Here is a 57671-nt window from a genome sequence, read left to right on the forward strand (position 1 = left end):
CTACGGTTGCCTCCGGCAGGGGCGCCACGGTGGGTGCGTCCGTCGGGTTCACGCCTACGGTTGCTTCGGGCAGGGGTGCCACGGTGGGCGCGTCGGTCGGGTTAACGCCTACGGTTGCCTCCGGCAGGGGCGCCACGGTGGGTGCGTCCGTCGGGTTCACGCCGATGGTTGCCTCCGGTAGCGGTGCCACGGTGGGTGCGTCCGTCGGGTTCACGCCGATGGTTGCCTCGGGCAGGGGTGCCACGGTGGGTGCATCGGTCGGGTTAACGCCCACGGTTGCCTCGGGCAGAGGAGCCACCGTCGGGGCATAAGTCGGAACCGCAGACACCACGGGCTCCTGCGCGAAAAGCTCAAGAGGCTTCTGAGCATCAAACGAACCGTACTCGGCACCCTCAACGCCAGCCGCCATGGTGCCCGCAATGTACTTGTGGGAGGTATTCAGCGTCGCCGCAACATCCGCCGGAACCTTCACCTCCGTCTCAAAGACACCGTTGTGAATCTGCGAAGCAGGTACGGTCACCTCAGCCACGAAGCGCATACCCTGCTGGGGAAAACGGCCGGGAACCCACACGTTCGTATCAGACACCACCACGCGCACACCGTGCGGGGTCGCCTCACCCGTGTAGCCGGCACCGCGCACCTTCAACACGGTCTCACCCTTGGTGTTCAGACGCGGGGAATCCACGTGCAGAACCGGTGCGGCGCTATCCTTCACAACGTCCATGCGCAGAACCTGACCGCCACCGTAACCATCAACGATGATATTAGCGACGAAGCTGTAGTTCTTCGCCGGGTCAATCAGGCTACCGGGAACGTAATGGGTCGCAGTCGCCGTGCCGTCCTTGAACGGGCCGTCAACGCGCACCGTCTGAATCGGGTTCAGAAACGGGAAACCCCTATGGTTTGCCTCATGCAAAGCCGGGGCGAAAGCGGTAGTTTTCGCGGGCAGTTTCGATGCCTTGAACGTAATCTTGTTCAGACGCAGGGCGGTCTTCAGCTCACGGGTGTTGGTCTCAACCTTGTAGTTGTAGACCGTAATAACCGGCGGGTTATCCGGATTCGGGGTATTTGCTGCCGCAACAGAAGGCAGAGCGCCCAGGCTCAAGGAGGCGGCAAGAAGAACAGAAGCGCCGGCGCTACCGTAGCGGCGGGCAGGAGAAGAGTTAGCCATCACGAAGTTCCTTCTACATGAGTGATTGAGCGATTCGCACTCTTCCTGTATCACGCCAAGTCGAGTGCGTATACGGTACCGCGACATCGCGGTTACTTACACCGTAACACGCACCTAAACGCATGAACCGGACATAAGATAACTCGCCGAAATATTACGTAAAACCACTACCCGCAGGGCGCACAATAGGGCGGATGAATAAGACAAACACGCACAGCGCCGGGCAGAAGACAGGGAAATGCTAGGGTAGAAAGATGCCCACACAGAAGAACCCGCAGAACCGAGTAGAAGCAGCCCACACTGCCCAGCCCATTGCTGAACACAGCGCCATCGATAGCGCCCACCGCGTCGTCAACGTGTGCGCCGTGGCAATCCGCAACCGGGACGGGCTCGTACTCACCGTGCGCAAACAGGGTAGCGACGGGTTCATGATGCCCGGCGGCAAACCCGAACCGGGGGAGACCCCGCTGCAGACTGCCTGCCGCGAAGTGAGCGAAGAAATCGGGCTCACCCCCGACCCCGACCGGATGCGCCACCTCGGACTCCTCGAAGCCGCCGCGCTGAACGAGGCAGGCTTTACGGTACGCGCCGAAACCTTCGAATACGCCCCCACCGACGAGCAGCACGAGCTATTGGCTTCTTTGGTGCCGCAGGCAGAAATCGCTGAGCTACGCTGGGTCAACCCCTCCATGAGCAGCCCCTCCGATAGCGCCGCGCAGGCACCTCTCAATACCGAGCAGATCTTCCCGCTGCTGGCACGCACCCCGCTACCCTAACCACCGCGCCCATGCCCCCCTGAACTGGCGGGCGGCACACATGAGGTACACAGGTGCATCCGGTACCCTCAACACAGCAACATCTATCGCGGGTAGAACGCATAGAGGCGCTCCACCCCGGAACCCCCCCATACACCCCAAGGAGAACCATGAAGAAGACTGACTACAACCTCGCCGTCTACTGCGGTGCACGCTCCGGCAACGACCCGCTCTTCACCACCCGCGCCCAGGAGCTCGGAACCCTCTGCGCCCAGAACAATATTGGCGTGGTCTACGGTGGCGGCCGCACCGGCCTCATGGGCACCGTCGCGGGCGCAACCCTGGACGCCGGCGGCGTGGTCTACGGCGTGGTCACCCACAAGCTGGTCGGCCTGGAGGGCGTGTACCCCGGCCAGACCACCCTCGACATTGTGGACACCATGCACCAGCGCAAAATCGCCATGATTGAGAAGGCTGACGCGTTCGTCGCCATGCCCGGCGGCCCCGGCACCCTCGAAGAGTTCTTTGAAGTCTTCAGCTGGCAGTTCCTCGACATTCACTCCAAGCCGGTTGCCCTGCTGAACGTCAACGGCTACTGGGACAAGCTCATCGACGCGATGCACTACATGGCGTCCACCGGCCTGCTGAACGAGCGCTACCTGGACGAGCTCATCATTGCCACCACCCCCGAGGAGCTTCTGGAGGCGCTCGCCAAGGACCTGGAACGCCGCGCCGCAGTAAAGAACGCTGCTGAATAAACCACCGCAGAAAACGAGATCGACTATGTCAACCACACCCAACCAGGCACGCACCCTGCTGCTGACCTTCTTCGGCCCGTTCCCCGGTGTGCCCGTGAACCCCACCGTGGCGCTCGCCGAGGGTGCTCAGCGTCTGCTGAGCCAGATGCGCCCGGACCTGAACGTCATCACCCGCGAACTGCCCGTCAGCTATGACGGCTCCAGCACCGCCCTGCGTGCCGCCCTGCAGGAGGTGCAGCCCGATGCGCTCATCAGCCTGGGCGTGGCGGTTGGCCGCGACGTGGTGAGCCTGGAGCAGGTTGCTATCAATCTGGACTCTGCTGGTATTGAAGATAACGACGGCGACCAGCGCTGCGATGAGCCGATTGCTCCGGGTGGTCAGGAAGCGTACTTCTCCTCCCTGCCGGTGCGCGCCAGCTTTGAGCGTCTGCGTGCGGCGGGGGAGCCGGTCGAGATTTCGTACACCGCCGGAACCTACGTGTGCAACCACGTGTTCTACGAGGGGCAGCGCATCAGCCGTGAGCTGGGGCTGAGCATCCCCGCAGGGTTCGTGCATGTGCCCGCAACCCGTGCTGACGGTGACGAGGCGACCGAGGGTGTGGAGCTGACCGCTCACCGCGATGCCGGTGGCGTGGTTCGTGACGAGCAGGGCATCCCGCAGCTGCCCGAGTCCACCGTGGTGCGCATTATCGCCGAGATTGCCTCGGACACCCTGCCCGCCGTGGACTAGCAGCACGGGGTCAGCCAGAACCCATATAACTAGAACCCATATAGCAAAACCGCCGGATAGCCTCCCGAACTGGGAGCCTATCCGGCGGTTTGTGCATACTACACCCGAAAGCTATAAAACTCTCGGGTGTAGGTCTGAGCTACTACTTGGTGCGGTTCTTCAGGTAGTAGTCAATCAGCGAAGCGGTCGAAGAATCCTGACGAGCCAGAACCTCGCGGTCACCCTCAATAGCGGGAACCAGATCCAGGGCCAGCTTCTTACCGAGCTCAACACCCCACTGGTCGAAGGAGTCAATGCCCCAGACGACACCCTGAACGAAGGTGATGTGCTCGTACAGGGCAATCAGGGAGCCCAGAACGCGCGGGGTCAGGCGCGGCGCCATGATGGAGGTGGAGGGGCGGTTACCGCTGAAGATACGTGCGTTGACCACGTGCTCTGCGGTGCCCTCTGCGCGAACCTCTTCCTCGGTCTTGCCGAAGGCGAGAGCCTGAGACTGTGCGAAGAAGTTAGCCAGGAACAGCTCGTGAACGTCCTGCTCGCCGTCCTTGGTCGGGTGGACCGGGTTAGCGAATGCCAGGAAGTCCGCGGGGATCAGGCGGGTGCCCTGGTGGATCAGCTGGTAGAAAGCGTGCTGGCCGTTGGTGCCGGGCTCGCCCCAGAAGACTTCACCGGTTGCGTAGTTGACGAAGGAGCCGTCTGCGCGAACGGACTTGCCGTTGGACTCCATGGTCAGCTGCTGCAGGTATGCGGGGAAGCGGTGCAGGTACTGGTCGTAGGGCAGAACCGCGTGGGTCTCAGCACCCAGGAAGTTCACGTTCCAGATGTTCAGCAGACCCATCAGAACGGGCACGTTCTGCGCCAGGGGAGCGGTGCGGAAGTGCTCATCCATTGCGTGGAAGCCGGCGAGGAATTCAGCGAAAACCTTCGGACCGAAAACAATAGCCAGGGAGGTGCCGATCGCGGAGTCTACGGAGTAGCGGCCGCCAACCCAGTCCCAGAAGCCGAAAGCGTTCTCGGGGTCAATGCCGAATGCTGCAACCTTGTCGAGTGCGGTGGAGACAGCCACGAAGTGCTTAGCCACAGCCTCGGATGCTTCCTTGCCCTCCAGCGCGCCTGCCTCACGCAGGGAGGAGAGCAGCCACTCGCGTGCCACGCGTGCGTTGGTCAGGGTCTCCAGGGTGCCGAAGGTCTTGGATGCGACGATGAACAGGGTGGTCTCGGGGTTCAGGTCGGAGACCTTCTCAGCCACGTCGGTCGGGTCAATGTTGGAGATGAAGCGGGCGGTGATGCCTGCATCGGCGTAAGGCTTGAGAGCCTCGTACACCATGACCGGGCCCAGGTCGGAGCCACCGATACCGATGTTCACGACGGTCTCGATGCGCTTGCCGGTGATACCGATCCACTCGCCGCTGCGCACGCGCTCAGCGAATGCGTAAATCTTCTTCAGAACGGCGTGAACGTCTGCGTCTACGTCCTGGCCGTCAACGGTCAGCGCGGGGGTGTAACCCTCGGGGCGGCGCAGTGCGGTGTGCAGCACGGCGCGGTCCTCTGTGACGTTAATGTGCTCACCGGAGAACATAGCCTCGCGAGCCTGCTCCAGCTTGACCTCTTCAGCGAGCTTGAGCAGCAGCTCAACGGTCTCGGAGGTAATCAGGTTCTTGGAGAGGTCGACGTGCAGTTCGTCGGCGGTGAAGCTGAGCTTCTGCGCGCGTTCCGGGTCAGCAGCAAACCACTCGCGCAGGTTCGGAGTGAGGGACTTGTGATGAGCGGACAGAGCAGACCACGCGGATGTGGTCGTGGGGTCAATAGAAGTAGTCATGGTTCCATTCTCTTATTTTCGGGTGCCTCTGTCATCTCTTTCGGGGGTGATATGGAACGATACGGCGAAAAAATCGAAACCTGGCACTGCTGTGCGCAGCGCAGAATCGGGGCGGGTAAATCGAAGAAAACGAAGAGGGTAACGTGCCTTGTCGGGCGTGCATCCCTCGAGAGAGTGAATGAATCGCACAGGGAATAGGATAAATCCCGCAAACCTTGAAGTTCAGCTTTAAAAAACGTTAGACTAGTCGGAATACTGTCTGGAGTGCAGAAACACCTCGAGGACTGCCACCTCACCCCGCGCCCAGACATCCCTATGAGATTCTTCCGCCCGGTACGACCTTTGGGGCTGGAGACTCATACCAATCTCTCAAGCACACAACACTCAGGACAACTAAACATGGCTTTTAACCTCTTCCAGGGGATTCGTGTGCCTAAAAACAATACGAATCCTCCCTACGAGTCTTTCCTGGAAACCCGCGGCTTCCGCCCCGAAATCCAGGGTCTACGCGCATTCGCTGTGCTGCTCGTCGTGATCTACCACGTGTGGGTGGGCAAGGTCTCCGGCGGTGTGGACGTCTTCCTGTTCATCTCCGCTTTCCTGCTCTCGCTCTCCTTCATGCGGAAGATCAATGAGGGTAAGCCCCTCAAACTCCTGAACTACTGGACGCACGTGTTCACCCGTCTGCTGCCCGCAGCGTCGGTCGTGATTCTGCTGACCCTCGCCGGAAGCTTCCTGGTACTCTCACCGACCGTCTGGAGCGCACGTGCCGTGGACGCGCAGGCATCCCTGTTCTACTGGCAGAATTGGAACCTGGCGAACAACGCGGTGAACTACTTTGCCTCCGACACCGGCGGCAAGACGCCCTTCCTGCACTTCTGGTCCCTGTCGATTCAGGGTCAGATTTTCCTGCTGTGGCCGGTGCTCTTCGCAATCACCGCTCTGCTGGTGAAGAAGGCTCGTATCAAGCCGGTACCCGCCGCCGTGCTGGTCTTCGGCCTGGTCTTCTGCGCATCCTTCGCGTTCTCCGTGTGGGAGACCAAGAACTTCGCCGCCTACGCCTACTTCGATACCCGCACCCGCCTCTGGGAGTTCGCGGTCGGTACCCTGCTCGCCATCATGACCCTCAAGTGGAAGCCCGCACACGTGGGCACCCGCGTGGTCATGGGCTGGATTGGTACCATCGGTCTGATTACCTGCGGCGCCGTGCTGCCTGTTGAGAAGGCGTTCCCCGGCTTCCTCGCCCTGTGGCCGATTCTCTCCGGTGCACTGGTCATTATTGCCGGCCGCACCGATCATAAGTTCGCGATTGACCGTCTGCTGACCTCCAAGCCGCTGCTGAACCTGGGCAATATTTCCTACGCCCTGTACCTGGTGCACTGGCCCATGCTTGTGCTCTACAGCGCCGCCGCGGGTAAGCCGCGCGTCTCCTTCCTCGAAGGCACCGTACTGATTGCCGCATCGATTGGCCTGGCGTGGGTTCTGAACCGCTTCGTGGAGAAGCCCCTGCGCTCGGCATTCGACAACTTCCTGCCGGCGCTCGCCTCCAAACTGAAGTTCAAGCGCCCGGTCACCTCCTACGCAGCGTGGGCTGGCAACATCGCATTCGTTGCGGCAATTCTTGCCCTGGTCGCACCGACAGTGCTCGGTACCCGCGCACTGGCTGAGCAGCGTGACGCACAGGTTATCAGCAACGCGATGAGCAGTATCCAGGACGATAAGGACACCTACCCCGGTGCCCGTGCACTCTCGCCCGATAAGGAGCTCGTTGAAGCTGACCCCATCCCGAAGAACGCTACTATTGCTAGTCTATTCGTCCCCTGGGATACCGGTTGTAAGGGTTCCCACGCTCTGCAGAAGACTGAGGCTCTGAAAGGTATTTCTAAGCAGGCGGGCGCTAACCAGCTCAACCTGCTGCTAACCGGTTGCCCGTATCCTTTCACCCAGCCTGAGAATACGGTGAATGGGTTCATGAAGCGTTGCATCCCGTTCACTGAGAACGCGACCGCTGAAATTCTGACGGCGAAGCCGACCACCGTGTTTATTATTTCGACCACCACCGCAACAACTGCTGAGGGCGAAACCGTAGACCCCGGTCTGGACGAGACCTTGCGCAAGCTTACTGACGCAGGTATTCAGGTCATTGGCATTCGCGATAACCCGCGTTTTGCCTCCGACATGTACATGTGCGCAATGAAGGCGAAGAACATCGATGACTGTGCAGAGCCCATCGAAGCAAAGTACGGTGAGGACCCTGCCGCCCCGATTTTCGCCAAGTACGCTGACCGCGGTGCCTACCAGATCGATCTGAAGGATGTGTATTGCCCCGACGGCAAGTGCTCGGTCCTGCAGGGCAACGTGTACATGTACGCCGACTCGAACCACCTGACGAATGTCTACGAGGCAACCCTGACCGATATTATCTACGAGCGTGCCCTTGCCGCTGGTTGGGACCCGAAGGGAACCACCGCAAAGTAACGCACCTGATAAGATTGTGAAGAGTGCAGTGCCCCCTTCCACCGTGTGTGGGAGGGGGCTTTGCTGTGCCCTGAGGTCTTTCTGGAACGTGGGTCGGGAAAGGAACGCTGGTCGGGAAGGAAACGCTGGTTTTTGCTTTTTGTCATGCGAACGTGAGCTACAGCCGCGCAACGAAGGAGCACGAGCGGAGTAGAGTAAAACCTATGACTTCTTCACCTGAACACGCACCCGCTGATGCTCACACGCCCACTGGCACTCGCGCGTTGCGCTACCTGCTCATCTCCCGCGCGGGGGAGACCCTCCTCAACGATGACGGAACCCTGCACTACCTGACCGGTCACGATGCTGCTGAGCCGCTGACCGAAGACGTGATCCTTGCACGCAGTGTCATCCGCCCCGCCGCTTACGGCGCTGACGCCCAGAAGAATAGTGGCGCGGAGGTGCACGTGCTCTACTGCGAGGATGAAACCCTCGCGCAGGTCGCCGTCAACCTGAACAACCCTCGGGTGCACGCCTCTGTCAGTGGCTTCCTCTACTACCCGGTCCACGAGGACCCGGAAGGCCGTGCCCACTATGCCACCGCCCTGGCGCGCCGCGACTACCTCATCGACATGCGCTACTCCGCCTACAGTGGCGAGGAGGCGCCCCTCGGCTCCAAGGGAATCCGCCGCACCGCCTCGGGCGAGCTGGTGTTCCCCCGCATTGAACCCGCCGTGATGGCGCTGGTGACCAGCCGCGATGGCGAGCGCGTGCTGCTCGCGAATAACCGCCAGTGGCACCCGAACCGCTTCGCCCTTATTGCTGGATTCGTTGACCCCGGCGAAAACCTCGAAGAGGCAATCGCCCGCGAAGTCTACGAAGAAACCGGCCTGCACACCCTCAGCACCGAGTACCGTATGAGTGATGTGTGGCCTTTCCCGCGCTCGCTCATGATTTGCTACCGGGCGCGCGTGGATGAGAACGAACCCATCATCCACCACGACGGTGAGATTCGCGCGGCGCGCTGGTTTACCGCCCCCGAACTGCGTGAGGCGATTGCTATCTCGGAGGAGCGCGGCAACAGCGCCGAGGACGACCCCGCCAAGCTGGAGCTGCCCGGCACGAATGCGGTCGCCCGCCGCATGATTGATGAGTGGCTCGCAGAAAAGCCCTAGTGATACACTGGTAGCTAAGCCCAACGGAGGGGGGTCCGTTTTGGCGTGCCCGGAAATGCTCTCATCGCAGAGCGGGTCCATCGGCAAACACTCAAACCGGCAAACACCCCCAGATACCTACCTGTAGGTACTGCCCTGCGACCCCCGCGCTGTCTAGCGCGCACCCGTTGGCAAGACTATCCCCTAGATTTAAGCGAGAAACTTAACGCATGTCTGAAAATACCGCTTCGCGCCCCGACCTTCGCAATGTGGCCATCGTGGCACACGTTGACCACGGCAAGACCACCATCGTCGACGCGATGCTGCAGCAGACCCACGCCTTCTCTGCCCACGCAGATGTTGAAGACCGAGTCATGGACTCCGGCGACCTCGAAAAGGAAAAGGGCATCACCATTCTGGCGAAGAACACCACCGTGTTCTACAACGGCCCTTCCGCCAACGGTGAGACCATCACCATTAACGTTATTGACACCCCCGGCCACGCCGACTTCGGTGGCGAGGTGGAGCGCGGCCTGTCCATGGTTGACGGCGTTGTGCTGCTCGTGGACGCATCCGAAGGCCCGCTACCCCAGACTCGCTTCGTGCTACGTAAGGCACTGGCTGCTAAGCTGCCCGTGATTCTCGTGGTGAACAAGGTTGACCGCCCCGACTCCCGTATCGACGAGGTTGTTGGCGAGTCCATGGACCTGCTGCTTGGCCTGGCATCCGATTTGGCGGAGGAAGTCCCCGACCTGGACCTGGACGCTGTGCTGAACGTTCCGGTGGTGTACGCATCCGGTAAGGCTGGCGCTGCATCCCTGAACCAGCCCGCAGACGGCCAGCTGCCCGACAACGGCGACCTTGAGCCGCTGTTCAAGACCATCATCGAGCACGTGCCCGCCCCCACCTACGATCCCAACGAGGTTCTGCAGGCACACGTGACCAACCTGGACTCCTCCCCGTTCCTGGGCCGTCTGGCACTGGTCCGTATCTTCAACGGCACCCTGAAGAAGGGCCAGACCGTTGCCTGGGCACGTCACGACGGTGAAATCAAGAACGTCCGCATCTCTGAGCTGCTGGCTACCAAGGCTCTCGAGCGTGTTCCCGCAGAGTCCGCTGGCCCCGGCGAAATCGTCGCAGTGGCAGGTATTGAGGACATCACCATTGGTGAAACCCTCACCGACGCGGAGAACCCCAAGCCCCTGCCGCTGATCAAGGTGGACGATCCCGCGATCTCCATGACCATCGGTATTAACACCTCCCCGCTGGCTGGCCGCGTCAAGGGCGCAAAGGTCACCGCACGTCAGGTGAAGGACCGCCTGGACCGCGAGCTCATCGGTAACGTGTCCATCAAGGTTCTGCCCACCCAGCGTCCGGACGCGTGGGAAGTTCAGGGCCGTGGCGAGCTCGCCCTGGCTATCCTCGTGGAGCAGATGCGCCGCGAAGGCTTCGAGCTGACCGTGGGCAAGCCCCAGGTGGTTACCAAGACCATCGACGGCAAGGTCTACGAGCCCATGGAGCACATGATTATTGACGTGCCCGAGGAGTACCTGGGCGCTGTCACCCAGCTGATGGCTGCACGTAAGGGCCGCATGGAGAACATGGCGAACCACGGTACCGGTTGGGTCCGTATGGAGTTCGCTGTTCCCGCACGTGGTCTGATTGGTTTCCGTACCCAGTTCCTGACTGAGACCCGCGGTGCCGGTATTTCTTCCTCCTACTCGATTGAGCACGAGCCCTGGGCTGGCGACATTGAGTACCGCACCAACGGTTCGCTGATTGCTGACCGTGCCGGCGTGGTGACCCCCTACGCGATGATTAACCTGCAGGAGCGCGGCACCTTCTTCGTGGAGCCCACCTCCGAGGTGTACGAGGGCATGATCGTTGGTATGAACTCCCGTGCAGACGACATGGAAGTTAACATCACCAAGGAAAAGAAGCTGACCAACATGCGTTCTTCGACCGCGGACAACTTCGAAAACCTGACCCCGCCGAAGAAGCTGACCCTGGAAGAGTGCCTCGAGTTCGCTCGCGAAGACGAGTGCGTTGAGGTTACCCCCGAGGCGATTCGTATCCGTAAGGTCATCCTGGATTCCAACGAGCGTGTCCGCGAGTTCCGCCGCCGCGCCCGTGCGAACGACTAATACGCGCGAACTAATAGCGCGTTAGCGACTAGCCTACTGTAGCGGGTGCTGTCGTTACGTAAGAGCCGCCGCTACCTTTCATATGGAAGGTGGCGGCGGTTCTGTTTATCCCTCCCGTTTTAATCCTCCCGAAGCGTTCGGGAAAACAAGTAGGTAGGGGAGGGGACGCGCTTCTGCGTGCTGGCTAAAACCGCCTCCGAAAAGCCCGAACGCTCCGCGCCGTGCGGGTGAGTGTGTAAGATAAAATAATGCGCCCGAGGCGGTGGCACCTACCCGCCACCCCGTACGGCGCTGTTGACTGTCCGAAAGCCCGACCCTGCGTATGAGAGGGAAAGCCTGTGTCTGATTCCGAGAACACTCAGCCTGATTCTGTGACCCCCAGCTACCCCACGCAGGGTGAGCGCATCGCCCCCGGCTCGCGCCGTGACCTGCTACCGAATAACTACGATGCGAAGAAGGCACGCATCCTGTTCGTGCATGCACACCCGGATGATGAAACCTCCTCGACCGGTGCGACCATGGCGTACTACGCGCAGAAGGGCGCGGAGGTGTACCTGCTGACTGCGACCCGCGGTGAGCTGGGTGAGGTCATCCCCGAGGAGCTGCATCACCTGGAGGTCGGTAAGCCCGGCTGCCGTGATAATGGTGAGGCGCTGGGCGAGTACCGCACCGGTGAGCTTGCTGGCGCTATCAAGGCGCTGGGCGTGAAGAAGCAGTTCTTCCTGGGCCAGGAGCCCGCCGTGGCTGAAGGCGCGCTGCCTCTGTACCGTGACTCCGGTATGGCGTGGGGTCCGGAGGGTAAGCCCGTCGCTAACCCGGTGGCGGCGGCTGATTCGTTGACCGCGCAGCCTCTGGAACCGCAGGCTCAGGCGCTGGTTGCCGCTATCCGCGCCCTCAATCCGGACGTTCTGGTCACCTACGATTCGGACGGCGGCTACGGCCACCCCGACCACGTGCGCGTGTACGAGATTGTGCACCGCGCCCTGCAGATTCTTGACGACGACGATGAGGACCGCCCGATTCTCACCTGGGGTATCGAGGGCGAGTTTGATACGGCTGATCAGCGCGTGCAGGCGGCTATCTACGGTGACGGAACCGCCAAGCGTAAGGCGATGGAGGCGCACCGCACCCAGATTACGGTGGTGGACGAGAAGACTTTCGAGTACTCGAACAAGGTGCCGCAGAAGATTTCTGCCGTGGAGACCTTCCGCGTGCTCGACGGCGACCCGACCGCGACCGTGCATCCGAAGCCGCAGGAGGCGGGTCTGGTGGCGGGCGTTCTGACCGGCTCGATTCTGGGTATTTTCGCCGGTATCGCCGGTTCAATTTACCACGCCTGGGTCGTGTATGCGGGGGATACCGCCCTGCCGCTGGGCTTGCTGGTGGCGTACCTGACGGTTTTCTTTACCGCCCTGTGGTGTGCCCTGTCGCTGCGTCGCGGCTATGCGGCGGCTGTTGTGGCTGTTGCGGTGTTCGTGACCGTGTACGTTCTGGCGTACGGTCGCCCCGATTCGCCGTTCGTGCTGGTGAACCCGAGCCACTCGGCGATTGGTTTCTACGGTGCCCTGTGGTGGTTTGGCGCCCCGGTGGCGGCGATGCTGGGCATGCTCGTGTACACTCGCGCTCGCGTGAAGGATGCGCAGTATTTCTCGCCGCGTGCGGCGCATCAGCGTGCGCGTGCTAAGAAGTAGCCTGAAGGTTATCGCTACGTCATAACGTGGGGGAGGGGCGTTCCGGTGTGCCGGGGCGCCCCTCCTTCTTTGGTAGCGGCTTCTTCTGCCTCGTTGTTTGGTCTGCGGGCGATGAGCTACGAATGCGGGCGTGAAAGCAGGAAAATAGAGAAGAAAATTTATGCGTTATTCGGTGAATTTCATGCGTGGGAAAAAGCGTGGACTTCATCAAAAAATTCATGTGACGAAGATTTCATTTTTGGCTTAATCTATTTTTGAAAGCCAGCCGACTAGTCGTAATGCAAATAAATACCAGGTCAGCCTAGCCTAAAAAATACCCCCACAAACCCAGTGACCCACTGTCTGATACACCACGAAAATACTGTTAAACAGTCAGCGCGCGATAGACTATACACAGACTTCCCCGCCGGGTACCAACCACTCGGCGGTTTACTCTGTAGATTTTGCCCTGCAGCAGACGACCCGCAGACCGGCGGGCACGGGGCGAACAGCTTCTAGAAAGGCACACCAATGACCTACGTAATCGCGCTTCCCTGCGTGGATGTCAAAGACCGCGCATGCGTTGAAGAATGCCCCGTCGACTGCATCTACGAAGGCGAACGCACCCTGTACATCCACCCCGATGAGTGCGTGGACTGCGGCGCCTGCGAGCCCGTCTGCCCCGTAGAAGCAATCTACTACGAAGACGACGTCCCCGAAGAGTGGACCGAATACGTCAGCGCCAACGCAGACTTCTTCGACGACCTGGGCTCCCCCGGCGGCGCAGCAAAGCTCGGTCCCACCGGCAAGGACGTGCCCTTCATCGCGGCGCTGCCCCCTCGTGGTGAGTAGTAGCCTGCGGCGAGTAGTAGCTACAACCGCATAGACTGACCGCACCCGCTAACGGGTGCCAAGAGCCTCCATCACAGCACCCGGTGCCCACGCACCGTCTAGGCGCTGGAATGGAGGCTCTTGCTGTAGGCACGCCAGCGCCCGGGCGCTAGACTAAAATGACGAAAACTATTCCCAAGCAACCAGGTGACACAATGACTTACGGCCTGAACCTGCCCGAATACCCCTGGGAGGCGCTCGCCCCCTACCGCGCAACCGCGGCCGCCCACCCGGACGGCCCGGTGGACCTGTCCATCGGCACCCCGGTTGACCCGACCCCGCAGAACATTCGCGAGGCGCTGGCGGCTGCCTCTGACGCTCCCGGCTACCCGACCACCCAGGGCACCCCCGCCCTGCGTGAGGCTATCGCCGAGTGGTTTGAGCGCCGACGCGGCGTGAAGGGCCTGAGCCCGGACGCGATCATGCCCACGGTTGGTTCGAAGGAACTCGTGGCGTGGCTGCCGTTCCTGCTGGGTCTGGGCCCGGGCGATGTGGTCGTGTACCCGCGCGTTGCGTACCCCACCTACGATATGGGTGCCCGCTTTGCCCGCGCCGAGTCTGTGCCCGCCGACAGCCTGGACGAGCTGGACGCTGACATCCGCAGCCGCGTGAAGCTGATTTGGGTGAACTCCCCGGCGAACCCGAACGGCACGGTCCGTACCGTGGAGCAGCTGCGTGAGATTGTGGCGCAGGCGCGTGAAATCGGTGCCGTGGTGGCATCTGACGAGTGCTACGCGGAGCTTGGTTGGGGTGCCTGGGATGAGGCGCGCGGCGGTCAGCCGGTGCCGTCCATCCTGGATCCTCGCGTGTGCGATGGTGACTTTACTGGCCTGTTTGCTGTGTACTCGCTGTCGAAGCAGTCGAACCTCGCCGGTTACCGTGCCGCGTTCATCGCCGGTGCTCCCGAAATCATGCCGAACCTGATTAATAGCCGCAAGCACGCCGGCATGATTGTGCCCGCCCCCGTGCAGGCTGCCATGATGGTGGCGCTGGCTGATGAGGCGCACGTGGAGGCTCAGAAGGACCTGTACCGTGCCCGCCGCGAGGTACTGGAGGAGGCGATTGCCGCCGCCGGTGGCCGCATCGAGAATTCTGAGGCTGGCCTGTACCTGTGGACCACTTTCGGCGAGTCCACCTGGGATTCGATTGGTCGCCTGGCGGAGCTGGGTATTATTGCTGGCCCCGGCGTGTTCTACGGCGAGGACGGCGAAGGCTACGTGCGTATCGCTCTGACCGCCTCGGATGAGGCGGTGGCGAAGGCTGCTGAGCGTCTGAAGGCTTCTGCATCTAAGTAACGTTGCCGCTAAGCAGTCCCGACAGGCATGTAGCCCCGATAGGCGTGTAGCTTCGGCAGCTAACTAGCCCGCACAGCAGAAAGCCCCCGCACCCTCCCGAAAGGGGAGTGCGGGGGCTTTGCCATATCCGCTGATTGTCGTTGGCTGAGGAGCCCGAACGAGAAGGGTTACTTGCGGCCTCCGGGCAGAACGAACATCTGAACGGTCGGCGGGTTCGGGTTGTCCAACTCGCCGGGAATCAGCTCGCGGGTCACCTTAGCGGAGGTACGCGATGCCAGGCGGTCGGTAATGCCGGTTGCCACAGCCGTCAGGATAAAGTTCACAATCACGAACAGCGCCGCCGCCAGAAGCAGGGTCTGCAGCACGTTACCGTCACCGGAACCGATACGGCGCGCCGAAGCGAGCAGCTCGGGGTAGGAGATGATGTAACCAAGGGCGGTGTCCTTCAGAATCACAACGAACTGGCTGAGCATCGAGGGCATCATGGCGGTGAACGCCTGCGGAATCAGAATCTGAATCAGAGTCTGGCTGGGGGTCAGACCGATTGCCAGACCCGCCTCACCCTGACCGCGCGGAAGCTGCTTCACACCCGAACGCAGCAGCTCAGCAATCACCGAGCCGTTGTACAGGGTCAGACCAATCACCACGGCGATGAAGGGTAGCTGAGCCGGCGGAAGGCCGCTGTACTTGCCCAAGAACAGCCAGAAGAAGATCATCATGATCAGCACCGGCACGGCGCGGAAGAACTCCACGACCACGGTACCAATCCAACGGAACACGCGGTACTGAGACAGTCGAGCAATACCGAAGAGCAGACCGAACGCAATGGAGGTGACCACCGAAATCGCTGCCGCCGACAGAGTCGAGGCGAGACCCGGCAAGTAGTAGGAAGTCCAGGCGCGGGCGGTGAACAGGTCGGTCCACTTTTCTGCCTCCAGCTGGCCCTTCTCACCCATCACGCTCAGCACGTACACCGCGAAAATCGCGAAGACGATGAGTGCCGCAATGTTGAAGATGCGGGTGCGGCGCTGAGCAATGGGGCCCGGCTCATCGAAAAGCACCGAAGAAGCGGCGCGGGTTTCATTACTGATAAAGGGGTTTTTCATCGCTTCACCGCCAGCTTACGAGAGGACCAGGTGGTCAGGACACCAATGGGAACAACAATAATCACGAAGCCCATTGCGAAGATCATGAAGATGGCAAGCACCATGTTCGCGTCGAACTCAATCATGGACTTCATCATGCCGGAAGCCTCAGCCACCGACGCCACAGAAGCCACGGTCGTGTTCTTTGCCAGAGCAATCAGGGTGTTACCGAGCGGGGTGATGGAACCGCGCAGAGCCTGCGGGAAAATCACCAAGCGGGCGGTGTCGAAGAAGCCCAGACCGATAGCGCGTGCCGCCTCAGCCTGTCCCTTCGGCACGGTGTTCACACCCGAACGAATCGCCTCGCAGATGAACGCCGCGTGGTAAATCGACAGCACAATCACCGCGTACACGAAGAAGTTCGTGTCAAAATCGTGCGAGAAGGAGAGCTGGAACTGAGTCCACACACCCAGAATCGCCAGGGTCATCAGAATGGTCAGCGGGGTGTTACGCACCAGGTGCACGTAGGCGGTACCCACCCATCGCAGGGACGGAACGGGGCTGATGCGCATGAGCGCCAGCACGGTACCGATGACGAAGGAGCCAATAGCCGCCCAGAAGGTCAGCTCAATATTGGTCATGAAGGCGCCGAGCACATCGTACTTTGCCAGGAGGGCGCCGAGTTGGTCAAAGAATGACATTCGTGAACCTCTCTAGAGACTAGGCGCAGGAAGCGCTCGGGGACGGCGGATTGGTCTCGGTGTTGTAGTGGTAGCCGGTACCTTCGGTGTACTTGGTGACCAGCTTCTCCCAGGTGCCGTCGGCGACCATCTCGTTGATCGCCTTGTTCACGGCTTCGCACTTGTCGGTGCCCTTGGGCAGGCCCACGCCGTAGCGTTCTGTGGTGAACGGGGCGCCAACCACCTTCAGCTTGCCCTTGTTCGCCTTGGTGGCTGCCAGACCGGCGAGGATGATGTCGTCGGTGGTGACGGCGTCAACCACGCCGCCGTTGAGGGCGACCACACAGTCGGAGTAGCTGTTCTGCTTGACCAGGTTCACGTTCTTGGCGAACTTGTCCTGCACCTTCTGGGCGCTGGTGGAGCCGGTGACGGAGCAGAGGTTCTTGCCGTTGAGGTCGTCGGGGCCGTGGATATCGGTGTTATCGGCACGCACGAGTAGGTCCTGACCTGCGGTGTAGTAGGGGCCGGCGAAGTCCACGGTCTTCTTACGGCTATCAGAGATGGAGTAGGTCGCAAAGATCATGTCCACTTGGCCGTTGTTGAGCATGTTCTCGCGGTTGGCGCTGGGGGATTCGACGAACTCGATCTGGTCTTCGGAGTAGCCGAGCTTACCTGCGACGTAGCGTGCTACGTCCACGTCGAAGCCGGTGTATGCGCTGCCGTCCTGGTAGCCGAGGCCGGGCTGATCGAACTTAATGCCGATGCGGATCTTGTGGTCGCTATTTGCGCTGGAGCATCCTGCGAGAGTACCGGTGAGGGCGAGGGATGCTGCCGCGGCGAGTGCCGCGAGCTTACGTGAATATTTTTTCATGACAATCCCTTGCTTAGTGGTCGATGATCTTGGATAGGAAGTCCTTGGCGCGCTCGCTCTTCGGGTTGGTGAAGAACTCGTCCGGGTGTGCCTCTTCGACGATCTCGCCGTCGGCAAGGAAGACGATGCGGTCTGCCGCCTTGCGGGCGAATCCCATCTCGTGGGTCACCACGATCATGGTCATGCCTTCCTTCGCGAGGGAGACCATGGTGTCGAGCACTTCGTTGACCATTTCGGGGTCGAGGGCGCTGGTGGGTTCGTCAAAGAGCATGACTTTGGGCTTCATAGCGAGGGCGCGGGCGATAGCGACGCGCTGCTGCTGACCACCGGAAAGCTGGGCGGGCATCTTGTTAGCCTGGGAATCCACACCAACCTTTGCGAGCAGCTGCATGGCTTCTGCTTCTGCCTCTGACTTGGAGATTTTGCGGATTCGGCGGGGGCCGAGGGTCACGTTGTCCAGGATGGTCTTGTGCGCGAAGAGGTTGTAGGACTGGAAAACCATGCCGACCTCTGCGCGGAGCTTGGCGAGGGCGCGGCCCTCCTTGGGCAGTTCCTGCCCGTCAATCTTGATGGAACCGCTGGAGATGGTTTCGAGGCGGTTGATGGTTCGGCAGAGGGTTGATTTGCCGGAACCGGAGGGGCCGAGAAGGATGATGACCTCGCCCTTGCCCACGGAAAGGTTGATGTTCTTCAGAACGTGATTAGTGCCGTAGTACTTGTTGACGTCGGTAATCTCTACGAGGTTTTTCTGTGCTGCGGGAGCTGCCTGTGCGGACATCACTAACCTTTCATGTGAGGTGTATCTATGATGCAGATTGCATAAATGCTGAGTTTTTAGCTTACGCCCGGCGTGTAACACGCGTGTAAATTATTCGTTTCCCCGTGTAAAAACTGTGAATTTTTAAGGGCTAATGCATAGTTATAGTATTTTTGACGTAAAAATATGGGTAAAAAACACCCCATCTCCACAAATAGCTCTGACTAGCAGAAACGTAGATTCCTGCGCATATGCCCCAGAGGGCTGTCCACCGCCTCCAGAGCGTAAATCACAAGCTGGCAAGAATTTCGAAAAAAGTGCAAAAAAGTGCCCGATAGGTGAGATAACACCTATCGGGCACTCTTCAACACCCCTCACAAGGGGCTAAAACAGCTTAGGCTTCGTAACCGTTGGGGTTGTTCTTCTGCCAGTTCCAGTGGTCGCGAACCATGGTCTTAATGTCGCGGCTAGCGCTCCAACCCAGATCCGCCAGAGCAGAGGAAGGATCAGCGTAAGAGACCGCAACGTCACCGGGGCGACGATCCACAATCTTGTACGGCAGCTCCTTACCGCACGCCTCCTCGAACGCGTGCAGAACCTGCAGAACCGAGTAGCCGTTACCGGTACCCAGGTTCCAGGTGTGCAGGCCGCCGTGCTCAGTAATGTAGTTCAGCGCCTTCAGGTGACCGTCAGCCAGGTCAACCACGTGGATGTAGTCGCGCACACCGGTACCGTCAACGGTCGGGTAGTCGTTACCGAAGACGTTCAGATGATCGCGGCGACCCACAGCAACCTGCGCGATGAAGGGCACCAGGTTGTTCGGGATACCCGCCGGGTCCTCACCGATACGGCCGGACTCGTGCGCACCAACGGGGTTGAAGTAACGCAGCAGAGCAATGTTCCACTTGGAGTCGGAAGCAGCCAGGTCAACCAGCATGTCCTCAATGTGCTCCTTGGTGCGGCCGTAGCAGGACTGCGCATCCATGTTCATCTTCTCGATCAGAGGCATGGACTCGGGCTCACCGTACACGGTAGCGGAGGAGGAGAACACGATGGAGTGGCAGTCAGCCTCATCCATTGCGTACAGCAGGTTCAGGGTGCCAGCCACGTTGGTCTGGTAGTACCACAGCGGCTTCTCTGCGGACTCGCCCACAGCCTTCAGGCCCGCAAAGTGAATCACAGCGTCGGGGCGAACCTGCTTGAAGAGAGCCTTCATACCTTCGAGGTCGAGCAGGTCAACCTTGTGGAACTCGGGGGCGCGGCCAGCGAGTTCAGCGACGCGCTTGAGGGACTCCTCGGAAGAGTTCGCGAGGTTATCCATGACGACGACGTCGTGGCCTGCCTTGAGCAGTTCAAGTACAGTGTGGGAGCCGATGTAGCCGGCGCCGCCGGTAACGAGTACCTTCATGATGTCCTTTCGGGCTTTATATATCCGGAAAAAGTGCTCCGGATGGGGGACAAAAGCTGTTGAGCTGTATCTAATGGTACAGCTGTGAATGGGGTGTAAGTACTGCGGGACACTGTGCGCTTGTGCACTCTGGTGTGAGCATGTGGGAGGCGTTATTGAGGTGTGTCGCCACTCGCCTTTGCCCAGCGCCTGAATCCGCGTATTAGCTGATTTCTGAGTCGACCTCTAATCCCACCAGAAATACCACTGGCGGCTCTGGTGAATAAACTCCGTCAGCTGCTCAAAATCCTCAAAAACCTGGAACGGAAGATCGGAACAGAATGCGAATTGCTCGACCGCCAGATTCTTCGCTTCGACCGGGTCGGTGACGGGGCGCTCCACCAGAAATTCCAGACAATCAGCATTGTCAAGAGCCGCCGGGATGGCACCGTACTTTTCACGCCAATAGTGGGTGAACGCCAGCTGCGTTTCAGCGTCCGGGCAGTCATTCCAGCCGCCGAAGGGCAGGTACGCGGGAATATCGGCAGGGTCATTGGTCGGAACCTGCAGCAGGAGCATCTCGCCTTGATTCTCCTCATCCGCAAGCTCGTAGCAGAGCAGAGCGGAAAGAGTCGGGGCGTCAGCTTCGGGCTCCTCATCGGGCAGAAAATCGGAGCTCATAAACTCGTCGACAAGCTCGTTGAGGTTGAAGTCGTCCGGGTCGTCCTCGCTAGTATCTTCGCCATCGTCGGCAACCCGGCGCAGCTGCTGGGCAATGGCGGTGCTACCGTACTCTTCGGCGGAGGCGCCACCACGGGCGGTACGGTAACGCTGCAGGACAGCACGAGTGTAGGCGCTCACCTGCTCGGGGGTTAGAGTCTCAACATCGTCAATGATGTCGTGCTCAAGGGATACCGCAATGACCATGCTTTCAAGCACCGTATCGTTCAGGTTCAGGAAGAAGGGGACGAACCCCTCCGCGCGCCCCAGCTTAGCCAGCTCATCGTAACGAGTCATGGCATCAGCGGCAGGAGCGCCCACCGCAATACGCTCGTGCGGGTAGGGGAAGAGGCGCGTAAAGTGCCGGTAGGTTTCGCTCATCGTCGACTCTGACTTAGGTGATTTGGGCATCTGAATTCCTCTCTGAACTGTACAAGTGGTCAGTCATGGCGGGTGCGCTGTACCCGGTACTACCAGCCTAGCGAAAGCCTGAGCATCCCGCCCTGAAAACGGTCATCGTAGCCGCCGCGGATTCGCGCCCAGCCTGTGAGAGCGACGAAGAGAGAACACAGGGGCACAGAAAAGGGGTCGGGATGCTTCACACATCCCGACCCCAAAAGATTGCAAAGACAACCAGCACTAGTGCACAGACTAGTTCAGGTGTAGTGCCTCGTTCAGCTCCACGGTGTTCTTCGCACGCGGCAGAACCTCAATCGCGCCGCTAATCGAATTGCGGCGGAACAGCAGATTCGACACGCCGGACAGCTCCGCAGCCTTCACCACGCGCGCCTCCTGACCGGGTAGCAGAACACTCACGCGCGAACCGGCGGTCACGTACAGGCCAGCCTCAACCACGCAGTCATCACCCAGAGCAATACCGATACCGGACTCCGCACCCAGCAGAGAACGCTCACCAATGGACACGCGCTGAGTGCCGCCACCGGAGAGGGTACCCATCGTGGAGGCGCCGCCACCCACATCCGAGCCGTCGCCCACCACAACGCCCTGAGAAATACGGCCCTCAACCATGGAGGTGCCCAGGGTACCGGCGTTGAAGTTCACGAAGCCTTCGTGCATCACGGTCGTGCCGGACGCCAGGTGCGCACCCAGGCGTAGACGGTCACCGTCGCCAATGCGCACGCCGGCGGGAACCACGTAATCCACCAGGCGCGGGAACTTATCAATGTGGCTCACGCTCAGGTGGCCCAGCTTGCGCAGACCAATCGCCAGCTTCTGGAACTCGGCGGCAAGCACCGGGCCGTGGTTAGTCCACGCAACATTCGCCAGGGTGCCGAACAGGCCGTCCAGGTTCAGCTCGTTGGGGCGAACCAGAGTGTGGGAGAGCAGGTGCAGACGCAGGTACGCGTCGACTGCGTCTTCGGGTGCCTCATCCAGGTTGATGGATGCAGTACGCACCTCGGTACGGGCGTTACGCGCCGGATGCTCAACGGCCAGTTCCTCCAACTCGTCCGCGATGGACAGGTCGGGGGTCTGGGTGAGGGAGGGGGCGGGGAACCAGGCATCCAGGACGGTGCCGGCGTGCTCGCCAGAGATAACAACATTGACCAGTGCGACGCCGGAGGCGTAACGGGGAGTGTTTTCAGACATGCCTCCCATTATAGTTTTGGGGCTTGGCACACATTCAAGACCGTCTCATATGCTCGATATGGGAGTTATGGGCGCAGGTGTGTGTACCGGGGAACCTGTAAGGTGGAAGGATGAGCGTTTCCCCGAATATTTCTGAGCGTCACCCTGTACCGCAACCGCCCCTGAACCTGGACGTGTCCATGCCCGAGCTGACGCGTGCCCTGCTGGATTACGAGTCGGTTTCTGGTAATGAACGAACGATTGCCGATGCCGTGCACACGGCGCTGTCGTTCTGCCCGCACCTGCACCTGACCCGTGACGGGGACGCCATTATTGCCCGCACCGAGTTCCCGCCGCTACCCGGCGCTGAGGGGGAACGCACCCGCATTATTCTTGCCGGTCACCTGGACACCGTGCCCCTGCCCACCGTCGAGGGCTCGCTGGGCACCGTGCCGTCCACGGTACGTGAAGAGGACGGCCACAGCGTGCTCTACGGCCGCGGCGCCACCGACATGAAGGGCGGCGTGGCGGTCCAGCTGAAGCTCGCCGCCGAACTGACCGCGCAGGACACCGACTACAACCTAACCTACATCTTCTACGACAACGAAGAGGTCGCCAGCGAACTCTCCGGCCTGGCGCGTCTAATTCGTAACCACGGTGAGCTCATCACCGACGCAGACTTCGGTGTGCTACTTGAACCGACCAACGGCACCATTGAGGGCGGCTGCAACGGCACCATGCGTTTCTTCGTGCGCACCCGCGGCCTTGCCGCCCACTCGGGCCGGGCCTGGCGCGGCGAGAACGCAATTCACGCACTGGCACCGGCGTTGGCGGCGCTCGCCTCCTACGAGCCGAAGACCATCTCTGTGGAGGGCCTGGACTATCGTGAGGGTCTGAATGCGGTGCAGATTTCGGGTGGTGTTGCCGGTAACGTGATTCCTGATGCGGCGGCAATGCACGTGAACTACCGTTTTGCCCCTGATAAGACCCTGGATGAGGCGGTCGCCCACGTGCGTGAGGTCTTCGCCGGCTACGAGCTAGATTTTGTGGATCTTTCCCCGGCGGCACGCCCCGGACTGGACACCCCGCTGGCGGCTTCCCTAATTGAGGCGGTGGGGCAGGAGCCTCAGCCGAAGTACGGTTGGACGGACGTGGCGCGCCTGAGCGAGATCGGTATTCCCGCGGTGAACTTCGGCCCCGGTGACGCTCTGCTGGCTCACACCGATAACGAGCACGTGAGCTTTAGCCAGCTGACCCGCTGCCACGCCGATTTGCGTGCCTGGCTGCTCAGCGACCGCGACGAGGACTAGCCGCGGCGCTAACTCTGTTGGTGCTGATTCTGCCGGTGCTGGCGCTACTATTTGAATTTAGGTGACCGTCAGGGGTTGACGGTCCTGCATGATATGAGATTGACATGAACTTTCTTCTGATTCTGCTTGCCCTGCTGATTTCGGGCATTGCGGTGCTCTCCGTTGTGGCACTCTCCGGTGAGCGTGCCGTGCCCGGTGCCGCGTTCTTCAGCGGTGTGGGCCGTGATGGTCTGGGCACCTTTGACCGTGTGGAGGATTTCGGATTTATCGCTCCTCTTGTCGGTGCACCCGAAGATAACAAGGCACTCGAGAACGCACCCGCCGCGGAGGCTGCCGCTTCGACCGCAGAATCCGCTGATGCTAGCGCGGTTGTCGCTGAGCCGGTGCGCCGCGGCGCGGTTCCACTGGCTGATGATGCGGAGAGCACCCTGAGCGCTCACGAGTTCGTGGAGAAGCGTAAGAGCCCGCAGGCTGAGGGTGCGTCTTCGGCGGCTGAGGGGAGCTAGCGCCGGTGAGTGTTTCGCCTGAACGTACTAACTCTTCCCCCGCGCAGGATGCTGCTACCCCCGCCTCCGACAAGGAGCAGAGTGAGTCTTTTGATGAGCTCCTGACCTGGGCGTACACCGCCGCCGGTGAGCGCCTGCACCGCGTGGGGGAGCGTCTGCGTGCCCTGCCCGCGTGGCTGTCGGTGCTGCTGATTTACGGTCTGTCCCGTGTGTGGGGTTTCATCGTTTTTGCCGTGGTCGGTCAGCAGCAGCTGCGTAGCCCCTGGGGCCAGCACCTGGACTATCTGTCGTTCATTAGCATCTGGGATGCCGGCTGGTATGAGCAGATTGCGGTACAGGGTTACCCGAGTGAGCTGCCGGTGAACGCGGCGGGTGTGGTGCAGCAGAATCAGTGGGCGTTTTACCCGATTTTTCCGCAGCTTTCCGGTGCTATTAGCCATGCGACGGGCATCGGGTACTACCCGGTGGCGGCGACGGTTGCTCTGCTTGCCGGTTTCGCGGCGGCGTGGGTGATTTACCTGCTGTTTGAGGCGTCGTTGAAGGCGACCGGTTTCAAGAGTGAGGAGTCGCCTTCTGCGCTGTCCATGTGGGCTGTGGCGTTGGTGTCGTTCTTGCCGGTGGCGCCGGTGCTTCAGGTGCCGTATGCGGAGTCGCTGAACTTGGTGTTCCTTGCCGGTGCGCTGTTGTGCTTGGTGCAGGGACGCTACGGCCTGTTGGTTCCTGTGGCGGCTTTGGCGTGTCTGTCCCGCCCGGTGGGTGTGCCTCTGGGCGCGGCTGCCGGCTTGTGGTGGTTCGCGTGCTGGGTGCGTTCGAGCCGCCAGTCCGGTATTGGCGCGGCGTTTGTGCGCCATTTGGGGCAGCTGGTGAGCGCCCTGGTGGTGTGTGCGTGTGCGCTGGTGTGGCCTGCGATTGCGTGGTGGGCTACGGGGCGTGTGGATGCGTACACCGCCACGGAGACGGCGTGGCGCGGTACGCATTTGGCGCCGATTCAGCCGTGGCTGTCTCAGGGTTACTTGTACTTTGGGTATGCGGCTCCGGTGCTGCTGACTCTGCTGATTTTGGGCTTTATTGCTCTGTGTTTGAGCCCTCTGGCGCGTAGGGTTTTGGCGGCTCCGTTGAACCTGTGGTGTCTGAGCTATTTTGCGTATTTGATTCTGTTTTTGAATCCGCAGTCGTCGACGTTCCGCCTGTTGTTGCCGTTGTTCCCGCTGGTGATTGTGGTGGCGGCGGCGAGCCGTTCGCGGGCGTATCGTTGGGCGCTGTTGGTGGCGGGTGCGTGCGCGCAGTGGGGCTGGGTTGGCTGGCTGTGGCATTGGAAACAGCTCCCCGGCGGTGGAGATTACCCGCCGTAAACCGCTGATTCTTTCTAACGGGTGTTTGAGACCGCCGGTGTGCTGCCGGCGGTCTTTTGCGTTCGGGAGGCGGGCGTGCCTGCGGTTGGAGCCGCAGCGTTTTAACCCGGCGGTGGAGATTATCCGCCGTAAACCGCTGATGTGGTGTTCTTAGCCGTGGGCGCAATGCCCTTCCGCGGTGCGGTAGCGTACGCCTTCTGCTTGTCCAGAGCTTAAAGACACGTCCAGAAAGCGCCGCGGGTTCGGCGGCACCGGCCCGGAACTGATAATCTATATTCTGTGTTTGGTATTAGTGGCACCGAGTTGATTATTTTGGCCATCATCACGTTCGTGGTGATCGGTCCCGAACGCATGCCCGAATACGCCCGCCAGATCCGTGAATTCGTCAAGACCGTGCGCCGCATGGCGTTCGATGCGAAGGACGACTTCAAGGAGGCCCTGGGCGAGACGGGTCTGGAAGATATTAACTGGCGCCAGTACGACCCCCGCCAGTACGATCCGCGCGTGATTGTGAAGCAGGCATTCGCTGAGGATGACGCTGAGCGTGAGCGTGAGGCGAGGGAACGTGAAGAGGCGCTGCTGAAGGAGAAAGAGAAGGCTGAGAGCCGTGCTCTTCCGCGAGGCGCATACGCCCCCTTCGACGTGGACGCAACCTAAGATTTTGAAACGAAAGAACCCCGCACCGGTGATGGTGCGGGGTTCTTTCTATATCAGCTTTTGACCGTCAGCTTCTAGGCGCTCAACCTCTAAACGAAGAGCGGCAGGCTCTGACCCGCCCTCGACTCACCGGACTGTAACAGCTGTGAGGCGATGGACTGGATTTCCTCGGCGGTGGGGGAGTCCGGGTGACCCCAGACGACGGGCATGCCGTCGTCGCCGCCGGTACGCAGGTTCACGTCCAGAGGGACGGAACCGAGCAGCGGTACCGGGTAGGAGAGCGCCTCCGAAAGACGCTCAGCGAGCACCTGACCGCCGCCAGAACCGAACATGTCGAGCACGGTGCCGTCCGGCAGGGTCATTGCCGCCATGTTCTCGACCACGCCCACGACCTTCTGACCGGTCTGCAGACTCAGGGTGCCGGCGCGCTCCGCCACATCCACGGCGGCGTGCTGCGGGGTGGAAATGAGCACCAGCTCCGCATTCGGCAGCAGCTGAGCCATGGAGATGGCAATATCGCCGGTACCGGGCGGCAAATCGAGCAGCAACACGTCCAGGGCGCCGAAGTGCACGTCCATGATGAACTGCTCCAGGGCGCGGTGCAGCATGGGGCCGCGCCACGCCACCGGCTCGTTGCCCTTGAGGAACATGCCGATAGAAATCACGCGAATAAAGCCGCCGTTGACCTTCTGCTCACCCCAACGCTGGGCGGGGGCGGGCACATCCACGGTCGGAGGAAGAATCAGGTCATCCAGGCGGGTTGGGGCATCAGTAATGCCCAGCAGACCGGGGATGGAGAAGCCGTGCACATCCGCATCAATAATGCCCACCGCAAGCCCGCGCGAAGCGAACGCCGCGGCAAGATTCGCGGTCATGGAGGACTTACCCACGCCGCCCTTACCGGACACCACGCCGAACACGCGGGTCAGCGAACCGGGCGCGGTAAACGGGTTGGAACGCTCCGGCTTGAGCATCGAACGCAGGGCGGAACGCTGCTGCGGGTTCATCGCACCCACCTGCAGCTGCACACGCTCAATACCCTCAACGGTGGCGGCGGCGTCACGAACCTGCTGCTCGATGGTGTTCTTCAGCGGGCAACCCTCAATGGTGAGTAGCACCGTGACCTCAGCCCAGTGGCGGCCGGGAATCGGCTCACCGTGCTCATCCAGTTCAGGATGCACGAGCGCAGTCTCCACCATGCCCAGCTCCGTAATGGGGCGGCGCAGTTCGGGATCCTCGACGCGGGCAAGCGCCGCGTAGAGCGCATCCTGCAGGGGCGAATTAGCGGTCACGGGCGCCTCCCTCACGGGTGCGCTCTGCCTGCTGCTGTGCCTGCTGGGATTCGCGGCTCTGAGGCTGGCTCAAATCGCCTCGGTGGGGATCCTGCGCGGAGTCCTTCGCAGGGCGTTCGGCCTTGTCAGAAGCCTGCTCGGTACCGTTCTCGGTGCCTTCAGAGCTCTTTCCCTCAGCGTCCTGCTCCTCGGCGTCCTTTTCCTCGCCCTCGGAGATATCGATATCGTCGATAGCCTCCTCCAGGTCCTCAATGTCCTCACTGATGTCCTGCAGCTGCTCGGCGTGACGCTCCTGCTCCTGCGCAATGTTCTGCAGTTCCTCAAGAATGTCACGCAGCTCACTACGGACGAAGTCACGGGTCGCAACCTCACGCAGAGCAATACGCAACGAAGCGATCTCGCGGGTCAGGTACTGGGTCTCCTCCAGGTTCTGCTGGTCACGCTTACGGTCCTCAGAGGCCACCACGCGGTCGCGGTCATCCTGACGGTTCTGCGCCAACAGCAGCAGGGGAGCAGCGTAAGAAGCCTGCAGGGACAGCATCAGGGTCAGCAGGGTGAAGTTCAGGCTACGCGGGTCGAACTGCATCTCCTCCGGCGCCAGGGAGTTCCACGCCAGCCACACGCCACAGAAAATGGTCATCCACATCAGGAACTGCGGGGTACCCATGTAGCGTGCGAAACCCTCGGTCATGCGGCCGAAAGCGTCCGGGTTGGGGCTCGAGAACAGCTTCGGCTTGCGGGTGCCGGGGGTGCTCAGCTGCGAGTCGCTACGCTGCGGGCGGGAGTCGCCGCGCTCGCGGTTGCGTTCAGCGTACTTCTTCTCCAGGCGGTCCTTGAGGATGCGCGCCTTATCGATGCGGGGGTTCTCTTCGGTACGGTTTGCGTCGCGGCGGTTCGAATCAGGCAAAGCGTCGTCCTACCTTTCGTACGGGAGTTCCATCATCGTAAGTGCGCCAGTCTTCGGGCAGGAGCGCATCGAGCACGTCGTCGATGGTCACTGCGCCTACCAGGCGGTGCGATTCGTTCACAATGGGAACGATGGTCAGGTCATAGGTCGCCAGCACGCGTGCTAGCTCTTCCAAACTAGCCTGGTCAGAGACAGGCTCAGTGTCGGTATCGAGGATGTGACCAATCGGCTCGCTCGGCGGCACACGCAGCAGTTTCTGCATGTGCACCAGGCCCAGGTACTTGCCGGTCGGCGTTTCTAGGGGCGGGCGGGTCACCATGACGGCAGCCGCCATCGCCGGAGGGATCTCTTCGGCGCGGATGTGCGCGAGCGCCTCCGCGACGGTCGCCTCCGGGGAGAGGATGATCGGCACCGGGTTCATGAGCGAACCGGCGGTACCCTCGTCGTATTCGAGCAGTCGACGCACGTCGTCTGCTTCGTCGGGTTCCATGAGCTCGAGCAGCTTTTCACGCTGTGCGTCGTCCAGTTCGATAAGCAGGTCGGCGGCGTCGTCCGGTTCCATCTCTTCGAGGACCTGCGCGGCGCGCTCGTCGTCCAGGTGCGACAGAATCTGCACCTGGTCCTCGGCGGGCAGCTCCTGCAGAACGTCCGCGAGGCGTTCATCCTGCAGCTCGGCGGCGATTTCGACCATGCGCTTATCGCTCATCTCGTGGATAGCATCCGCAAGGTCGGCGGGCTTGGAGTTCTCGTGGTTCGCCACGAACGCGGTTGCCGCCTGCGGTTCCACGTCGGTGGAGAGCACCGCCTCGTCCCAATCGACGATGAGGGTCTCCTTGGAACGGCGGCGCCACGTGCTGGAGGAGGAGCTGACGCGCGAAACGAACAGCTCGGTCACGCCCCAGTCGCCGTTGCGGCGCTGCTCAATGGCGACGTCCTCAATGACGGCGTCGCCGCTGCCGTCGAGCAGACGCACGCGGCGGTCAAAGAGCTCACCGACGATGAGAGTCTCAGAGTTGCGCTGTTCGAAGCGGCGCAGGTTCACCAGGCCGGTCGAAATGATTTGTGAAGCGTCGATACTTCGCACACGGGTCATGGGCATGAACACGCGTTTCTTGCCGAGCACCTCAACGATGATGCCGACAACAATGGGTTCGCTGCCCTTGGCGGGGCGGGCGCCCGCAATGGATGCGCCCAGGCCGCGTTTGAGCACGACGACATCTCGGAGACGGCCGAGGCGGTCACCGAAAGGGTCAAAAACGTCGAGGCCCAAAAGGCGGGCAATGTAAATCTTGCTGGGGGTGCTGAACTTCGAATTGCTCACCTCTCTAGGGTACGCCCCGCCGCGGGGATTCGCACTTTGAGAAGCCTAATTGAACAGGTGCTCGCTACGCCTGTAGAAGAGCTGACTGCCCACCGGGTCCAGGGTTAGGGCGGGCGGTAGAATAGGAGCCATGACTTCTAACCTGCCGAATATTCCCTCGACCCCGCCTTCTTCATATCTGGCATCGCGCCTGGCGCAGGCTCAGGGCAAGCCCCTGCCCGCCGGTGAGGCGATCGCCTCCTTCGTTCGTCACGATGATGCGCTCGCCGCTTTTGACGTGCTCAGCGAGCAGGATTATCCGGTGACGGCGCTGTACCTGGTCAATGACGGTATCCGCCAGGTGGAGTACCCGGTGCCGTTGCCGTATGGTCGTATCTTGACTTTTGCAGCGCTTCGAGGTGCAGGATTCGGCGCGTTTTTTTCATTGCTGGTTATGACCTCGACTAATGATTCCTCTGCTATTGAGGCAATAAAGTATGTGCTGCTGTCGGTGGCTATGTTTGTGCTGTGGCAAATGTACGTTCTGCGTCGCTCCCACGGCAGTCGCCACCCGATACGTACTGAATCAATCCCCTCGCGTACCGTGATGTACGCTCTGCCGGAGTACGCTCAGGATGCGCGCCGCGTGCTGGGTGCGCATCCTCGCTTTTCGGCGGCGGTTGCGGCTGCTCGTGCGGCGGCAGCCCCGGAGGCTTCGCAGGCGCGTGCCGCTCAGAGCACCGTCTCGATGAATGGTGCGCCGGTTCCGACCGGCGCCCCGAAGGCTCCCTCGTACCGTGCGCAGGCGGGTAGCCAGCCGGCGCCGAACCAGAACCTTCCCGAGCGTGATGCGACCGCGCAGAATGCGATGGCTCAGAGCGCGGCGCAGAACATGCCCGCACCGGTTGCCCCCGCACAGCCCGCACAGTCCGCTCAGCCTACTCAGTCCGTACAGTCCGCTCAGCCTTCCGAACAGGAACATGCAAGTACTGACCAGGCGACCGCTCAGAAGTCAGATACGCAGAAGCGCCCGGCGCAGCGGTACGGTCTGCGCGTGGACGACCCGGAAGAATACGCGAAGCTGATTCAGCCCAAGCCGCAGCGTCCGACCCCGCGCCCGCAGGGCCTGCACGATAAGCCCTCACACGATAAGTCCTCGCAGGACTCCGAATAACCGAACCTGCAACGGCGGTAGCCGCCCGTAGCGGCGGGAAATAAGCCAGGAAACAGGCAGAGAAGCAACATAGAAGACACGCGAAAGCCCCTCACCGAACAAATCGGTGAGGGGCTTTCCCTATAAGACGTTACTGACGTAACGGGGGGGGGCTAGGCGTTACTTCGCCAGCTTCGCCATCCACTCCTCAATGCCCTCAACGGTGCGGGGCAGAGCAGCGGAGAGGTTCACGTTGCCGTCCTCGGTGCAGAGCACGTCGTCCTCAAGGCGGATACCGATACCGCGGTACTCCTCGGGGATAGACATGTCCTCTTCCTTGAAGTACAGTGCCGGCTCAATGGTGAAGACCATACCCGGCTCCAGCTCAGCCCACATGTACAGTTCAGCCTTCGCCTGCGCGCAGTCGTGCACGTCCAGGCCCAGGTGGTGGCTGGTGCCGTGCGGCATCCAGCGGCGGTGCTGACCGCCCTCAAGGGTGAGGGAAACCTCGGCAGAAACCGGCAGCAGGCCCCACTCTTCCAGACGGTGAGCCAGAACCTCCATAGCGGCGTCGTGAAGTTCGTGGAACTTACGGCCCGGCTTAGCCACAGCGAACGCGGCATCAGCAGCCTCCAGCACAGCGTTGTAGACCTTCGCCTGAACCTCGGTGAACTTACCGTTCACGGGGAAGGTGCGGGTCACGTCTGCGGTGTACAGGGTGTCGTCCTCAACGCCAGCGTCCAGCAGCAGCAGCTTGCCGTCATCGACGGTGCCGTTGTTACGGATCCAGTGCAGGATGGTTGCGTTATTACCGCACGCTGCGATGGTGTCGTAGCCCAGGTCGTTACCGTCGGTACGTGCCACGGAGAAGAACGCAGTCTCAACGACGCGCTCACCGCGGTGGTGCTCCTTAGCCTTCGGCAGTTCACGAATGACCTCTTCGAAGCCCTTGACAGTCATGTCAACGGAACGCTGCAGGTTCTCAACCTCGATAGCGTCCTTAATCAGGCGAGCCTCGGAGAGAGCCACGGCCAGTTCGGAGTCCAGCTTGTCAGCCTGCTCCAGCTCCACGCCGGTGTTGTAGCGGGAGGTGTCAACCAGCGCGTCAACAGCCGGGTCAACGTTGCGGACCAGGCGGATGTTCACGCCGCCCAGGCCCTGGTTGCCGGCGTTCTTAGTGATAGCAACCTCAAGCTCGGACAGGTCGCGGGTACGCAGACCGTAACGCTCGGAGAATTCCTTCAGGGTGGGGCGGGGGCCAACCCAGAACTCGCCGTAGCGTGCATCCGCGTAGAATTCTGCGGTGTCGCGGCCAGCCAGCGGGCGGAAGTACAGGGTGACCTCGTGGTTGGAGCCGTTGTCGCCGGTACCCTCTTCGACGGGCTCGAAAATCAGCACGGCGTCGGGCTCGTGGTCGATGCCCAGACCGGTCTGGTGCGCAAACGCCGAGTGGGGGCGGAAGCGGTAGTCGCAGTCGTTGGAGCGGACCTTCAGCGGGCCTGCGGGCAGGACGAGGCGCTCGCCGGGGAATGCCTTGGAGATCTTGGCGCGGCGCTCAGCTGCGTAGTCTGCTACGGGCTCGCGGGTGTAGCCGTCATCTTCGGCAGGTGCCCAGTTTGCGGCAATGAATTCGGTGAACGCAGACGCCTTAGGGGTGCTGCGGTGGTCAGTCTTCTGAGCTTCGGTGCTCTTCTCGTTGTTCTCAGTCATGGGTTAATCATATCGCCTTCGCCACAGGTGGGCAGGTGTTTTAGCGCTTTTGACCATAAGAGAGGGCGCGGTGGGACAGAATATATCTTTGACCTGCGACCGGGTGCCTGATATTGCGCCGCCGATATTGGTAGGGTTGAATCAGAAGAGTAGATGACATGCCTTAAAACCCCGCTGAGGTGGCGACGAACTAGCAGGGGCGGGGAAGGAGAGAATATGACGCAGACAGAATACCGAAATAGCGCGCCTAATGCGCAGCAGGCACCGCAGCCCGCTGAATCGGGCGCGCCTGAAAACCTGAACCGTGCCGGGCGCTACGATCTGCATATTCACTCCGCTATCTCTGACGGCACGCAGAGCCTGACCGAGCTGGTGCCGCTGATTGCTCGCGCCGGGTTGGCTGGGTTTGCGCTGACTGATCACGATACGACGGCTGGTTGGGCGCAGGCGGCTCAGCTGGCGGGCGAGTACGGTCTAGATTTTCTGCCGGGTGCAGAGTTCTCTTGCCGTTACCGGTACACCGACGGTGAGGGCCGCGCACGCACGAAGACTATTCATCTGCTCGCTTATGGTTTTGACCCGGTGGGTTCGGAGTTGGCGCGCCGTGTGGAGGCGATTCGCGCCAGCCGTGAGGGCCGTGCGCAGGCTATTGTGGGCCGTCTTGCCGCCGACTACCCGCTGACCTGGGATGACGTGTTGGCGCAGGTGGGGGAGGGGAACACGGCGGTGGGCCGCCCCCATATTGCTGATGCGCTGGTTGCCGCTGGCGTGGTTGCTGATCGTTCTGAGGCTTTTGCGAAGCTGCTGTACACGGGCAGCCCCTACTATGTGCCGCAGGATGCGCTGGACCCGCTGGAGGCGGTGCGTCTGGTGCGTGAGGCTGGGGGTGTGCCGGTGATTGCGCATCCGATGAGTACGATGCGTGGACCTGCGTTGAGCCTGGAGTACCTGGGTTTGATGGTGGATGCTGGCCTGGCGGGTGTGGAGGTGTATCACCGTGAGAATTCCCCGGAGGACCGGGCGCGTCTGCTGGAGTTCATCGAGCATCAGCGTGCGGCGGGCCGTGAGGTGCTGGTGACGGGTTCGAGCGATTATCACGGTGCGGGTAAGCCGAACCTGCTGGGTGAGAATACGACGGATGCGGCGACGGTGGCGCGTATCCGTGAGCAGCTGGCGGTCCAGTAGTAAGACCCAGTAGTAAGACGAAAGAGTGCGGGGCGGATTCCCGGTCAAGGAACCCGCCCCCATTCTTTTGTTTTCACCCCATTGCATGTTCTTTAAATCTCTACCTGAAGGTTAGGATTTTTGATACGCTGAGAACGTTCTACTCATGAGGGTGCACAAAGATTGTGCCCCTGCCCTGTTTGTGAAGGAGCTATGATGCTTCGACAATTATTCACCCGCTCCACGAAGCGGGCTATCCAGGCTGGCGGCACGGTACTGTTGGCTGGTGCCATGGTGTGCGGTAGTGTTCCGGCGTATGCCACCGGGCATTTGAAGCCTCACGAGGTGACCCCTATTGTGCAACCGGACGAACCGGCAGTGACCTGTAACGACCGCGCAGAATATGAGTATTATCGGCAAGATGGCGAGTTGGGGCGTCGCGTTATCTTTAGTTGGGCACAGTGTGTTGGTCTGATTTCTGAGCGTCAGAAGTACCAAATGGTCAAGAAAGATAGTGTTATTTCTCGCGGCCAGTTTGTGGAGTATCTATACCGTCTGTCAGGTTCTCCTGAGGTGAAGAATCTTCCGGCTCAGTCTCCGTATGGTGATATTAAGACTGATGATCCGCGTTTTCCCGTGGTGATGTGGGCTCGTCAGCGGGGCATTACCTGGGGTTGGAGTGATGGAAATTTCCATTACGATACCCCTGCTAGTGAGGCTGCTACTGCCTTGATGGTGTATCGATTGGCGGGTAGTCCAAACGTAACGGTAGAAGTAGACGATCCTAATGCCTATTTCCTATATACTCCTTGGAAGGAAAAATGGCCGAATATGCCCTATAATTCGGAGCTTCATAAGGCATACACCTGGTTATACTATGGTCTTCAGAATCCAAATAATAAAGATTCTGTCGAGAACGTATCGTATCGACAGCATGGTATCGTATCACCTAATGATGAATTTGAGTGGTTGACTTACGCTACGTATGAGCAGGCCTTTGAAGTGATTCGTCTGGCAGATAAATCTTTCAAATTTAAATAAGAAACGTATCCCCGCTTATGTATCAATACATAAGCGGGGATATGTTTATGAATTTATTCCACAACTATATATTCTTTTTTATTGGAAGTTCCCACTGGAGTCTCAGTAGATTTATAGACATACTGATTAATTTCAATCTTGTAGGGTGGGTTCAGGGAATTTTTAATAGAAAACTTCCATTTATCGTTCAGAACCTTGGGTTTAGGTTTGTTATTGTCTTTGTAGTCCATGTGGCATTCGTCGTATGCGTTTGCTCCAATAATATTCAAACGCCTAACACTACCTTCAAGATAGAAGCCCCACAGTGAAGCGAGGATTCTTTCTAGGGGTACTTCTTGACTTGGCCCGTAGGGGTTGTCTGAGCGTACTCCCGTGAAAGTGCAGTCGCTAGCCCACGAGCTGATATACCAGTTCGCTGCCTCGTGATTACTTGCTGTGCCTGAGACTGCGTCATGCCAGCTGGAGGATTCACCGATACAGCCCTCATATTTATATAACACTCTTTTACTTTCGTATCATTACATGTTCCCTAAATCTCTACCTGAAGGTTAGGATTTTTGATACGCTGAGAACGTTCTACTCATTGGGGTGCACAAAGATTGTGCCCCCTACCCTGTTCGTGAAGGAGCTATGGTGCTTCGACAATTATTCACCCGTCCCACGAAGCGGGCTATCCAGGCTGGTGGCACGGTACTGCTGGCTGGCGCCATGGTGTGCGGTAGCATGCCAGCATATTCTCTTGGTGTTCTGAAACCTCGCCAAGTGACCCCTATTGTGCAGCCCAATGAACCGGCGGTGACCTGTAACGACCGCGCAATCTACGAATATAAGTACCTTCCGAATGCTTATGTGACTTACAGTCGCAATATTATCTACGACTGGGCTGAGTGCGTTGGTCTAATTTCTGAATACCAGAAGTATCAGCTAATCGAAGAAAACACCGTAATTTCCCGTGGCCAGTTTGTGGAGTATTTATATCGCCTGTCGGGTTCTCCTGAGGTGAAGAATCTTCCGGCTCAGTCTCCTTATGGTGATATTAAGACTGATGATCCGCGTTTTCCTGTAGTGATGTGGGCTCGTCAGCGGGGCATTACCTGGGGTTGGAGTGATGGGAATTTCCATTACGATGCCCCCGCGAATGAAACGACGACAGTAATCATGGCATACCGCCTAGCTGGTAGTCCGGCGGTCAAGCTACCCGATATGAATCCTCCGAATGAGGAAGAGCCCTGGACCAAGCGGAACCCCAACCTTCCTTACGGCTCAGAGTTGCATCGGGCCTATGTTTGGTTGAAATACACTGGAGCCGGCTCTGATAAGAAGTACACTGGCTTCCACGAATCGATTAGACACCATGACGTAGCGAGCATGGACTATGAAGGTCGACGAGTGAGCCAATGGACTTTCCAAGCAACATATGAACAGGCTTTTGAAGTATTGCGCATGGCAGATACTCGAGGTGCATTCTAAAAACATTTATAAAGAGAAGGCACCTTAGAACAGAACACTAGGGCAACACAAAAGAGTGTGGGGCGGGTTCCTTATCGGGAACCCGCCCCACACTCTTAACACGTGCTCTCACGAACGCGCAGACAAGACAGCCTAGACGCTCTCACGCGACGCATGATGCTGCAACACCGCACCCGCAGCCGCCGCATCCATCTGAGCAGCCGCCCGCGCTGCACGAGCCTTAGCCCGTGCCTGATGCTGACGCTGACGACGCAACTCATCACGACCATCAATACGCATCTTCTTATCCACCGCATCCATCGACCGGTGACGCACAAACCGGCAGGACGCACCCTCAACCGGTTGCGTAGTCTCCGTGAGCGTATCCAACACGGCCTTCAGCGCATGACGGCTCGCCGCCGTCAACGCATCACGACTCGTACCGCCACGAACACCCACCGTACGCTTCGGCGTGAACAGCACACTCGCCCCACGCGGAACACCGCGATACTCAGCGAACGACACCGGATCCACACCCAGACGCTTAGCCATCACCTCAATAGCCGGCGGATTCTGATCCACACACACGAACTTACGACCCAGCTGAGCCGCCGCCGCACCCGTAGACCCAGAACCAGCGAAGAAATCCAACACCCAATCACCCGGGCGGGAACTCGCCGCAATCATACGACGCAACAAACCCGTAGGCTTCTGCGTGGGATAACCCGTCTTCTCCTTACCCGTAGGCGACACAATAGTATGCCACCACACATCAGTAGGGAGCTTACCGCGAGAAGCCTTCTCCTCAGTCACCAAACCGGGAGCCATATACGGTTCACGATCAACCTCCGCAGTATTGAAGTAATAGCTGCGGTGATCCTTCGCGTACACTAAAATATTGTCGTGCTTCGTCGGCCAGCGGCGCGTAGACTTCGCACCGTAGTCATAAGCCCAAATCAGCTCATTAATGAAGTTCTCACGACCAAAAATCATGTCGCACATAATCTTCACATAATGAACCTCACGCCAATCCAGGTGCAGGTACAGGGTGCCGTCCTGCGCAAGCAGACGATGCGCCTGCTCAATACGCGGCGCTAGGAACGCCCAATAATCCTCGAACGAGTCGTTATAGCTCGCCAGAGTCTGCAGGGTGCTCGAATAGCTCTTGCCCTTAAAACCGGTGCGGTCACCCTTCTCAGAAGCCTCCGCGCTCAACGTGCGGCGCGTCTGCTTCTTACCCGTATTGAATGGCGGGTCAATGTAAATCACGGTGAACGCACCATCGGGCAGCTCACGCAGATACTCCAGGTTATCTGCCTGCACCAGCAGCGACGGGCCCTGCGGATCGAAAACCGTCGAATCCGTGCGGGGCGACTCAGCGGCAGGGGAGGGCGCGGCGGGCGCCGGGGATACTGAAATACCCAACCCCGGCCCTAGCCTTCAGAACCAGCACGGTCAGCGCCACGGCCCTTACCGCGAGAACCTTCAGAACGAGAACCCTCAGCACGCGAGCCTTCAGAACGGCGGCGGGTACGGCGGCGGCCCTCACCCTCCACAGGCTGACCCTCAACACGGCGGGTACGGCGACGCTGACGAGGCGCACGCTCAGAACGCTCCGAAGAACGTTCGGTACGCTCGGATGCGCCCTGCTCGTTACGCTCCGCACGCTCGGAAGAACGCTCGGAACGCTCAGTGCGCTTGCGGCCCTCGGAGCGGCTACGGCGCTCGCCGCGGCCCTCACCTGAACGACCGTCACGACCGCCGCGGGAACGGCGCGAACCCTTCTCGCCGTCACGACCGCCAGAACGACCACCATCGCGGCCACCGCGAGAACGAGCCGGACGGCCATCACGCGAGTCACGGGCGCTCTCAAAGAACTCATCGCCCATGCCCTCAGCCACACGCTCCTCGCGCGGCAGGCGGCCCTTAGTGCCAGCCGGAATGTTCAGGTCATGGAACAGGTGCTCAGAGGAAGAGTAGGTTTCAACCGGCTCAGGAACACCCAGCTCCAGGGCGTCGTTAATGACCTTCCAACGCGGCAGGTCATCCCAATCAACCAGGGTCACAGCGGTACCCTCATTGCCCGCACGGCCGGTACGGCCGGTACGGTGCAGGTAGGTCTTCTCATCCTCGGGCACGCGGTGGTTAATCACGTGAGTCACGTCTTCAACGTCAATACCGCGAGCCGCCACATCGGTCGCAACCAGAATGTCGACCTTGCCGGAGCGGAAAGCCTTCAGTGCCTGCTCACGCGCAACCTGGTTCAGGTCACCGTGCAGGGGAGCGGCAGCGAAGCCACGGTTCACCAGCTCCTCCGCCACGCGGGCAGCGTCACGCTTGGTCTTGGTGAAGATGACGGTGCGGCCGCGGCCGGTAGCGCGCAGAATGCGGCCAATCATCTCGTCCTTGTCCAGGTGGTGCGCACGGTAGACGACCTGGCGGATCGAAGCCTTAGTCTTCGAGGCGTCCTCGGGGTCAGCGGCGCTAATGCGCATGGGCTTGGTCATGTACTGGCGTGCCATCGCAATGACCGGGCCGGGCATGGTTGCGGAGAACAGCATGCTCTGGCGGTCCTCCGGCAGGTAGCTGAGGATCTTCTCAACCGACGGCTGGAAACCCAGATCCAGCATCTCGTCAGCCTCATCGAGGACCACGATCTTAACCTGCTTCAGGTTCAGGAAGCCCTGCTGGTACAGGTCGATGATGCGGCCGGGGGTACCCACCGCAACCTCCAGGCCGCGGCGCAGCAGCTCAGCCTGAGGCTCAATCGGCACACCACCGTACAGGGTGGCGACGCGGGCGTTGCGCAGCTTCGCAGCAATCGCCAGGTCCTCACCCACCTGAATAGCAAGCTCACGGGTCGGAACCAGAATCAGCGCCTGAGGTGCGCCGGGGTACTCCAAATCAGCCCAACCCTCATCGTCGCGGCCGACCACACGCTGAATGGTGGGCAGACCGAAGCCGAGGGTCTTACCGGTACCGGTCTTCGCCTGACCAATGATGTCCTGGCCAGACAGAGCCACGGGAAGAGTCAGCTCCTGGATGGGGAAGGGGGAGGTAATGCCAACCGCCGCGAGGGCGTCGCTAATATCCTGGCGAACGCCGAAGTCGGCGAAGGACTTTGCAGTCTGAGTGGTTTCCTGCGTGTTCGTTTCAGTCACTGGACCGTATCTTTCTACCCCTGCTCGGGGTGTGTTTCTCCCCGTAACGGGGTGTACCAGCCAGCGCCTCAATGATGGAGGCGGTGACGGGCGGGCGTCGAAAGCCGGCCGCGGGAAATTCTTACACGGGAAATTCTTACCGAAACGCCGCCTGCACGCATGAATAATACTCATGGTTGATTCATGATGAGAAGGCGGTGCAGCCTCGGGGTCTTGAAAGGGGTACGACCGGTCATTCACTTAACCCCTCAATATTAACCTGGATTTGCTTTCGGCGCACCCCCGACCGGTTGTGGTGTGCGCCCGTGATGGGCGATATACCGCCCCAAAACCGGGTGCCGCGAAGTTTTTGCGCGGGCGGTTTTAAAACGCAAAACCCCGCATTCGGCACGGCGTAACCATGTGGCGCATAAAGCGCGGTTACGCATCGTGACGGATGCGGGGGAAAGCTCAAGCTAAAGGGTAAACAGCTGCCGAACTAATTAGGCGCCGATACCGAAACCAACGTGACGCTTAGCGTCAGAACCCAGCTCAACGTAGCCAATCTGAGCGCCGGAAATCAGGGTGGTGTTGCCCTTATCATCCATAATCTGCAGCAGCGAGCCATCCTCAATAGCCTTCGAGACCTTCTCCATGAGGATTTCCTTAGCCTCACTGGTCTCAACAATAATTTCACGAGCAATGTGGCGAATGCCAATCTTGATTTCCATGAGTCTCCTCGCAGAATAGTCCGGCGCAGCCAAACATGCGCCGGGTATGGGAACTGTCTTATCTAGCATCTACTCTAGCGTGAATACGCCCATCGGCACCGTGAACGGGCGGTACTTCGCCGGGGGCTAATAAAATACTCACCGCCGGATGCGCGAAAACCCGCGCGAAACCCGTATGCAACACACGTAAAACCCGTGCGAAAACGGGGGTGGGCATGCGAAAAACGCCGGAAAAATACCGAAAAACGCCGAAGAAATACCGGGAAGAGCGGGGGAGAGGAGGCTCTTAAGAGTCCTCCACCTGAATACCGTAGAGAGTCTCCAGTGCCTGCACGTAATCCTCCGTGCGGCCCTCCGCCGCAAGCTTCTTGGCGCGCACCGTCGGGGTGTGCAGCAGGGACTTCACCATGCGGCGCATCGCCAGCTCAAACTGCTCCGTCGCCGCACCGCAACCAAACTGGCTGCGCACCTTCTCCAGTTCGGAATCCAGCACATCCATAGTGTGCGAGCGCAGCGCAACAATCGCAGAGTCAATCGTGCGGGAACGCTGACGAGATAGGAACGCCGCCAGCTCAGACTCCACAATGCGCGTAGCCGTCGCCACGGATTCCTCGGTCTCCTCGGGGGCGGCAAGGCGCACCGACTCGAGGGTAATCAGCTCAACATTCGGCAGGTCAGCGACCGAGGGGTCAAAGTCACGCGAAAGCGCCAGGTCGAGGATCGTGTGGTGGCCGCCCGGAATCTGCTCGGGAAGCAGCGGGTCGGATCCGCCGGAGCAGCCAATAATGACATCGGCAGAAGCCATGGCCTGCTCCATGCCGTCCACCGGCACCGCAGAAACCTCGCGCTTTGCCGCGAACTCGGCGGCACGACCCGAACGGGAATTGACCCAAATATCGGTGCAACCGCGCTCGCGCAGCGCCGCAATGGTTGCACCCGCGTAAGCGCCCGTACCAAAAATCAGGGCGCGTCGGGTCGACCAGTCCTTCTCGGCAACCTCATCCGCAAGATCCAGGGCAACAGACACAATCGAGCGGCCCTGGGCGCCAAGCGCCGTGTGCTGACCTACCTGACGAGCCGTATGCGCCGCATGCTCAAACAGCTGCACCAGCTCACCGGGAAGAGCCACGCCCTCCTCCTGAGCCTTCGCCTGCGCGGCAGCCAGGGCGCGGCGTACCTGACCGGCGATTTCACGCTCGCCAACCACGGCAGACTCCAGGCCGGAGGCGACCGTCAGCAGGTGGCGCGCCGCCTCCTCGTCTTCGAACAGGTCGAAGCTGGAGGCAACTAGCTCCTTATCCAGCCCGGAGGTCTGAGCAATCGAATCAACAATCAGCTCACGAACCATGGGGACATGGGCAGACACGTGCAGCTGAACATACATTTCAAGACGGTTACAGGTGGCAAGAACTACTGCACCCTTAACACCGAGCTGACGCGCTACATCCGCCGCCAGAACATCGGGTACACCGGAGGCACCGGCGCTCAACGCAGCGACGGTGGTCAGATCAACGGTGTGGTGCGATGCCACAAATGCATAAGTACTCACTAGAGATTAATCATAACCACGCCGACTAAGCCCCTGTAAAGCTCATAGAACCTAAGTTCACGGCTCCACGCGGCTTAGTGGGTGCCACATAGCGGACAGGAGGTGGGGGAATCTGCCGGGGTGTTGGTGCGGTATTTCAAAAGCCGGGGAGGGGAGAATATCTCGGAATGTGATGCGGCGTATTCGGGGCTTCATCTGCGTATTCTTCGCGTAAACAGGGCTCTAATAGGGTATATGGAGGGTGTTGGCAGAGTTCTAGCAGGTGTGTACTAAGGTGTCCCTCACCACTAAGAAAGTCACCATTAGGTAAAAGTCACCATGACAAAGTGTCGCAAAAACACCCACATAAACCTGTCACACTAGACACTATGAGCGAAAACCAGCACACCACTCCCGCGTCGGCAGAAGGCGCCGCACAGGCACCCGCCCTGCCCGCACATCCCACCGACGCCCAGCGACCCCTGCTCACCGCCGAGCAGCTCGCACACCTACCCGCCAACCATCCCCTGCGCGCAGGCACCGCCGCCAACTCGCCCATGCTCCGCGCCCTCACCGGCCGCCCCTCCAGCCACCGACCCGTCTGGTTCATGCGCCAGGCAGGCCGCTCCCTGCCCGAATACCGCCAGGTACGCGAAGGCATCCCCATGCTGGATGCATGCCTCACCCCCGACCTCGCCGCAGAAATCACCGTGCAGCCCGTCCGCCGCCACAAGGTTGACGCCGGCATCTTCTTCTCCGACATCGTCATCCCCATGAAGCTCGCGGGCGTCAACGTTGACATCGTGCCCGGTAGGGGCCCGGTCCTCGACCAGCCCGTGCGCACCCTCGACGAGGTGCGCGCCCTGCCCGAACTCAAAGACAGCGACCTCGACCCCATCCGCGAAGCCGTCGCCGCCACCGTAGAAATGCTCGGCGACACCCCGCTCATCGGCTTTGCGGGTGCACCCTTTACCGTCGCCGCCTACATGGTTGAGGGCGGCCCCTCCCGCGACCACCTGCGCCCGCGCACCATGATGCACGCCGACCCCGCCGCCTGGCACGAACTCGCCGCCTGGGCAGCCCGCACCGCAGGCCAGTTCCTGCGCGCGCAGATCGAGGCGGGCGCATCCGCCGTGCAGCTCTTCGACTCCTGGGCAGGCTCCCTCGGCGAAGGCGACTACCGCCGCTACGTGCAGGCGCACTCCGCAACCGCCCTCGACGCCGTACGCGAATACGGTGTGCCGCGCATCCACTTCGGCACCGGCACCACCGCCCTGCTGCCCGCCATGCACGAAGCCGGCGCGGACGTCATCGGCGTGGACTACCGCCTGCCGCTGTCCGCAGCGAACACCCTGCTCAACGGCGCCGTACCCCTGCAGGGCAACATCGACCCGGCACTGCTCGCCGCAGGTAGCGAAAACCTCTACGCACACGTAGACAACGTGCTCGCAGAAGGCGACGCCGCCCCCTCGCACGTGGTCAACCTCGGCCACGGCGTACCCCCGACCACCGACCCGCAGGTGCTCACCGACCTCGTGGCATACATCCACGAGAAAACGGCGAACTAAAGCGACGGACCCGCGGGGCTAACACATATCAGCGCCGCAGGATACCGCCCCAAAGCACCAATCCCAGCACACGCTGATAGAGCACAACGCCACCGAGCAGACCCGCTGACAGACCAAAGGAGAACCACCATGGGCCACACCAACCAGGCACCGCACCGCACCGCACAGGTCAGCTCCTCCGCCGCGCCCCATAACGCACGAGCATACAGCCGTAACGAGAAGGTACCCACCGCCATCGTTATTGGCGGCGGCCCCTCCGGCCTGATCTCCGCACGCCGCCTCGCCGCAGCCGGCATGCGTGTCACCCTGCTCGAACAGCGCCACCACCTCGGCGGTGCCGTCGGTGCCCACGAAGTTGGCGGACTGCTCCTGGACTCCGGCGCGGAATCCTTCGCAACCCGCAGCCCCATTGTCAGCGACCTCGTCAAGGAACTCGGCCTGGGCGACCAGATCGTCACCCCCAACTCCTACGGCTCCTGGCTGTACCTGCCGCAGGGCGCCCGCCGCACCCCCAGCACCGGCATCATGGGCATCCCCGGTAACGTCAACGACAAGTCGCTGATCCCCGTCATCGGTAAGAACGGTCTGCGCCGCGCCCAGGTGGACAAGTTCCTGCCCGTCTCCGCCGGCGAGAACGCAAAGACCCTCGGTGAACTCGTGCGCATCCGCATGGGCCAGAAGGTCCTCGACAACCTTGTCGCCCCCGTGGTCTCCGGCGTGTACTCCACCCACCCCGACAAGCTCGATGTGGACGCCACCATCCCCGGTCTGCGCGCAGCACTGCGCAAGCACCGTTCCCTCTCCGCCGCAGCGCACGCTTTCCGTTCGGCAGCCCCCGCAGGCTCACAGGTCGCCGGCATCGTGGGCGGCATGAACCAGCTGTCTGAACGTCTCGTCGAAGACCTGTACGCCGCCGGCGTTCGCATCGTCACCGGATTCGACGTCATCGCCGTAGACCGCGACGAATCCACCGGCCAGTGGTTCATCATCCAGCGCCACACCACCGACGGCGAAAACACCCCCCTCTACGCCGACTACCTGGTGCTCGCCACCGACGGCCCGACCGTAGCACGACTCATCGGCCCGCACGTCTCCACCGCACTACCCGCCCTGGAACCCGGCCCCGAAGTCGCCCTCGTCACCCTCGTCGTCGACGCCCCCGCCCTGGACAAGCACCCCCGCGGCACCGGCCTGCTCGTCTCCGAAGAAGCCACCGCCGTACGCGCCAAGGCACTCACCCACGCCACCGCCAAATGGCAGTGGGTCGCCGACGCCGCAGGCCCCGGACGCCACGTCGTGCGTCTCTCCTACGGCCGCGGCGGCGAAGACGCCCGCTTCTCAGAAGTGGCACTCGCCGACGAACAGCTCATCACCCTCGCCCTGCGCGACGCAAGCCGCATGATGGATGTAGCCCTCACCCACAGCAACCTCGTTGACGCGGACGTCGTACGCTGGCGCGGTGTACTGCCCGCCTCCACCCCCGGCCACCGCGACCGAGTCAAGGAATTCCGCGAACGCGCCAGCGAACTCGGAACCCTCAGCACCGTCGGCTCCTGGGCGGCAGGCTCCGGCCTGGTCGTAACCGTCAAAGACGCCTACGAGCAGATGGACCGCCTCATCTACCACGCGGCACAGGACTGGGAAGGCGTCACCTCCCCGAAGGTCGCAACCGCCAAATAGACGGCACCGCAACCTCCCAAACCAGCCAACAACTAAGCCAAAAATTTGAGAAAACGCGCGGCTACGGAAGCCGCGCCTCCAGCACAGCGAACCCTCGCTGAAGAAAGGAACACACAATGTCTCACGATCACGCAGCACACGGCGGCCACGGTCACGGCGCAGGTCAGGGCGGCTACACCCACGCCGGCCACGGCTACGGCGGCGCACCCAAGGGCTACGCAGTCCAGCACTCCGCAGCTGACGAGAACCGCCGCGGCCGCGAAGAAGGCGAAACCCTGCACTACGCCCTCTACACCGTGTTCGCACGCTCCGGCGCACGCCCCGCAGAATCCAACACCGACGAGGCACTCGCCGAGTTCGAGAAGGTCGCCGAGCAGCTCGCAGCAGACGGCGTGACCCTGCGCGGCATCTACGACGTCTCCGCAATGCGCGACAACGCAGACGTCATGATCTGGACCCACGGCGCAACCCCCGAAAAGCTACAGGCAGCAGTCCGCAAGATCCGCCGCACCGCACTCTTCGCAGGCACCACCATCGTCTGGTCCACCATGGGCGTACACCGCGAAGCAGAATTCACCCGCAACCACGCACCCGCCTACGCACGCGGCAAGGCACCCGAAGCATGGGTCTGCGTCTACCCCTTCGTACGCTCCTACGACTGGTACTACATGAACCCCGAACGCCGCGCAGAAATGCTCAAGAACCACGGCATGAAGGCAATCGACTTCCCGCAGATTCTGGCAAACACCGTCGCAACCTTCGGCATGAACGACTACGAGTGGGTCCTCGCCCTCGAAGCACCCCAGCTCGTTGACCTCGTCGACATGATGCGCCACTTCCGCAACACCGAAGCACGCCTGCACGTACGCGAAGAAACCCCCTTCTACACCGGCCGCCGCATCGGCGCAGACGAAGTAGCAGAGGTTCTGGCGTGAGCCATCAGCCGCACAACGGCGTAACCCTCAACGGCACGCTCCTGCCGGACAACGTGGTACCCAACCGCACCGACCCGGCGAACACCGCCTCCAACGGCCCCGCCGCGCTCAACGAGCAGACCCTCGGTGACTACCGAAGCGAACGCAGCATCACCCGTGACCGTGCCGAAGAGGCACGCCCCTACGACCTGGTGATTCTCTCCTCCTTCGGTGGCCCCGAGGGGCAGGATGACGTCATCCCGTTCCTGCGCAACGTAACCGCCGGCCGCGGTATTCCGGATGAGCGCCTCGAAGAGGTCGCCACCCACTACCGCGCCAACGGTGGCGTCTCGCCCATTAACGAGCAGAACCGTGCCCTGCTCGCCGCGTTGCAGCAGGCGCTCGCCGAACGCGGCCCGCACATCCCGATCACCTGGGCGAACCGCAACTGGAAGCCCTACGTGAAGGACGTACTCGCCGAAGCCTACGAGAACGGCCACCGCAACGTGCTCGTGCTGGCGACCAGCGCCTACCCCGGCTACTCAAGCTGCCGCCAGTACCGTGAAGACTACGGCGTGGCGATTGAGCAGCTCGGCCTGGAAGGTCGCGTGCACGTGGGTAAGATCCGTCAGTTCTTTGACGTGCCCGGCTTCTCCCGCGCTTTCGCTGACGGGCTGAAGGACGGGCTCGCCACGGTGCGTGAGCAGCTTGCCGCACGCGATAGCGGCTCGTCGAACCCGCGCCTGCGCATCATGTTCTGCACCCACTCGGTGCCGACCTCCGCAGCGAATGAGGCAGGCCCGCGCGGCGTGAACTACGAGGGCGGTTCCGCCTACGTGGAGAAGCACCTGCAGGTCGCTCGCGCCGTGCTTTCGCTGGTTCGCGATGAGGCTCCGCAGCTTCTGCAGAACGTCGAATGGGAGCTGGTGTATCAGTCCCGTTCCGGCCCGCCGTCCATGCCGTGGCTCGAACCGGACGTCAACGACGCCCTGGAGGCGCTACCCACCCCCGCCAACCCGTCGGAGGATGGCGAAGCCCCCGTGGAAGGCGTCGTGCTGGTGCCCCTCGGGTTTGTCTCCGACCACATGGAAGTCAAGTGGGACCTGGACACCGAGGCGCTAGACACCTGCGAGCGCCTGGGCGTGGTCGCTGTGCGCACCCCCACCCCCGGCACGCATCCGGCGTACGTGGAATCGCTGCGCCGCCTGATTGAGGAGCGCGTGGAGAACGGCGTTTCTGCCGACCTGCGCCCCGAACGTGAGAGCGTCCTCGCCCCGAGCGCGAGCGGTCAGTACGGCTGGTTCGACGAGTGCGAACCTGACTGCTGCAAGCCCGGTCGCGGCGCGCCGAAGCCGGTGGTTGCAGAATACGCGCCCGCCGTTTCTGAGGATGCCGCCTCTGCCGCAACCACTGCTGAAACCTCAGCCCGCCGCTCCGGTGGCTGCGGCTCCGGCGGATGTTGCTCCCACTAACACCACCCCTGTAGCTCCGGCTCGCCCCAACACCCCCTAAACGGGGTGCGCGGGCGGGTCGGAGCGCACGTGCCTACGGGCTATCACACACATCACCGATAAGGAGAGATATGAGCCATCACGAGTACATCTTGGGCACCCGCGGGTCTGCTCTCGCCCTGACCCAAAGTCGTATTGCTGCTGAAACCGTCACCTCCCTCTACACCGAACACCAGGCACACCACGGCGCCGCAGATGCCGAGGTCGTGGACTTCACCCTGCGCACCGTCAAGACCGAAGGTGACGTGCTCACCGGACCCCTGGCGACCCTCGGCGGCACCGGCGTATTCGCGGCGGCACTGCGCCAGCGTCTGCTCGACGGTGAGAACGCCTCCGAAGAAAACCGCGTGGACATGGCAGTACACTCCCTCAAGGACCTGCCCTCCGCGCCCTGCCCGGGCCTGGTCATCGCCGCAACCCTCAAACGTGAAGACCCCCGCGACGCCCTCGTAGCACGCGACGGCCTGACCCTCGACACCCTGCCCACCGGCTCCCGCGTGGGCACTGGCTCACCCCGCCGCGCCGCCCAGCTACGTGCACTGCGCCCCGACCTTGAAATCGTGGACATTCGCGGTAACGTGGGCACCCGCATCGGCCGCGTGAAGGGCCTCGAAGAGCACGCCGGCAAACAGGTCGTGCTCCGCCAGAACACCGAAACTTCCGAACGAGCCGACCACGGTGTAGGCACCGAACGCAGCGGTGACTGCGACGCCGTGGTGCTCGCCGTCTCCGGTCTGAAGCGCCTGGGCAAGGAAGAACTCATTACCGAGTACATGGATCCCACCCGCATGCTGCCCGCCCCCGGCCAGGGTGCGCTTGCCCTGGAAGTGCGTGAAAGCGAGTTCGAGAACCCGGACCCCGCCGCGCTCACCGACCCCGAGGTGGCACGCCCGGTCCGTGCCCTGGGCTGTGCCCTGCTCGCCGCAAACCACTACGAAACCCGCCTTGCCGTCAGCGCCGAACGTGCCCTGCTGCGCCGCCTCGAAGCCGGATGCGCCGCCCCCATCGGTGCGTACGCGCAGGTGGTTGAGGGCGACCTGGTGCTCAACGTTGTGGTGGCCTCCCCGGACGGCACCGACATGCTGCGCCACACCTCGGCAACCGCCGAACTGGATGTGCCCGGCGCCGAACGCCTGGGCGTGCGCGTGGCGGAAGACCTGCTGCAGATGGGCGCCGCCGCACTGGCCGGATTGGATCTGAAGTAGGCATCATGTCTGCCTCGTGTTCTGAACCTCGGCTGGCTGATGCCCCGCAGGTTGATGCCCCGCCTTCTGAAACCCCGCGCACGGTTCTGCTGACCCGCTCCGCCGCCCAGGGCGCCGCCTTTGCCCGCGCCCTCGCCGAGGAATGCGCACAGAACGGGTTGGGGGAGTGCCGGGTACTTTTCGCCCCGCTACAGCAGGCACGCACCGTCGAACCGGGCGAAGACCACGTCGCCGCGCTGGAGGCGCTCGCCTCCGGTCAGTACGCGTGGGTGAGCTTTACGAGCGCCAACACGGTTCGCGCCTGCGCCGAGCTGTGGGGTGACCAGTTCGCCCGCGCCTGCGCGAGTGGGGGAGTGCGCATCGCCTGCGTGGGTGCGGCAACCGCCCGCGCAGTGCACACCCAGCTGGGGTTGGGCACGGATTTTCAGCCGCAGGTGCAGAGCGCCGCCGGTATGCTCGCAGAGTTCGAACAGCCTGTAGCCGGTGCCGCCGCCGTGCTGGTTCTGGAAGGCTCCAACGCCCGCCCGGCCCTGCGCGAAGGCCTCAAAAACCTGGGTTGGGACAGCAGCCGCTGCGTGCTCTACGACATGGTGCCCGCCGAGCAGGTGGTGCCCGGCGAGCTGAGCCTCAGCGCCGCCCGCGCGCTCGTGCAGGGGAACACCATAGATGCATCCGCGCCGGATGTGCTGGTGGTGACCGCCCCCTCCCGCCTGCACGCCCTGCTGGACGGCGCACCCGCGCTAGCGCCAGAATCGGTGCTGCCTGAATCCGTGTCGCCTGAGTCCGTGCCGCCGGTGGTGGCGATTGGGGCGAGTACCGCCTCCGCATGCCGCGCCCTGAACCTGCGTTATGTGCAGGCCGATTCGCCCTCCCCGCAGGATTTGGCGCGCGCCGCCGCATCCTTGATTTAGGCGCATCCCTCATCTAGGCCTCATTAAGACACATCTAAGACCACATATTTTTATCGAGTTTTCAGGAGAGATCATGAACCTCACCCGCCGCCCGCGCCGCCTGCGCACCACCGCAGCCATGCGCTCCCTCGTCGCTGAAACCACCCTGCGCCCCGCGCAGCTGATTCAGGTGTTCTTCGTTCGCGACGGCATCACTGAGCCGCAGCCGATTCGTTCGATGCCCGGCCAGTACCAGCACACCCTGGAGAGCATCATCCCCGCCGTGCGTGAGGCGTACGAGGCGGGCATCCGCTGCATCGACCTGTTCGGCATTCCTCGCGATGAGGATAAGGACGAGGTCGGTTCGACCGCCTGGGATCCGCAGGGCATCCTGAACCGTGCGATTGCGGTGTGCCGTGAGGAGTTCGGCGATGACCTGGTGGTTATGGCTGATACGTGCCTGGATGAGTTCACGAGCCACGGCCACTGCGGCGTGCTGGTTGATAACGGTCACGGCACGCCCGTAGTGGATAACGATCAGACTGTGGAGCTGTACTGCAAGATGGCGGTTTCGCAGGCGCGTGCGGGTGCGCATACGGTGTCCCCGTCGGGCATGATGGATGGCCAGATTGCGGCGATGCGCGCAGCCCTGGATGAGGCTGGCTTTGAGGATGTGTCGATTCTGGCGTATTCGGCGAAGTACGCTTCGGCGTTCTTTGGTCCGTTCCGTGACGCGGTGGAGTCCAGCTTCACGGGTGACCGTAAGACGTATCAGCAGGATCCGGCGAACCGCCGCGAGTCGCTGCTGGAGGTGCGCGCTGACCTGGAGGAGGGCGCGGATATGGTGATGGTGAAGCCTGCCTGTAGCTACCTGGATATTGTGCGTGAGGTGGCGGAGTTTTCCCCGGTGCCGGTGGCGGCGTATCAGGTGTCGGGTGAGTACGCGATGATTGAGGCGGCTGCGGCGAACGGCTGGATTGACCGTAAGGCTGTGGTGTTGGAGTCGCTGCGTTCGATTCACCGCGCCGGTGCGGACGTCATCCTGACCTATTACGGTACAGAGGCGGCAGGCTGGCTGCGCGAGCTGGACGCCTAACCCCTCCTTCTAGACGCTGAGAAGCCACATGCTGTACGAACAGCATGTGGCTTTATTAGCCTTTAGCAAACTATATAGCCGAGACTAATACTCAAACAAGGGTATAGGACGACTACCTCGAAAGCCCTAAGTAAAGCTGTGCTGTAGGATGTCTATGAGCCAACGGCTAGAAATTGGAAGGATACCATCAGCATGTATACATCGATTGAAGTATGCGCAGGTGCAGGAGGTCAAGCTCTTGGGCTTGAGCGAGCAGGTTTTAGGCATCTGGCAGCGGTAGAGATTGACCGTCATGCCTGTATGACCCTTCGGGAAAACCGCCCTCAGTGGGACGTATATGAGGAAGACCTGAATGAATGGATTTCATCCTATTCATTGCAATATATGGGGGCTGATTTAGTAGCCGGTGGGGTTCCCTGTCCTCCTTTCTCTGTTGCAGGAAAACAATTAGGACATGAAGATGAACGTGATCTATTCCCCGCGATGCTTAAGCTAGTTTCCATCGTGCGTCCTCGAGCCGTGATGATAGAGAATGTCAAAGGACTACTAGATAGTAAATTTGAATACTATCGAGAAAATTTAAATCAGGAATTTGATAACCTGGGGTACACGTTGCATTGGAAACTCCTGAATGCTTCAGACTATGGCGTCCCGCAGCTTCGTCCCCGAGTTGTTATTGTCGGAATTCGAAATGATGAAGTAGGTGTCTTTACATTTCCTGAGCCGCATAAGACGCCACCGTTGTCTGTTGGGGAATCCCTGAAAGAGCTGATGGGGGCGAACGGTTGGAAAGGGCTAGATGAATGGGTTGAAAAAGCAAACTCTATAGCTCCTACTTTGGTCGGTGGATCTAAGAAGCACGGGGGTCCTGATTTGGGACCCACACGAGCTAGACGGGCATGGGCAGAGCTGGGAGTGAACGGAAGTACGCTCGCATATGACCCTCCCGAATCTGAATTTGAAGGTCTTCCTCGTCTGACTGTTCCCATGGCTGCAAGAATCCAGGGTTTTCCAGATGACTGGAAGATAACGGGCGCAAAAACTAACGCGTACCGTCAAGTTGGGAACGCTTTTCCGCCGCCTGTTGCTGAAGCCGTCGGCAAACAAATCATCAAAGTTTTGCGTGAAACTGACAAAGTTAAGAAAGGGAAAAATAAGTAGATGTCGTATATGGACCAGGCTAGAGAAGCATTTCATAGAGGCCTAGTTGAATCTGGAGTTCTTTCACTCGATCCTCATGGAATTGCTTCGAATGCAGACCGTTCGCAAAAATCATCAGTTGAGATTGCGAAATCAATTGCTTGTACTCTAGAGGCTAATGAAATGTCTTCTAAACTAAAAGGTCAGACGGTTGGTAAGCTATTTGAAGAGCATGTTGCCTCTTATGTTGAGAGTACAATGACTCAACTGCACATGCTACGACCTGGAAAGTGGCATTTTGATAATGTTGGTAGCTCTAGGAAGAATTATCATATAGCTGAATATCTTCCGTACACTCATCTGGCTGACTTGTCAAAGGCTATTAAAGAAAATCTCTCATTGCGTTCTGCGATTGGTAATAGTTATGATATATCGCCGGATATATTGGTGTTACGTGAGCCGGAATCGGATGAGTATATTAATTCGGAAAATGATATTATTTCAAAATCATCTGAGATTGCGAAATTTACTCCGATTAGAAAATCTATTAATTCAAATAATATTGTTCATGCTGTTATATCGTGCAAATGGACATTGCGTTCTGATCGAGCTCAGAATGCACGTTCAGAAGCTCTTAATATAATTAGAAACCGCAAGGGTAGGACTCCCCATATTATGGTAGTTACAGGTGAACCTAGCCCTGCACGAATTGCTTCATTGGCTTTGGGGACAGGTGATATAGATATGATATATCACTTTGCTCTTCATGAGCTTGAGGAAGCAGTTAAAAAATCAGGGAATTCCGAGGCTCAAGACATGATGGATACTCTTGTTAAGGGTTCGAGGCTTCGAGATATATCAGATTTACCATTTGACTTAACGATATAAATTTATTTTGTGTAAATGGCAGGCGAGCTAATTTATATTCTGATAAATTAGCCCGCCTGCATTCATTTTAGTATCTATTCTGATGGATTATGAGTTTACCTATTAATTTCTTTACTGGCTGGCTTGTACCCGAGGGAGGTACACACAACGTTGCCGTTGGTGAAGTACTCCGCGAGCTTCTCACGGTCGGCGGGGGAACGCAGGTCCGCCCAGCGTTCCTGCTCCAGGTAGAACGCAACCTGGGAGGTCAGGCAGACGACGCGTTCATCGTGTACCGCCACAATGTGCCTGCGCAGCCACGGTATGTGCTGAGCGAGGTTCGGCGGGATTCTGGACGGCACCTTGATTTCTATCTGCCATTGTGACGGTTCGTAGAAGGTCGACTTGATCTGTTCGGGGTTCTTCGGGAAGACGCAGAACTCCTCAATATCGGGGTAACTGTACTTCTTCGCGGGCAGGAAAAGCCGCCCAATGTAGAACGAATCGGGGTTGAACAGCAGGTAGCGCCTCCTGCAATACCAGCGAGTCGCAAAGGTTATAGCAGCAACAATCCCCAACATGATGGATGCGTCACGGCGGGACATCGGAGTAACGCCCAGAACGCTCCAGCCAATGAGCGCGTAGAAGAAAACGCAGAAAGCCAGAAACAACACAAAGTGGGTTTCAGCATAGAAGTTATTTCTTTTCCAGACTCGTCTGGCTCGGGGAGGAACCTCCTCCAGCATTGGTGGAGTGCTTAGCTCCATGAGTTGTCCTCTCTACGGGTATCGGTGATGAAATGTGGCTTTTCGCCGTTTATGCTAATTGGCCGCTAATTCACTGCCCGGAAGGAGGCGATACGCGCCGCCTTCTTCGTCAGCTCATTCGCCGGCTTGTAACCCAGCGTGAGGCAAATAGCGCGCCCCTCCACAAAATACAGGGGCAACTTCTCGCGGTCCGCCGGGGAATCCACATCCGCCCAGCGTTCCTGCTCCAAATTGAACGCAATATGCGCCACCAAACAATCGATACGGTAATCCCCGAAGCCAAAAGTCTCCAGGGAACCGGTAGAGAAGGTGACGGCAAGACGCCAATCACTGGGCATCTGCTCATCAGGGTCTATATCCTCGGGATCGCCCGTGTACCAGGGATAAACCTTGAACCGGTCAATATCGGAGTACTGGTAGACCCTGGGCGAACGGAAAATACGCCCACGCTTCACCACGGTCGGCGTGAACCGATAGTACGAACGCACCGTACACCACAGGTACGGAATGGCTAGCGCATAGACAATAAGAAACGCTATTGACGTCTTACCAATGTAGGTGGGCTCATAACCGAGCAGCTCAGTGTTCGCGAGCGAATGAAGGTAGCAGAGCAAGAAGAAACCACCGACAGGAAGAGCCACAAAGAGGAAGATTCCCTGCCCCTTCCAATCAACTTGGATGGGCTCACTACTGGGCATGGCGACCGTGCCGCGGAACGGGGCACTGAGCCGACCCAGCGTCCTGGTGTAAATAGTGGGCATGCCCAGATGACGTTCATTGGGGCTGAAACCGCGTGCGACGCGCCAACCGCGGCGACCCCAACGCGCCGCCCAATACACCATGAGGAACGGCAGAAGCAGCCCCGGAATTAGGATCCCGTCGTACGTCATATCCCAGTACAGAACGAACGTCGAATAGACGATGACACACGCCCAGCCGTACACGAGGATATGCCCGAAATCCATAATGGCGTTCGAGCCCTTAACGCTTTCCAACTGGGCTTCAGCCCTGCGGAATGCCGCTTCTTCCTGCTCGGAGGTGAGGTAAGTGCCAGCATCCGCGAGCTCTGTAATTGCCTCCTTCACATCCTCGACGGGCGAACCCATCACCGAGGTGTAGACCTCGCGCGCTCGCGAGGCGCCAATAAGCGTCGGGTAGGCGACCTCCACCAGCAGGCAGCACGCCAGGTAGATGAAGAACGCCACCAGCCATACGTTGCGCACCTGCTCCATGGGCAGGCCCAGGGCTGCAAGGTCCATGAATTGTCCTCTCTACAGTGTCTCTCTCTACGGGGTATCGGTGATGGTGTGTCTGTGATGCTCAGAAGCCACATGTGTTTCGAAAAGCCACGTCTTATGTGGCTTCTCGAAACACATGTGGCTTCTCGCGGTATAAGAGCGGTATAAAAGTCGCTTACTTGTACTGCGCCTTCTGGAAGGATGCGCGGCGTGCCGCCTCCTCCGCATGCTTACCGGCAGGCTTGTAACCCATGGTCGTGCAGATGACGCGGCCGTCCACGAAGTACTTCGCCAACATTTCACGGTCCGCCGGCGAATCCAGCTGCGCCCAGCGTTCCTGCTCAATCTTGAATGCAATCTGCGCCACCAAACAATCAATCTGGTGATTATTGAGCGCATAGTTGTGCTTGCGGCCGCCGGGAAGCAGAATCTCCAGCCGCCACTGGCTCGCGTCCTTCGGGTTCAGTTTGATAGCGTCCGGGTTCTTCGGGTACACACGGAACGCGCGAATCTCAGAGTAGGGGCGGGCTTTCGCCGGAAGGAGCAGACGCCCAGCCTGGAACGAATCCGGGTTGTACACCACGTAATCGCGGTTGTACATCAGCAGCATGAGAATCAGCGGAATGTACGCCGCCGCCAAGAACCAGGAAGCGTGACCGATATAGATCGCTTCCCAATCCTCGTCGATGCTCCAGCCCGCTAGCGACGTCAAGAAGACAGCGGCGAGCAGGAACGCAATAACGTTGAGCCCCCAGTAGACGGTGCGGTCCTCACGAATCGGCTCCACACCCGGCACGGTGCCGCGCACACGGAACGGTGCGCTCAGCTTACCCAGCGTCGCCGAGTAGATGCGCGGCATGCCCAGCACACGGTCGTCCTTGCTGTAACCGCGTGCTTCACGCCAGTGACGGCGACCCCAACGGGCACCGCAATACACCATGAGGAACGGCAGAAGCAGCGCCGGCAACAGGATGCCGTCGTACACGATATCCCAGTACAGGGTGAAGATGGAGACCGCCACAATCCAGCCCCACAGGTACATGACCGTGTGGAACCAGCCGCTAAACACGCCGGCGCCCTCAATAGAATCCAGCTTCTTCTTTGCCTTCTTCGTGGCGCTACCCTTACGGGAAGAGCTCAGCGGCGCACCCATCGCGGTACGTTCCGCGGTGGCGCGGCGTGCCTCATCAACAGGCGAGCCGGACACCTCAAGGTACAGGTCGGCTGCCTTCTCCTTCTTGATGGGCACCGGGTAGGCGATATCCACCAGCAGGCACAAGCCCAGGTACACCATGAAGGCGATCAGCCACACGTCGCGTAGCTGCTCCATGGGCAGGCCCAGAGCGCTCAAATCCATGAGCGGCTCACCTCCTTACGTCTCTCAAACCCCTACGCGGATGCGGCAGCAGCGGCGGCAGCCGGAAGAGCCGAGATGATACGGTCCATCGCCTCATCGTCGTGGGCGGCAGAAACGAACCACGCCTCGAATGCGCTCGGCGGCAGGTACACGCCGGATTCGAGCATGGAGTGGAAGAACGCGTTGTAGCGGCTGGTTGCCGATGCCTTGATGTCGGCGTAGTTGTGCACGCCCGCCTCGGAGGTACCAAACGCCACCGAGAAGAGGTTACCGGCGCTCTGGATGGAGTGGTCCACACCGGCGGCGTTGAACGCCTCGGTCAGAGCCTGCTGCAGCTGGGCGCTACGCGAATCCAGGTACGCGTAGACGGCGGCATCAGCCAGGGTCAGGGTCGTAATACCCGCCGCGACGGACAGCGGGTTACCGGAGAGGGTACCAGCCTGGTAGACGGGGCCGACCGGCGCCAGGTGCTCCATGACCTCACGCTTACCGGCCAGCGCCGCGATGGGCATACCGCCACCAATGACCTTACCGAACGTGAAAATATCGGGAACCCAGCCGCCATCCTCGGGAGCAGCGTAACCCCAGTAACCAGCCGAAGACACACGGAAACCGGTCAGCACCTCATCAAAAATGACGAGCGCACCGTTCGCGTGAGCAATCTCGTGCAGGCCACGGTTGAAACCGGGCTCGGGGGTCACCACACCCATGTTGCAGGGCGCCGCCTCAGTAATAATTGCGGCAATCTGACCCTCATGGTTCGCGAACGCCTCACGCACAGCGTCCAGGTCGTTATAGGGCAGAACGATGGTCTCCGCGGCGGTTGCGGCAGTCACGCCAGCAGAACCCGGCAGCGCCAGGGTAGCCACTCCCGAACCAGCCTCGGAAAGCAGCGCATCCACGTGACCGTGGTAGCAGCCCGCGAACTTAATAATCTTGTCGCGACCGGTCACACCACGCGCCAGACGAATCGCAGTCATGGTCGCCTCAGTACCGGTGGACACCATACGCACCTGATCAATCGCACCGGGAATCGCCGCGTTAATACGGTTGACCACCAGCTCAGCCAGCTCAGCCTCCGGCGCGCTCGCCGCACCAAAGGACAGGCCGCGCTCAGCCGCCTGCTGAACCGCCTCAACCACCTGCGGATGCGCGTGACCCAGAATCGACGGGCCCCACGAGCAGACCAGGTCAACGTACTCGTTGCCGTCCGCATCGTACAGGTACGCGCCCTTAGCCTTCGCCGCAAACGCAGGGGTGCCGCCCACAGAATTGAAAGCACGCACCGGGGAATTCACACCGCCGGGAATCACCGCGCGAGAACGCTCAAACAGCTTCTCGCTGGCTTCGTGGTGCAGCGGGTGGGTAGAGGAAGGAGTCATCGTATCGGTGCCTTTCAACAGAGACGGCGAACTAAAGAATTACAGGGGACGATGCGCACCAGGCAACGGAGCCTGCACGCTATGAGCGTCCCGTACCTAACCATCATAGGCGCTATAGATGAACCGCAGGTGACAAGCACCTGAACGTACCGAAAGGTGACGATAAAACACAACAGACAAGTTAGGTAACAGAAAGAAGAATAAGGCGGCTACCGCAGGTGCCGGTCGGTGTCCAGACGGTTCAACACCTGAGTGTCCTGATCAAACAGCCAGTTCTTATCAAAGAGCAGACGCACAAACGCCAAGCCCATACCCAGCGCCATGAAAATCAGTAGGGACTGCACAAAACCGGTCGCCGCCGAATACATGTCACCGCTCGCAAAATGCGACATGGAACGGTAGAACAGCACACCCGGAACCATCGTCACCACCGCCGGAACCGACAGGGAAATACGCGTGTACTTACGCTGATGCAGCGGCGCCACAATCTCAGCCAAAATACCCACACCAAACACGGCAATCGTCGCCGCCATATGCGCGGGCATACCCGCCTCCACCATGTGAATACGGGCGGGGTTCGCCACCGCAGCAATCACGCCACCCCACACGCACGCCACCGGGGAGGCGGCAAAAAGCATCGCGAAGCCAGCCGCCGCAACACCCGAAGAAAGCACCTGCAGAAGCAAATCCAGGGTCGGATCCAGAGTAAGAGGCGCCGGAGTAGCCAACGGCAAATGGAACAGCGAACCCAACAGCCACACCGCAAACGACGCACTAATCAGCAGCAAACCCACATACGTCAGACGCGAAATACCCGCCAAAAAGTCCATACGAGAAATGTCGAGCATGCCCGTCACCATGGGGAAACCCGGCACCAAGAACAGC

48 protein-coding genes (1 of these 48 running past the window's edge) are annotated in these 57671 nt (G+C 60.5%); 26 read left to right on the plus strand and 22 right to left on the minus strand.

Annotated elements, in window-relative coordinates:
- Positions 1 to 1171 (minus strand): hypothetical protein (locus QZ822_RS06845; protein WP_294643539.1); only part of this gene is annotated, 1171 nt, incomplete at its 3' end.
- A 254-nt stretch (positions 1172 to 1425) separates the two neighbouring features.
- On the opposite strand from QZ822_RS06845, the gene QZ822_RS06850 reads away from it, so the two are divergent.
- The 3 genes from QZ822_RS06850 (at position 1426) to QZ822_RS06860 (ending at position 3414) form a co-directional block, all read left to right on the plus strand.
- A complete protein-coding gene (locus QZ822_RS06850) occupies positions 1426 to 1947 on the plus strand; it encodes an NUDIX domain-containing protein (protein ID WP_294643541.1) in 522 nt (173 codons plus the stop codon).
- 149 nt (positions 1948 to 2096) lie between these two features.
- Entirely contained in the window at positions 2097 to 2684 is a 588-nt protein-coding gene (locus QZ822_RS06855) for a TIGR00730 family Rossman fold protein (RefSeq protein ID WP_294643543.1), read from the plus strand.
- Between the two features lie 25 nt (positions 2685 to 2709).
- Positions 2710 to 3414 carry a pyroglutamyl-peptidase I gene (locus QZ822_RS06860; protein ID WP_294643545.1) on the plus strand — a complete coding sequence of 235 codons (705 nt, stop codon included), beginning with the start codon at positions 2710 to 2712 and terminating at the stop codon, positions 3412 to 3414.
- A 142-nt stretch (positions 3415 to 3556) separates the two neighbouring features.
- Here QZ822_RS06860 and pgi read toward each other — a convergent pair whose 3' ends face one another.
- Entirely contained in the window at positions 3557 to 5233 is a 1677-nt protein-coding gene (pgi, locus tag QZ822_RS06865) for a glucose-6-phosphate isomerase (protein WP_294643547.1), read from the minus strand.
- A 429-nt stretch (positions 5234 to 5662) separates the two neighbouring features.
- Between pgi and QZ822_RS06870 the strand changes: the two genes are divergently transcribed.
- The 6 genes from QZ822_RS06870 (at position 5663) to dapC (ending at position 14844) form a co-directional block, all read left to right on the plus strand.
- Positions 5663 to 7711, plus strand: a complete 2049-nt coding sequence (locus tag QZ822_RS06870; RefSeq protein WP_294643548.1) for an acyltransferase family protein — start codon at positions 5663 to 5665, stop codon at positions 7709 to 7711.
- Positions 7712 to 7914: 203 nt separating this feature from the next.
- Positions 7915 to 8865 (plus strand): NAD(+) diphosphatase, encoded by a 951-nt coding sequence (locus tag QZ822_RS06875; RefSeq protein WP_294643550.1) that lies wholly within the window; start codon positions 7915 to 7917, stop codon positions 8863 to 8865.
- A gap of 209 nt (positions 8866 to 9074) precedes the next feature.
- The gene (gene typA, locus QZ822_RS06880) at positions 9075 to 10988 is read left to right on the plus strand and encodes a translational GTPase TypA (protein WP_294643552.1); all 1914 of its coding nucleotides are present in this window, start codon (positions 9075 to 9077) and stop codon (positions 10986 to 10988) included.
- Between the two features lie 338 nt (positions 10989 to 11326).
- Positions 11327 to 12679 (plus strand): PIG-L family deacetylase, encoded by a 1353-nt coding sequence (locus tag QZ822_RS06885; protein WP_294643554.1) that lies wholly within the window; start codon positions 11327 to 11329, stop codon positions 12677 to 12679.
- A 510-nt stretch (positions 12680 to 13189) separates the two neighbouring features.
- Positions 13190 to 13510, plus strand: coding sequence for a ferredoxin (gene fdxA, locus QZ822_RS06890; RefSeq protein ID WP_049354209.1), 321 nt, complete (start codon positions 13190 to 13192; stop codon positions 13508 to 13510).
- A gap of 194 nt (positions 13511 to 13704) precedes the next feature.
- Positions 13705 to 14844, plus strand: a complete 1140-nt coding sequence (gene dapC / locus QZ822_RS06895; RefSeq protein ID WP_294643556.1) for a succinyldiaminopimelate transaminase — start codon at positions 13705 to 13707, stop codon at positions 14842 to 14844.
- Between the two features lie 167 nt (positions 14845 to 15011).
- Here dapC and QZ822_RS06900 read toward each other — a convergent pair whose 3' ends face one another.
- The 7 genes from QZ822_RS06900 to dapD all read right to left on the minus strand — a co-directional run bounded on the left by QZ822_RS06900 (position 15012) and on the right by dapD (position 21961).
- Positions 15012 to 15950 carry an amino acid ABC transporter permease gene (locus tag QZ822_RS06900; RefSeq protein ID WP_294643557.1) on the minus strand — a complete coding sequence of 313 codons (939 nt, stop codon included), beginning with the start codon at positions 15948 to 15950 and terminating at the stop codon, positions 15012 to 15014.
- The gene (locus tag QZ822_RS06905; RefSeq protein WP_012903145.1) at positions 15947 to 16630 is read right to left on the minus strand and encodes an amino acid ABC transporter permease; all 684 of its coding nucleotides are present in this window, start codon (positions 16628 to 16630) and stop codon (positions 15947 to 15949) included. Before QZ822_RS06905 ends, QZ822_RS06900 begins: the two co-directional genes overlap by 4 nt.
- A gap of 19 nt (positions 16631 to 16649) precedes the next feature.
- Positions 16650 to 17480 carry a glutamate ABC transporter substrate-binding protein gene (locus QZ822_RS06910; RefSeq protein WP_294643559.1) on the minus strand — a complete coding sequence of 277 codons (831 nt, stop codon included), beginning with the start codon at positions 17478 to 17480 and terminating at the stop codon, positions 16650 to 16652.
- Positions 17481 to 17493: 13 nt separating this feature from the next.
- Positions 17494 to 18258, minus strand: a complete 765-nt coding sequence (locus QZ822_RS06915) for an amino acid ABC transporter ATP-binding protein (RefSeq protein ID WP_294643561.1) — start codon at positions 18256 to 18258, stop codon at positions 17494 to 17496.
- 373 nt (positions 18259 to 18631) lie between these two features.
- A complete protein-coding gene (gene galE, locus QZ822_RS06920; RefSeq protein ID WP_049327623.1) occupies positions 18632 to 19645 on the minus strand; it encodes a UDP-glucose 4-epimerase GalE in 1014 nt (337 codons plus the stop codon).
- Positions 19646 to 19870: 225 nt separating this feature from the next.
- Entirely contained in the window at positions 19871 to 20755 is an 885-nt protein-coding gene (locus QZ822_RS06925) for a DUF4253 domain-containing protein (RefSeq protein ID WP_294643563.1), read from the minus strand.
- Between the two features lie 240 nt (positions 20756 to 20995).
- Positions 20996 to 21961 (minus strand): 2,3,4,5-tetrahydropyridine-2,6-dicarboxylate N-succinyltransferase, encoded by a 966-nt coding sequence (dapD, locus tag QZ822_RS06930; protein WP_294643565.1) that lies wholly within the window; start codon positions 21959 to 21961, stop codon positions 20996 to 20998.
- A 101-nt stretch (positions 21962 to 22062) separates the two neighbouring features.
- On the opposite strand from dapD, the gene dapE reads away from it, so the two are divergent.
- The 4 genes from dapE (at position 22063) to QZ822_RS06950 (ending at position 25756) form a co-directional block, all read left to right on the plus strand.
- On the plus strand, positions 22063 to 23241 hold the full coding sequence (gene dapE, locus QZ822_RS06935) for a succinyl-diaminopimelate desuccinylase (RefSeq protein WP_294643567.1): 1179 nt from the start codon (positions 22063 to 22065) through the stop codon (positions 23239 to 23241).
- 104 nt (positions 23242 to 23345) lie between these two features.
- The gene (locus QZ822_RS06940) at positions 23346 to 23747 is read left to right on the plus strand and encodes a taurine ABC transporter substrate-binding protein (protein ID WP_294643569.1); all 402 of its coding nucleotides are present in this window, start codon (positions 23346 to 23348) and stop codon (positions 23745 to 23747) included.
- A 5-nt stretch (positions 23748 to 23752) separates the two neighbouring features.
- Positions 23753 to 25099, plus strand: a complete 1347-nt coding sequence (locus QZ822_RS06945) for a hypothetical protein (RefSeq protein WP_294643571.1) — start codon at positions 23753 to 23755, stop codon at positions 25097 to 25099.
- Positions 25100 to 25378: 279 nt separating this feature from the next.
- Positions 25379 to 25756, plus strand: a complete 378-nt coding sequence (locus tag QZ822_RS06950; protein ID WP_096741066.1) for a twin-arginine translocase TatA/TatE family subunit — start codon at positions 25379 to 25381, stop codon at positions 25754 to 25756.
- A gap of 89 nt (positions 25757 to 25845) precedes the next feature.
- On the opposite strand, the gene QZ822_RS06955 is transcribed toward QZ822_RS06950, so the two are convergent.
- Genes QZ822_RS06955 through QZ822_RS06965 form a run of 3 tightly spaced genes read right to left on the minus strand, consistent with a single transcriptional unit; the run spans position 25846 to position 29276 of the window.
- Positions 25846 to 27048, minus strand: coding sequence for a P-loop NTPase (locus QZ822_RS06955; protein WP_294643573.1), 1203 nt, complete (start codon positions 27046 to 27048; stop codon positions 25846 to 25848).
- Positions 27038 to 27955: a DUF1003 domain-containing protein gene (locus tag QZ822_RS06960; RefSeq protein ID WP_294643574.1), complete on the minus strand. Its 918-nt coding sequence runs from the start codon at positions 27953 to 27955 to the stop codon at positions 27038 to 27040. The genes QZ822_RS06955 and QZ822_RS06960 overlap by 11 nt, the downstream gene beginning before the upstream one ends.
- Positions 27948 to 29276: a magnesium transporter MgtE N-terminal domain-containing protein gene (locus QZ822_RS06965; RefSeq protein ID WP_005508498.1), complete on the minus strand. Its 1329-nt coding sequence runs from the start codon at positions 29274 to 29276 to the stop codon at positions 27948 to 27950. The genes QZ822_RS06960 and QZ822_RS06965 overlap by 8 nt, the downstream gene beginning before the upstream one ends.
- A gap of 130 nt (positions 29277 to 29406) precedes the next feature.
- Between QZ822_RS06965 and QZ822_RS06970 the strand changes: the two genes are divergently transcribed.
- The gene (locus tag QZ822_RS06970) at positions 29407 to 30429 is read left to right on the plus strand and encodes a hypothetical protein (RefSeq protein ID WP_294643576.1); all 1023 of its coding nucleotides are present in this window, start codon (positions 29407 to 29409) and stop codon (positions 30427 to 30429) included.
- Between the two features lie 159 nt (positions 30430 to 30588).
- On the opposite strand, the gene QZ822_RS06975 is transcribed toward QZ822_RS06970, so the two are convergent.
- Positions 30589 to 32118, minus strand: coding sequence for an aminopeptidase P family protein (locus QZ822_RS06975; protein WP_294643578.1), 1530 nt, complete (start codon positions 32116 to 32118; stop codon positions 30589 to 30591).
- Positions 32119 to 32334: 216 nt separating this feature from the next.
- Here QZ822_RS06975 and QZ822_RS06980 point away from each other — a divergent pair, with 216 nt between their 5' ends.
- From QZ822_RS06980 to QZ822_RS06990, 3 genes are all read left to right on the plus strand, one after another.
- Positions 32335 to 33303 (plus strand): PHP domain-containing protein, encoded by a 969-nt coding sequence (locus QZ822_RS06980; protein WP_294643581.1) that lies wholly within the window; start codon positions 32335 to 32337, stop codon positions 33301 to 33303.
- Between the two features lie 192 nt (positions 33304 to 33495).
- Positions 33496 to 34323 (plus strand): S-layer homology domain-containing protein, encoded by an 828-nt coding sequence (locus QZ822_RS06985; protein ID WP_294643582.1) that lies wholly within the window; start codon positions 33496 to 33498, stop codon positions 34321 to 34323.
- A gap of 630 nt (positions 34324 to 34953) precedes the next feature.
- Positions 34954 to 35793, plus strand: a complete 840-nt coding sequence (locus QZ822_RS06990; protein ID WP_294643583.1) for an S-layer homology domain-containing protein — start codon at positions 34954 to 34956, stop codon at positions 35791 to 35793.
- Positions 35794 to 35925: 132 nt separating this feature from the next.
- Here QZ822_RS06990 and QZ822_RS06995 read toward each other — a convergent pair whose 3' ends face one another.
- The 4 genes from QZ822_RS06995 to QZ822_RS07010 all read right to left on the minus strand — a co-directional run bounded on the left by QZ822_RS06995 (position 35926) and on the right by QZ822_RS07010 (position 41192).
- Positions 35926 to 37197: a site-specific DNA-methyltransferase gene (locus QZ822_RS06995; protein WP_294643584.1), complete on the minus strand. Its 1272-nt coding sequence runs from the start codon at positions 37195 to 37197 to the stop codon at positions 35926 to 35928.
- Positions 37198 to 37205: 8 nt separating this feature from the next.
- A complete protein-coding gene (locus tag QZ822_RS07000; RefSeq protein ID WP_294643592.1) occupies positions 37206 to 38933 on the minus strand; it encodes a DEAD/DEAH box helicase in 1728 nt (575 codons plus the stop codon).
- Positions 38934 to 39415: 482 nt separating this feature from the next.
- Positions 39416 to 39643: a DUF3107 domain-containing protein gene (locus QZ822_RS07005; protein WP_070507618.1), complete on the minus strand. Its 228-nt coding sequence runs from the start codon at positions 39641 to 39643 to the stop codon at positions 39416 to 39418.
- Between the two features lie 286 nt (positions 39644 to 39929).
- Positions 39930 to 41192: a glutamyl-tRNA reductase gene (locus QZ822_RS07010; RefSeq protein ID WP_294643593.1), complete on the minus strand. Its 1263-nt coding sequence runs from the start codon at positions 41190 to 41192 to the stop codon at positions 39930 to 39932.
- Positions 41193 to 41560: 368 nt separating this feature from the next.
- On the opposite strand from QZ822_RS07010, the gene hemE reads away from it, so the two are divergent.
- The 9 genes from hemE to QZ822_RS07055 all read left to right on the plus strand — a co-directional run bounded on the left by hemE (position 41561) and on the right by QZ822_RS07055 (position 52063).
- The gene (gene hemE / locus QZ822_RS07015; protein WP_294643594.1) at positions 41561 to 42739 is read left to right on the plus strand and encodes a uroporphyrinogen decarboxylase; all 1179 of its coding nucleotides are present in this window, start codon (positions 41561 to 41563) and stop codon (positions 42737 to 42739) included.
- Between the two features lie 129 nt (positions 42740 to 42868).
- A complete protein-coding gene (gene hemG, locus QZ822_RS07020) occupies positions 42869 to 44419 on the plus strand; it encodes a protoporphyrinogen oxidase (protein WP_294643595.1) in 1551 nt (516 codons plus the stop codon).
- A gap of 116 nt (positions 44420 to 44535) precedes the next feature.
- On the plus strand, positions 44536 to 45354 hold the full coding sequence (gene hemQ / locus QZ822_RS07025) for a hydrogen peroxide-dependent heme synthase (RefSeq protein ID WP_294643598.1): 819 nt from the start codon (positions 44536 to 44538) through the stop codon (positions 45352 to 45354).
- Positions 45351 to 46805 (plus strand): ferrochelatase, encoded by a 1455-nt coding sequence (locus QZ822_RS07030; RefSeq protein WP_294643601.1) that lies wholly within the window; start codon positions 45351 to 45353, stop codon positions 46803 to 46805. Before hemQ ends, QZ822_RS07030 begins: the two co-directional genes overlap by 4 nt.
- A gap of 110 nt (positions 46806 to 46915) precedes the next feature.
- Complete coding sequence (locus tag QZ822_RS07035; protein WP_294643603.1) at positions 46916 to 48049, plus strand: hydroxymethylbilane synthase; 1134 nt, start codon at positions 46916 to 46918, stop codon at positions 48047 to 48049.
- 5 nt (positions 48050 to 48054) lie between these two features.
- The gene (locus QZ822_RS07040; RefSeq protein ID WP_294643604.1) at positions 48055 to 48960 is read left to right on the plus strand and encodes a uroporphyrinogen-III synthase; all 906 of its coding nucleotides are present in this window, start codon (positions 48055 to 48057) and stop codon (positions 48958 to 48960) included.
- 73 nt (positions 48961 to 49033) lie between these two features.
- The gene (hemB, locus tag QZ822_RS07045) at positions 49034 to 50035 is read left to right on the plus strand and encodes a porphobilinogen synthase (RefSeq protein WP_294643606.1); all 1002 of its coding nucleotides are present in this window, start codon (positions 49034 to 49036) and stop codon (positions 50033 to 50035) included.
- A 192-nt stretch (positions 50036 to 50227) separates the two neighbouring features.
- Positions 50228 to 51196, plus strand: coding sequence for a DNA cytosine methyltransferase (locus QZ822_RS07050; protein ID WP_294643607.1), 969 nt, complete (start codon positions 50228 to 50230; stop codon positions 51194 to 51196).
- A 9-nt stretch (positions 51197 to 51205) separates the two neighbouring features.
- Entirely contained in the window at positions 51206 to 52063 is an 858-nt protein-coding gene (locus QZ822_RS07055) for an NgoMIV family type II restriction endonuclease (RefSeq protein WP_294643608.1), read from the plus strand.
- Positions 52064 to 52158: 95 nt separating this feature from the next.
- On the opposite strand, the gene QZ822_RS07060 is transcribed toward QZ822_RS07055, so the two are convergent.
- The 5 genes from QZ822_RS07060 to QZ822_RS07080 form a co-directional block, all read right to left on the minus strand.
- Positions 52159 to 52716, minus strand: a complete 558-nt coding sequence (locus QZ822_RS07060; RefSeq protein WP_294643609.1) for a hypothetical protein — start codon at positions 52714 to 52716, stop codon at positions 52159 to 52161.
- Positions 52717 to 52874: 158 nt separating this feature from the next.
- On the minus strand, positions 52875 to 54068 hold the full coding sequence (locus QZ822_RS07065) for a carboxylate transporter (RefSeq protein ID WP_294643611.1): 1194 nt from the start codon (positions 54066 to 54068) through the stop codon (positions 52875 to 52877).
- A 154-nt stretch (positions 54069 to 54222) separates the two neighbouring features.
- Entirely contained in the window at positions 54223 to 55404 is a 1182-nt protein-coding gene (locus tag QZ822_RS07070; RefSeq protein WP_294643613.1) for a sugar dehydrogenase, read from the minus strand.
- A gap of 32 nt (positions 55405 to 55436) precedes the next feature.
- Positions 55437 to 56786 carry a glutamate-1-semialdehyde 2,1-aminomutase gene (hemL, locus tag QZ822_RS07075; RefSeq protein WP_294643615.1) on the minus strand — a complete coding sequence of 450 codons (1350 nt, stop codon included), beginning with the start codon at positions 56784 to 56786 and terminating at the stop codon, positions 55437 to 55439.
- Positions 56787 to 56995: 209 nt separating this feature from the next.
- Positions 56996 to 57671, minus strand: partial view of a threonine/serine exporter ThrE family protein gene (locus QZ822_RS07080; protein ID WP_294630641.1) — the 3' portion only. 692 nt of this gene lie beyond the right edge of the window; 676 of the gene's 1368 nt are visible here — the last part of the coding sequence; its start codon lies beyond the right edge, outside the window; it ends in the stop codon at positions 56996 to 56998.

Source organism: uncultured Rothia sp. (assembly GCF_916715725.1).
Lineage (GTDB): Bacteria > Actinomycetota > Actinomycetes > Actinomycetales > Micrococcaceae > Rothia.

Bases quoted from the DNA above. Each gene is read 5' to 3' on its own strand.
- QZ822_RS06850 (WP_294643541.1), top strand. From the start codon at position 1,426: ATGCCCACACAGAAGAACCCGCAGAACCGAGTAGAAGCAGCCCACACT.
- QZ822_RS06855 (WP_294643543.1), top strand. From the start codon at position 2,097: ATGAAGAAGACTGACTACAACCTCGCCGTCTACTGCGGTGCACGCTCC.
- QZ822_RS06860 (WP_294643545.1), top strand. From the start codon at position 2,710: ATGTCAACCACACCCAACCAGGCACGCACCCTGCTGCTGACCTTCTTC.
- pgi (WP_294643547.1), bottom strand. From the start codon at position 5,233: ATGACTACTTCTATTGACCCCACGACCACATCCGCGTGGTCTGCTCTG.
- QZ822_RS06875 (WP_294643550.1), top strand. From the start codon at position 7,915: ATGACTTCTTCACCTGAACACGCACCCGCTGATGCTCACACGCCCACT.
- typA (WP_294643552.1), top strand. From the start codon at position 9,075: ATGTCTGAAAATACCGCTTCGCGCCCCGACCTTCGCAATGTGGCCATC.
- fdxA (WP_049354209.1), top strand. From the start codon at position 13,190: ATGACCTACGTAATCGCGCTTCCCTGCGTGGATGTCAAAGACCGCGCA.
- dapC (WP_294643556.1), top strand. From the start codon at position 13,705: ATGACTTACGGCCTGAACCTGCCCGAATACCCCTGGGAGGCGCTCGCC.
- QZ822_RS06900 (WP_294643557.1), bottom strand. From the start codon at position 15,950: ATGAAAAACCCCTTTATCAGTAATGAAACCCGCGCCGCTTCTTCGGTG.
- QZ822_RS06905 (WP_012903145.1), bottom strand. From the start codon at position 16,630: ATGTCATTCTTTGACCAACTCGGCGCCCTCCTGGCAAAGTACGATGTG.
- QZ822_RS06910 (WP_294643559.1), bottom strand. From the start codon at position 17,480: ATGAAAAAATATTCACGTAAGCTCGCGGCACTCGCCGCGGCAGCATCC.
- QZ822_RS06915 (WP_294643561.1), bottom strand. From the start codon at position 18,258: ATGTCCGCACAGGCAGCTCCCGCAGCACAGAAAAACCTCGTAGAGATT.
- galE (WP_049327623.1), bottom strand. From the start codon at position 19,645: ATGAAGGTACTCGTTACCGGCGGCGCCGGCTACATCGGCTCCCACACT.
- QZ822_RS06925 (WP_294643563.1), bottom strand. From the start codon at position 20,755: ATGCCCAAATCACCTAAGTCAGAGTCGACGATGAGCGAAACCTACCGG.
- dapD (WP_294643565.1), bottom strand. From the start codon at position 21,961: ATGGGAGGCATGTCTGAAAACACTCCCCGTTACGCCTCCGGCGTCGCA.
- dapE (WP_294643567.1), top strand. From the start codon at position 22,063: ATGAGCGTTTCCCCGAATATTTCTGAGCGTCACCCTGTACCGCAACCG.
- QZ822_RS06940 (WP_294643569.1), top strand. From the start codon at position 23,346: ATGAACTTTCTTCTGATTCTGCTTGCCCTGCTGATTTCGGGCATTGCG.
- QZ822_RS06970 (WP_294643576.1), top strand. From the start codon at position 29,407: ATGACTTCTAACCTGCCGAATATTCCCTCGACCCCGCCTTCTTCATAT.
- QZ822_RS06975 (WP_294643578.1), bottom strand. From the start codon at position 32,118: ATGACTGAGAACAACGAGAAGAGCACCGAAGCTCAGAAGACTGACCAC.
- QZ822_RS06980 (WP_294643581.1), top strand. From the start codon at position 32,335: ATGACGCAGACAGAATACCGAAATAGCGCGCCTAATGCGCAGCAGGCA.
- QZ822_RS06985 (WP_294643582.1), top strand. From the start codon at position 33,496: ATGATGCTTCGACAATTATTCACCCGCTCCACGAAGCGGGCTATCCAG.
- QZ822_RS06990 (WP_294643583.1), top strand. From the start codon at position 34,954: ATGGTGCTTCGACAATTATTCACCCGTCCCACGAAGCGGGCTATCCAG.
- QZ822_RS07005 (WP_070507618.1), bottom strand. From the start codon at position 39,643: ATGGAAATCAAGATTGGCATTCGCCACATTGCTCGTGAAATTATTGTT.
- hemE (WP_294643594.1), top strand. From the start codon at position 41,561: ATGAGCGAAAACCAGCACACCACTCCCGCGTCGGCAGAAGGCGCCGCA.
- hemG (WP_294643595.1), top strand. From the start codon at position 42,869: ATGGGCCACACCAACCAGGCACCGCACCGCACCGCACAGGTCAGCTCC.
- hemQ (WP_294643598.1), top strand. From the start codon at position 44,536: ATGTCTCACGATCACGCAGCACACGGCGGCCACGGTCACGGCGCAGGT.
- QZ822_RS07035 (WP_294643603.1), top strand. From the start codon at position 46,916: ATGAGCCATCACGAGTACATCTTGGGCACCCGCGGGTCTGCTCTCGCC.
- QZ822_RS07040 (WP_294643604.1), top strand. From the start codon at position 48,055: ATGTCTGCCTCGTGTTCTGAACCTCGGCTGGCTGATGCCCCGCAGGTT.
- hemB (WP_294643606.1), top strand. From the start codon at position 49,034: ATGAACCTCACCCGCCGCCCGCGCCGCCTGCGCACCACCGCAGCCATG.
- QZ822_RS07050 (WP_294643607.1), top strand. From the start codon at position 50,228: ATGTATACATCGATTGAAGTATGCGCAGGTGCAGGAGGTCAAGCTCTT.
- QZ822_RS07055 (WP_294643608.1), top strand. From the start codon at position 51,206: ATGGACCAGGCTAGAGAAGCATTTCATAGAGGCCTAGTTGAATCTGGA.
- QZ822_RS07065 (WP_294643611.1), bottom strand. From the start codon at position 54,068: ATGGACCTTGCAGCCCTGGGCCTGCCCATGGAGCAGGTGCGCAACGTA.
- QZ822_RS07070 (WP_294643613.1), bottom strand. From the start codon at position 55,404: ATGGATTTGAGCGCTCTGGGCCTGCCCATGGAGCAGCTACGCGACGTG.
- hemL (WP_294643615.1), bottom strand. From the start codon at position 56,786: ATGACTCCTTCCTCTACCCACCCGCTGCACCACGAAGCCAGCGAGAAG.